The sequence below is a fragment of the Weizmannia sp. FSL W8-0676 genome (assembly GCF_038593015.1).
In the GTDB taxonomy this organism is placed as follows: Bacteria; Bacillota; Bacilli; order Bacillales; family Bacillaceae_C; genus Weizmannia; species Weizmannia coagulans.
Genome location: NZ_CP151954.1, coordinates 2,818,983 through 2,876,653 on the forward strand (window position 1 = coordinate 2,818,983; position 57,671 = coordinate 2,876,653).

At 46.3% G+C, this 57,671-nt stretch carries 46 protein-coding genes, 4 pseudogenes and 2 riboswitches (2 of these 52 cut by a window edge); of the genes and pseudogenes, 16 read left to right on the forward strand and 34 right to left on the reverse strand.

All coding sequences use genetic code 11. The annotated features are described in order from the left end of the window. Both NST20_RS13875 and NST20_RS13880 read right to left on the reverse strand, forming a co-directional pair. Positions 1 to 446, reverse strand: partial view of a transposase gene (locus NST20_RS13875; protein ID WP_342399685.1) — the 5' portion only. 1,018 nt of this gene lie to the left of the window's left edge; only the first 446 of its 1,464 coding nucleotides appear in the window; it begins with the start codon at positions 444 to 446; the stop codon falls past the left edge of the window. Positions 447 to 1,066: 620 nt separating this feature from the next. After that, positions 1,067 to 2,266 carry a beta-ketoacyl synthase N-terminal-like domain-containing protein gene (locus tag NST20_RS13880; RefSeq protein ID WP_342399686.1) on the reverse strand — a complete coding sequence of 400 codons (1,200 nt, stop codon included), beginning with the start codon at positions 2,264 to 2,266 and terminating at the stop codon, positions 1,067 to 1,069. Between the two features lie 336 nt (positions 2,267 to 2,602). Between NST20_RS13880 and NST20_RS13885 the strand changes: the two genes are divergently transcribed. Then, on the forward strand, positions 2,603 to 2,803 hold the full coding sequence (locus tag NST20_RS13885) for a cold-shock protein (protein ID WP_017552339.1): 201 nt from the start codon (positions 2,603 to 2,605) through the stop codon (positions 2,801 to 2,803). A 161-nt stretch (positions 2,804 to 2,964) separates the two neighbouring features. On the opposite strand, the pseudogene NST20_RS13890 reads toward NST20_RS13885, so the two are convergent. Further along, positions 2,965 to 3,273 (reverse strand): annotated as a pseudogene (locus NST20_RS13890) (transposase); the annotation flags it as partial. Positions 3,274 to 3,284: 11 nt separating this feature from the next. Continuing rightward, positions 3,285 to 3,682 (reverse strand): annotated as a pseudogene (gene tnpA / locus NST20_RS13895) (IS200/IS605 family transposase). Between the two features lie 681 nt (positions 3,683 to 4,363). Between tnpA and NST20_RS13900 the strand changes: the two are divergent. The 3 genes from NST20_RS13900 to NST20_RS13910 are packed head-to-tail and all read left to right on the forward strand — an operon-like array spanning position 4,364 to position 9,070. Next, on the forward strand, positions 4,364 to 6,124 hold the full coding sequence (locus tag NST20_RS13900) for a glycoside hydrolase family 3 protein (protein WP_342399687.1): 1,761 nt from the start codon (positions 4,364 to 4,366) through the stop codon (positions 6,122 to 6,124). Between the two features lie 15 nt (positions 6,125 to 6,139). Then, positions 6,140 to 7,795, forward strand: a complete 1,656-nt coding sequence (locus NST20_RS13905) for a serine hydrolase (RefSeq protein WP_342399688.1) — start codon at positions 6,140 to 6,142, stop codon at positions 7,793 to 7,795. Positions 7,796 to 7,807: 12 nt separating this feature from the next. Further along, positions 7,808 to 9,070 carry a DUF1343 domain-containing protein gene (locus NST20_RS13910; protein ID WP_342399689.1) on the forward strand — a complete coding sequence of 421 codons (1,263 nt, stop codon included), beginning with the start codon at positions 7,808 to 7,810 and terminating at the stop codon, positions 9,068 to 9,070. 155 nt (positions 9,071 to 9,225) lie between these two features. Here NST20_RS13910 and NST20_RS13915 read toward each other — a convergent pair whose 3' ends face one another. The 7 genes from NST20_RS13915 to NST20_RS13945 form a co-directional block, all read right to left on the reverse strand. Then, complete coding sequence (locus NST20_RS13915) at positions 9,226 to 11,088, reverse strand: ABC transporter ATP-binding protein (RefSeq protein WP_342399690.1); 1,863 nt, start codon at positions 11,086 to 11,088, stop codon at positions 9,226 to 9,228. After that, entirely contained in the window at positions 11,063 to 12,817 is a 1,755-nt protein-coding gene (locus NST20_RS13920; protein ID WP_342399691.1) for an ABC transporter ATP-binding protein, read from the reverse strand. The genes NST20_RS13915 and NST20_RS13920 overlap by 26 nt, the downstream gene beginning before the upstream one ends. A 42-nt stretch (positions 12,818 to 12,859) precedes the next feature. Continuing rightward, on the reverse strand, positions 12,860 to 13,318 hold the full coding sequence (locus NST20_RS13925; RefSeq protein ID WP_328193983.1) for a MarR family transcriptional regulator: 459 nt from the start codon (positions 13,316 to 13,318) through the stop codon (positions 12,860 to 12,862). 613 nt (positions 13,319 to 13,931) lie between these two features. Then, positions 13,932 to 15,341, reverse strand: coding sequence for a LysM peptidoglycan-binding domain-containing protein (locus NST20_RS13930; protein WP_342399692.1), 1,410 nt, complete (start codon positions 15,339 to 15,341; stop codon positions 13,932 to 13,934). A gap of 264 nt (positions 15,342 to 15,605) precedes the next feature. Further along, entirely contained in the window at positions 15,606 to 15,773 is a 168-nt protein-coding gene (locus NST20_RS13935; protein WP_342399693.1) for a hypothetical protein, read from the reverse strand. A gap of 394 nt (positions 15,774 to 16,167) precedes the next feature. Continuing rightward, positions 16,168 to 16,830, reverse strand: coding sequence for a tellurium resistance protein TerC (locus NST20_RS13940; RefSeq protein WP_342399694.1), 663 nt, complete (start codon positions 16,828 to 16,830; stop codon positions 16,168 to 16,170). Positions 16,831 to 17,111: 281 nt separating this feature from the next. Further along, positions 17,112 to 17,492: a DUF202 domain-containing protein gene (locus tag NST20_RS13945; RefSeq protein ID WP_017553073.1), complete on the reverse strand. Its 381-nt coding sequence runs from the start codon at positions 17,490 to 17,492 to the stop codon at positions 17,112 to 17,114. Between the two features lie 216 nt (positions 17,493 to 17,708). Here NST20_RS13945 and NST20_RS13950 point away from each other — a divergent pair. The 4 genes and pseudogenes from NST20_RS13950 to NST20_RS13965 all read left to right on the forward strand — a co-directional run. Then, a pseudogene (locus tag NST20_RS13950) lies at positions 17,709 to 17,861 on the forward strand (IS1380 family transposase); the annotation flags it as partial. A gap of 227 nt (positions 17,862 to 18,088) precedes the next feature. Beyond that, entirely contained in the window at positions 18,089 to 18,370 is a 282-nt protein-coding gene (locus tag NST20_RS13955) for a hypothetical protein (protein ID WP_041819471.1), read from the forward strand. A 386-nt stretch (positions 18,371 to 18,756) separates the two neighbouring features. Then, positions 18,757 to 19,266, forward strand: a complete 510-nt coding sequence (locus NST20_RS13960; protein WP_342399695.1) for an AEC family transporter — start codon at positions 18,757 to 18,759, stop codon at positions 19,264 to 19,266. Beyond that, a complete protein-coding gene (locus NST20_RS13965) occupies positions 19,251 to 19,670 on the forward strand; it encodes a hypothetical protein (RefSeq protein ID WP_342399696.1) in 420 nt (139 codons plus the stop codon). Before NST20_RS13960 ends, NST20_RS13965 begins: the two co-directional genes overlap by 16 nt. Positions 19,671 to 19,907: 237 nt before the next feature. Here NST20_RS13965 and NST20_RS13970 read toward each other — a convergent pair whose 3' ends face one another. The 4 genes from NST20_RS13970 to NST20_RS13985 all read right to left on the reverse strand — a co-directional run bounded on the left by NST20_RS13970 (position 19,908) and on the right by NST20_RS13985 (position 26,623). Further along, complete coding sequence (locus NST20_RS13970) at positions 19,908 to 21,692, reverse strand: DUF2357 domain-containing protein (RefSeq protein ID WP_342399697.1); 1,785 nt, start codon at positions 21,690 to 21,692, stop codon at positions 19,908 to 19,910. Further along, positions 21,676 to 23,703: an AAA family ATPase gene (locus NST20_RS13975; RefSeq protein ID WP_342399698.1), complete on the reverse strand. Its 2,028-nt coding sequence runs from the start codon at positions 23,701 to 23,703 to the stop codon at positions 21,676 to 21,678. Before NST20_RS13975 ends, NST20_RS13970 begins: the two co-directional genes overlap by 17 nt. Then, positions 23,703 to 24,779: a hypothetical protein gene (locus NST20_RS13980; RefSeq protein WP_342399699.1), complete on the reverse strand. Its 1,077-nt coding sequence runs from the start codon at positions 24,777 to 24,779 to the stop codon at positions 23,703 to 23,705. The genes NST20_RS13975 and NST20_RS13980 overlap by 1 nt, the downstream gene beginning before the upstream one ends. Before the next feature lie 299 nt (positions 24,780 to 25,078). Beyond that, positions 25,079 to 26,623, reverse strand: coding sequence for a bifunctional GNAT family N-acetyltransferase/carbon-nitrogen hydrolase family protein (locus NST20_RS13985; RefSeq protein WP_161655672.1), 1,545 nt, complete (start codon positions 26,621 to 26,623; stop codon positions 25,079 to 25,081). A 141-nt stretch (positions 26,624 to 26,764) separates the two neighbouring features. Next, positions 26,765 to 26,871: riboswitch (SAM riboswitch) on the forward strand. A 116-nt stretch (positions 26,872 to 26,987) separates the two neighbouring features. Here NST20_RS13985 and NST20_RS13990 point away from each other — a divergent pair. Continuing rightward, positions 26,988 to 27,167, forward strand: coding sequence for a YezD family protein (locus tag NST20_RS13990; RefSeq protein WP_017553067.1), 180 nt, complete (start codon positions 26,988 to 26,990; stop codon positions 27,165 to 27,167). Between the two features lie 88 nt (positions 27,168 to 27,255). Here NST20_RS13990 and NST20_RS13995 read toward each other — a convergent pair whose 3' ends face one another. Next, positions 27,256 to 27,519, reverse strand: a complete 264-nt coding sequence (locus NST20_RS13995) for a hypothetical protein (protein WP_342399700.1) — start codon at positions 27,517 to 27,519, stop codon at positions 27,256 to 27,258. A gap of 232 nt (positions 27,520 to 27,751) precedes the next feature. Between NST20_RS13995 and NST20_RS14000 the strand changes: the two genes are divergently transcribed. Beyond that, positions 27,752 to 28,975 (forward strand): IS110 family transposase, encoded by a 1,224-nt coding sequence (locus tag NST20_RS14000; protein ID WP_237349286.1) that lies wholly within the window; start codon positions 27,752 to 27,754, stop codon positions 28,973 to 28,975. 231 nt (positions 28,976 to 29,206) lie between these two features. Here the strand turns inward: NST20_RS14000 and NST20_RS14005 are convergent, their stop codons facing one another. From NST20_RS14005 to NST20_RS14025, 5 genes are read right to left on the reverse strand one after another with little or no spacing between them, the layout of a single operon-like run. Beyond that, entirely contained in the window at positions 29,207 to 29,572 is a 366-nt protein-coding gene (locus NST20_RS14005; protein WP_342399701.1) for an NAD(P)H-dependent oxidoreductase, read from the reverse strand. Positions 29,573 to 29,593: 21 nt separating this feature from the next. After that, positions 29,594 to 30,346 carry an ATP-binding cassette domain-containing protein gene (locus NST20_RS14010; RefSeq protein ID WP_328005072.1) on the reverse strand — a complete coding sequence of 251 codons (753 nt, stop codon included), beginning with the start codon at positions 30,344 to 30,346 and terminating at the stop codon, positions 29,594 to 29,596. Positions 30,347 to 30,360: 14 nt separating this feature from the next. Next, entirely contained in the window at positions 30,361 to 31,119 is a 759-nt protein-coding gene (gene ssuC / locus NST20_RS14015) for an aliphatic sulfonate ABC transporter permease SsuC (RefSeq protein ID WP_342399702.1), read from the reverse strand. Positions 31,120 to 31,132: 13 nt separating this feature from the next. Beyond that, positions 31,133 to 32,266 carry an FMNH2-dependent alkanesulfonate monooxygenase gene (ssuD, locus tag NST20_RS14020; protein ID WP_342399703.1) on the reverse strand — a complete coding sequence of 378 codons (1,134 nt, stop codon included), beginning with the start codon at positions 32,264 to 32,266 and terminating at the stop codon, positions 31,133 to 31,135. Positions 32,267 to 32,285: 19 nt separating this feature from the next. Then, the gene (locus NST20_RS14025; protein ID WP_342399704.1) at positions 32,286 to 33,272 is read right to left on the reverse strand and encodes a sulfonate ABC transporter substrate-binding protein; all 987 of its coding nucleotides are present in this window, start codon (positions 33,270 to 33,272) and stop codon (positions 32,286 to 32,288) included. 425 nt (positions 33,273 to 33,697) lie between these two features. On the opposite strand from NST20_RS14025, the gene guaC reads away from it, so the two are divergent. Continuing rightward, positions 33,698 to 34,681: a GMP reductase gene (gene guaC / locus NST20_RS14030; protein ID WP_342399705.1), complete on the forward strand. Its 984-nt coding sequence runs from the start codon at positions 33,698 to 33,700 to the stop codon at positions 34,679 to 34,681. A 245-nt stretch (positions 34,682 to 34,926) separates the two neighbouring features. Here the strand turns inward: guaC and metE are convergent, their stop codons facing one another. The 6 genes and pseudogenes from metE to NST20_RS14060 all read right to left on the reverse strand — a co-directional run bounded on the left by metE (position 34,927) and on the right by NST20_RS14060 (position 42,609). Then, complete coding sequence (gene metE, locus NST20_RS14035; protein WP_342399706.1) at positions 34,927 to 37,224, reverse strand: 5-methyltetrahydropteroyltriglutamate--homocysteine S-methyltransferase; 2,298 nt, start codon at positions 37,222 to 37,224, stop codon at positions 34,927 to 34,929. Positions 37,225 to 37,551: 327 nt separating this feature from the next. After that, on the reverse strand, positions 37,552 to 37,944 hold the full coding sequence (locus NST20_RS14040; protein WP_013860534.1) for a cytidine deaminase: 393 nt from the start codon (positions 37,942 to 37,944) through the stop codon (positions 37,552 to 37,554). Positions 37,945 to 38,014: 70 nt separating this feature from the next. Continuing rightward, entirely contained in the window at positions 38,015 to 38,662 is a 648-nt protein-coding gene (deoC, locus tag NST20_RS14045) for a deoxyribose-phosphate aldolase (RefSeq protein WP_013860535.1), read from the reverse strand. A gap of 26 nt (positions 38,663 to 38,688) precedes the next feature. Beyond that, entirely contained in the window at positions 38,689 to 39,990 is a 1,302-nt protein-coding gene (locus NST20_RS14050; protein WP_342399707.1) for a pyrimidine-nucleoside phosphorylase, read from the reverse strand. A gap of 18 nt (positions 39,991 to 40,008) precedes the next feature. Next, on the reverse strand, positions 40,009 to 41,202 hold the full coding sequence (locus NST20_RS14055; protein WP_017554393.1) for a phosphopentomutase: 1,194 nt from the start codon (positions 41,200 to 41,202) through the stop codon (positions 40,009 to 40,011). 453 nt (positions 41,203 to 41,655) lie between these two features. Beyond that, positions 41,656 to 42,609 (reverse strand): annotated as a pseudogene (locus tag NST20_RS14060) (sugar-binding transcriptional regulator). Between the two features lie 326 nt (positions 42,610 to 42,935). Here NST20_RS14060 and deoD point away from each other — a divergent pair. Continuing rightward, positions 42,936 to 43,637, forward strand: coding sequence for a purine-nucleoside phosphorylase (gene deoD, locus NST20_RS14065; protein WP_013860540.1), 702 nt, complete (start codon positions 42,936 to 42,938; stop codon positions 43,635 to 43,637). A 307-nt stretch (positions 43,638 to 43,944) separates the two neighbouring features. Continuing rightward, a complete protein-coding gene (locus NST20_RS14070) occupies positions 43,945 to 45,144 on the forward strand; it encodes a nucleoside transporter C-terminal domain-containing protein (protein WP_061574649.1) in 1,200 nt (399 codons plus the stop codon). Between the two features lie 655 nt (positions 45,145 to 45,799). Here NST20_RS14070 and NST20_RS14075 read toward each other — a convergent pair. Further along, entirely contained in the window at positions 45,800 to 47,215 is a 1,416-nt protein-coding gene (locus tag NST20_RS14075) for an ISLre2 family transposase (RefSeq protein WP_342399446.1), read from the reverse strand. Between the two features lie 135 nt (positions 47,216 to 47,350). Between NST20_RS14075 and NST20_RS14080 the strand changes: the two genes are divergently transcribed. Further along, a complete protein-coding gene (locus tag NST20_RS14080) occupies positions 47,351 to 48,640 on the forward strand; it encodes an NCS2 family permease (protein WP_342400432.1) in 1,290 nt (429 codons plus the stop codon). Positions 48,641 to 48,914: 274 nt separating this feature from the next. Here NST20_RS14080 and pcp read toward each other — a convergent pair whose 3' ends face one another. After that, complete coding sequence (gene pcp, locus NST20_RS14085; protein WP_342399708.1) at positions 48,915 to 49,562, reverse strand: pyroglutamyl-peptidase I; 648 nt, start codon at positions 49,560 to 49,562, stop codon at positions 48,915 to 48,917. Positions 49,563 to 49,915: 353 nt separating this feature from the next. On the opposite strand from pcp, the gene NST20_RS14090 reads away from it, so the two are divergent. Then, positions 49,916 to 51,121 carry an MFS transporter gene (locus tag NST20_RS14090; protein WP_013860550.1) on the forward strand — a complete coding sequence of 402 codons (1,206 nt, stop codon included), beginning with the start codon at positions 49,916 to 49,918 and terminating at the stop codon, positions 51,119 to 51,121. Between the two features lie 15 nt (positions 51,122 to 51,136). Continuing rightward, positions 51,137 to 51,586 carry an OsmC family protein gene (locus NST20_RS14095; RefSeq protein WP_013860551.1) on the forward strand — a complete coding sequence of 150 codons (450 nt, stop codon included), beginning with the start codon at positions 51,137 to 51,139 and terminating at the stop codon, positions 51,584 to 51,586. Positions 51,587 to 51,788: 202 nt separating this feature from the next. Here the strand turns inward: NST20_RS14095 and NST20_RS14100 are convergent, their stop codons facing one another. The 5 genes from NST20_RS14100 to htpG all read right to left on the reverse strand — a co-directional run bounded on the left by NST20_RS14100 (position 51,789) and on the right by htpG (position 57,472). Next, positions 51,789 to 52,511 (reverse strand): amino acid ABC transporter ATP-binding protein, encoded by a 723-nt coding sequence (locus tag NST20_RS14100; protein WP_019721589.1) that lies wholly within the window; start codon positions 52,509 to 52,511, stop codon positions 51,789 to 51,791. Then, positions 52,504 to 53,163, reverse strand: a complete 660-nt coding sequence (locus NST20_RS14105) for an amino acid ABC transporter permease (protein WP_013860554.1) — start codon at positions 53,161 to 53,163, stop codon at positions 52,504 to 52,506. The genes NST20_RS14100 and NST20_RS14105 overlap by 8 nt, the downstream gene beginning before the upstream one ends. Before the next feature lie 65 nt (positions 53,164 to 53,228). Next, positions 53,229 to 53,996 carry a transporter substrate-binding domain-containing protein gene (locus NST20_RS14110; RefSeq protein ID WP_342399709.1) on the reverse strand — a complete coding sequence of 256 codons (768 nt, stop codon included), beginning with the start codon at positions 53,994 to 53,996 and terminating at the stop codon, positions 53,229 to 53,231. Between the two features lie 116 nt (positions 53,997 to 54,112). Beyond that, positions 54,113 to 55,294, reverse strand: coding sequence for a M20 family metallopeptidase (locus NST20_RS14115; protein ID WP_342399710.1), 1,182 nt, complete (start codon positions 55,292 to 55,294; stop codon positions 54,113 to 54,115). 300 nt (positions 55,295 to 55,594) lie between these two features. Then, positions 55,595 to 57,472 carry a molecular chaperone HtpG gene (htpG, locus tag NST20_RS14120; RefSeq protein ID WP_237348604.1) on the reverse strand — a complete coding sequence of 626 codons (1,878 nt, stop codon included), beginning with the start codon at positions 57,470 to 57,472 and terminating at the stop codon, positions 55,595 to 55,597. 165 nt (positions 57,473 to 57,637) lie between these two features. Next, positions 57,638 to 57,671: riboswitch (adenosylcobalamin (AdoCbl) riboswitch) on the forward strand (it continues 114 nt past the right edge of the window).

A 57,671-nucleotide genomic window follows, 5' to 3' on the forward strand; every position in this document is an offset into this window, starting at 1 on the left:
AAGGAACGGTAGCTCGGAATTTTCTCCGTAAATCCACACATGGTGGCAAATAGCGGGTTTGATTTCACTTGCAAATAGACACTCTCCACCATCACTTCAATATACTGTAAAGAGGCCAGTTCAAAAGCACGAAAAAAGGGCATGAAAGGATGCGGTTTTCTCCCAGTGGAAGGGAGATGAAATAATGAAGACGCAGACTTGTCTTCTTCCTCCGTTATTGAAAATAGTGCCGGTTGTATTTCATTAGAAGGATCATGTGCTCTTTCATTTTTTAGGTGCAAATATAAAAGGGTGTAGTATTCTCGTTCAATCGGCTTAAAAATCTCCCATGGGAAACACATGGCTGGAATGACAAATGGTATATCGGCATAGTCTTGCCAATTGTGGGGAATCAAATTTTGTTGTATTGAAAAGTCTCTGGTTTGTGTTAGAATAGAAATAGTCATGAAATCACTCCCTGGATATTTGATCGTACTTATATCTTAGCAAAGGAGTGGCTTTCATGGCTCTTTTTTTTCAAAAAAAATCATCCTTTTCCGTTTTACAATATTTACCACAGGAATGAGTAGCCTAATCTATTGAAACCCGCCCAAAACCGACAAAAGTGGAAAAATTTAGACACTTATAACAAATAAATTTACCCCATTAAAATCAAAAACTCACAATTTCTTTTTACATTTGTCATAATGTTCCTACAAACGTCTTTTTTCTTTAGTGGAATAAATCAACGACCTTTAATTGTCTGACTGCTTACAGTTTCAGGGGATATAGCATTTTGGCAAGGGCTCAATAGAAAAAGCAATGTAATATACAACTGGTATGGAAAAAGTCGTCCCGCCTCGAAGAAATTTAAAAAGAACAAGGATCGTTTCCTTGCTTAATACTTTTCCGAGAAAAAGGACGCCGATATCGAATTGCCAGGCCGTGATTAAAAGCATATAGAATCCCAATATCAAAGACAGCTTTGACTCTTTATATAATGATTGCATGCTCACGGCCAGGACAATCGGAATGAATCCTATCGTAAAAATCAATACCCCCATAACGATAGTACCTCATCCCCTTTCTAACTCTTGATGTATTTCTTCATATAGGCACATGCGTTATTGCCGCCAAATCCATGGTTGGTGATGGCCACTTTATGAATCTCCCGATAGAGGGTCTCTGTTACAATATTCATTTCTTCATACCCGCGCCTCGTTGTCCGAATCGTTGGCGGAATAAAGCCGTATTGCAAACTTAAAAGCGATGAAATGACTTGTAATATACCAATGACGCCAAAAGGATTGCCATACATGCTTTTGATTGAAGTATAGGGAACTTCATGCTTAAACAATTGTTTGGAACAGTGCTGCTCGATTTGGTCGTTCAGTTCAATGCCAAGTGCTTGGCTGTTGATGTAATCCGGCTTTCTTCCCGATGTGACTTCTTTTAACGCGTTTATCATTTGGTCCCCGGATCCGTCCAATGAAAAAATGTTGATCCCATCATTATTGGAAACGACATCAACGATTTCGCCTTTTATATCCGCTTTTCGTTGAACGGCATCTTCTTCCCTCTCCAGCACGATTGCCCCTGCCGCTTCCGCCATTGCAAACCCTTTGCTTCCTTTTTGAAACGGCACAGCGCCTTCTTCAAGCGTTTGGTTAAGCGGTATCGTTTTTGTTTTGGCAAACGCATAGGTCGTCGCATTGCATATCGGGCTGTCCGTTCCGCCGACAATGGCCACATCCACTTTTCCACTTTTCAAGTAAAGGATTGCATCTTCTACTGCTTCCAAACTGGATGTGCAACCTGTTGTAATCGTTTTTTCGACGCTCCTAGCCCCGATATAATGGCCAATGGCAGCCGTGATACTATGGTAATTCGCATAGTGGGAGAAGATGAGCGATACTTTTCGATACAGTTCTTGATTGGCGTAGTGGATGGAATCCTGGTACAGTTTCTCTCCCGTAGCACCAAGGGATAATCCGAAAAACAAGCCTACTTTTTTATGCCGGACATCCAGCCTGGAAGACGCGATTGCTTCTTTCACTGCAGCGGTCCCCATTTTTGTTACTTTTGGGAGGCGCTTTAGTTTATCATCTGCTTCTATTTGTTTCAATTCTTCATCCTGGATAAGCCCGGCAATGGTTGATTCTCCTTTTGGCCCCATGCCCTCCGCCACTTGTAATGTGCAAACGCCGTTTTTCAAATTAAACAAATACTGATCAATGTTCCTCGTATTTGGCGCAAATATCCCGTATCCGGTACATACTATTTTCATAACGGCCCCACCTATCGAGTATTTTACTTGCCTATTATAGCAAAAACACACCCATTTTGATTTATTGTTTTGAAAAAATACAATGGTTTTGCAAATTGTGTTGCCCCTTACATGAAAATGATTTCTTTTAAAGCTGCTCATCCATGCACAGGCGAATGGATTACATCAATTTTTTTAAAAAATAGTTGCAATCTCCTCCCGCCTGAGGTATACTAAAGAAGAATTATTTTTGTTCGGTGTAAAGAATGGCATAGTGAATGACTTTTCATCTTGATGACCACCTTGGACAAGGATAGTAACACATTGTGTGCAGTTGCACACCAGGAGGCAATATAAATGGAACAAGGTACAGTAAAATGGTTTAACGCAGATAAGGGCTTTGGCTTTATTGAACGAAATGGTGCAGACGATGTATTCGTTCACTTCTCTGCTATCCAAGGTGAGGGCTTCAAAACTTTAGACGAAGGTCAAAAAGTATCTTTTGATGTCGAACAAGGCGCTCGCGGACCGCAAGCTGCAAACGTTGAAAAAGCTTAATGTAGAGAAAATGATAAAAACAGGCTCTTTATAAAGAGGGTCTGTTTTTTTATTTCTTCAAAAACCAAAACACGCTCACTTATGTAGCAGGAAATTGAAACAAACAGGCGCCATGCCAGTCGACAAATAGTGAAAATCCGTTGCTACAACCAGGATTATATCTTTGGAAAATCCGCATTTCCTTCAAAGAAATTCTTATAAGCAGTCTGTAAGTTCATTTGTGCATTTGCCAAAGCGAAAGAATCCACTTCTTTTAGGAATGGAAATTCACTTTTATATTTTGCAGGGGTCGGAAACTTTTGCTTTTTAAGCGATTCTTTATCATCCTTGAACTTTTCATACGTTTCTTTGCGTTCAGCTAACATCTTATTGTAGACAAAGCGAACACAACCAAATGTCTTAGCTAATAATGCGGATTGTTCTTTGTTTGGTAACAAACGAAACTTGAAAGCTTTGTTTTGCTTGGCCATATCAATTCACCTCACTTTTGACCTTGATTTTCAATATATTTTTTGATGGTATCTATTGGAGCGTCGCCTGTTGTAAGTAGGCAGAAACTTCTTGACCAAAACATTTCTTTCCATAGTTTTTTTCTTATATGTGGAAAGTCTCTTTTTATCAGTCGAGAACTTGCACTCTTATAGGCGTTGATGAACTTTGATAGTTCAGAGTTAGGATTTGCTTTGAATAAGATGTGGATATGGTCTTTATCATGATTCCATTCCACTAAAGAAATATTGTATTTACTTCCAATCTCAGCGAACATATCTTTTGCAAAATCAGATATTTCGCTATCGAACACTTGTCTACGGTATTTTACAACCAATACAAGGTGGTATGCAGTAAGAATACTGGATGATTATTACTATCTAATTTCATTGATATATCAACCCTTTATTCCATCTAAGACTGGTTAGATCAAAACCTTTGGCTAAAGCCAACCGAAATTCATCTCCCACCTACTCATTGGTGCGATTCGCACCTTCACATTCCTTGAGGATGGGAGACTTCTTTCAGAAAGCCGTTAAAAAAGTGTATTGTGGCCCGGAAAAACATCTAAAGCCCCCCGAAACAGAACAATCAGGAGCAATTTACCAACTTGTCTCAGATACATAAATATTTTGCTTAAAGGATGCAATTGTTCAAGCAAACCCCATTCCTCGGCAACAGAAAAACAGGAGACACTTGGTAACATTTACTCGTATTTTGGAAAAGAAAAAATCCCCCCACCTTTTTGGTTGGTTTTTCTGAACAAACCTAATTATATCAGAGGTCCGGGCATTTTTTCACTTTAGCTGCTACTCTACTCTCTCCATTTCCATCATCCCTGTGCCCGCTCCCCCATTTGCTGCACTCGCCGTTCCCGATATGACAGGCATGCACATCCAGAAAATTTCCGGCTGGTTTTCAATTTTTCCGGCGGTGCGGTTTATCCGGATACATGAACATCTATATTAAAACCGTCCCGGCCTGGAAAACATAAGCAAAAAGACGGATGGACAGGCTTCTTTGGGCTGGTAGACTAAAAATGAAAGGGATTACAAAAGGGAGGGTGGCATTTTGAAAAGATCCGGATTGTTTGTCGTCTGTTTTGCGTTGTTGTTTTCGCTTATGCCCGGCTTCCGTGGACAAGCAAAACAGGATGGGCATTGGAGAACAAGGGCAAAAGAACGCTGGGTGTCTCATGAATTGAAAAAGATGACAGTCGAGGAAAAAGTCGGGCAGCTGTTCATTGTTCATGCTTACGGAAAAACACCGGAGGATCCCGCCTACGCCGAAACGAATATCGAAAAAGGGCGTGGCGGCACAAACTTCAAAGAAATCATCGAAAAATACCATATTGGCGGCGTCATCTATTTCAACTGGTCGGATAATATCAGCACCCCTGTTGATGCCAGACAAGTGCAGCAGTTATCCAACGGGCTACAGAAAATTGCGTTAAAACAAAAGCCCCGCATTCCGCTCTTTATTTCTACGGACCAGGAAGGCGGCGCGGTTGCCCGTGTACTCGAACCGGGAGCCGTTTTCCCGGGGAATATGGCACTCGCAGCAACCAGGTCTGCAGCCAACGCGAAAAAGGCTGCAGAGATCATGGCGGTAGAACTGAAAAGTCTCGGCATCAATATGGACTTTGCCCCGGATCTCGATGTCAATGTAAATCCGGCCAACCCGGTGATCGGCGTCCGTTCATATTCAGAAAATCCGGACCTTGTCGCATCACTTGGCATTGCCCAAATTGCAGGATTTCAAAGCCAAAATGTAGCCGCCACCGGCAAACACTTTCCGGGCCACGGGGATACGAATGTCGATTCCCATTACGGCCTGCCTGTCATCCATCACGACTTGAAAACATTAAATCATGTGGATTTAAAACCGTTTAAGGCCGCGATTGCTTCCGGCGTTGACGCAATCATGACCGCGCACATTGTTGTACCGGCACTCGATGGTTCCGGTCTGCCGGCGACGCTTTCGAAAAAGATCATGACCGGCCTCCTCCGTGAAAAACTGGGTTACGACGGGCTGATTGTGACCGACAGCCTTGATATGTCCGGCGCAAACGCCCTTCCTCCCGGCCAAGTACCGGTAGCAGCATTCAATGCGGGCGCGGATATTTTACTCAATCCGCCCGATGTGGAAGTGGCCTGGAATGCTGTGCGAAATGCAGTAAAAACCGGAGAAATCAGCCGGAAACGCCTGGATGAATCTGTCGCGAGAATTTTACGGGTGAAATATGAACGCGGCATTGTCCGGAACCCGTTTACATCTGAAAAATCGCTAAGCTATTTCGGCACCCCTGAACATTTGAAAGCCGCACAAAAAATGGCGGACGAAAGCATCACAATGGTTAAAAACGAAAATCAAATATTGCCGCTGAATCAAACGAAAAAAATATTCGTAACCGGCCCATCTGTTGCAAACAGCAGCCGCCTTGCCGGCCTTCTGAAAGAAAAAGGGTTTATAACCGAAAATACGAGCACAGCGGCTGCGCCAACACAGGCAGAAACAGCTACGGCAGTTGGAAAAGCACAAAATGCCGACGTGATTGTCGCTGCCGCTTACAATGCAAATACCAATACCGCGCAACAGGCATTTTTAAGAGCGCTGAAAAAAACAGGCAAACCGGTTGTAATGGTTTCAATGGGCAATCCTTACGACATCATGGGCGCGCCTGATGTGGACGCGAATCTTCTGGCCTATGGAAACCGCAGCGTTTCTGTACAATCCGCTGCAAAAGCGCTCACAGGCGAAATCAACCCCGGCGGAAAATTGCCTGTCACCATTCCGGGGTACGCTCCGTTCGGCCACGGTCTTCATTACTAAAAGGGGGGGACTTGCTTGAAGAACAAAGGGGTAAAATTCGTTTTATGGGTTGGATGCATCATTTTGTTGGCGGCCGGGGCCATTCCGTCTCTTGCCTTTGCATCCGGATATCATGGCCACCCATTTCCTTGGGATGCACCCGGAAAAAGCTCAGCAGTACTGCATAAAGGAACGCCCGCGTCTGCCGGAATGTCCCAAGGCCCGCTCACAGACATTGACAGAGCGGTAAATGACGCGATTGCGCAAAAAGCCATGCCGGGCGCTGTTGTGCTTGTCGCAAGGAAAGGCACGATCGCAAAAGAACAGGCATACGGATATGCATACCGTTATACAGACAACCAGTTTACAGAAGCATCTGCCCCGGTCCTTGCAAAAACAAACACCATTTACGACATTGCTTCGATCAGCAAATTGTTTACATCCATTGCAGCCATGCAGCTGTTTGAAAAGCGGAAATTTGCGCTTGATGACCCTGTCGCAAAATATATTCCTGTATTCGCGGAAAACGGAAAGGAGAACGTGACCATCCGCCAGCTGTTGACGCATACTTCCGGGTTTGAGGCGGGAATCCCGGTTTATAAAATGGGAACATCCCGCAAAGACCGGCTCGAAATCGTTCTGAAGCACGGGCTGCAAAATCCCCCGGGAACGGCGTACACGTACAGCGATTTAAACATGATTACGCTGGGCGTTTTGGTTGAAGTTGTGAGCGGGCAGCGGCTGGATGCTTATGTAAAAACGCACATTACCGCCCCTCTCGGCATGCGCGATACGATGTATAATCCGCCCGCTTCGTTAAAGGCGCGCATTGCCGCAACGGAATTTCAGCCGTGGACTGGAAGAGGGATGATCCGGGGGCAGGTGCATGACGAAAACGCGTGGGCGCTGGATGGCGTTGCCGGGCATGCGGGCGTGTTTTCCACCGCACATGACCTCGCTATCCTTGCACAAACGATTTTGCAAAATGGCAAATATGCGGGCGCCCGGATTTTAAAACCGGAAACGGTCCGGCTGATGGAACAGAATATGAACAGCGCTTTTCCCGGCGATGATCACGGGCCCGGCTTTGAATTAAACCAGGGATGGTACATGGATGCGCTCTCCGATACAAATACAATGGGCCATACCGGCTACACCGGCACCTCGATGGTGATCAGCCCGAAAAACCAAACAACGGTCATTTTATTGACCAACCGCGTCCATCCGACCCGGGACACTGTCTCGACAAACGGAATCAGGCGATCTGTTGCCCAGCTTGCGGCGGACGCTATCCCGGTTGCCGTCCCTGATAAACATGGCGCATGGTTTGCCGGTTACGGCGACAATAGAAAAGCTGTGCTGGAGGCGGATGTTGACTTGAAAAGGCCGGCGTTTCTCCGTTTTTGGACCTGGTACCGCATCGAGCAAAACGCAGACTTTGGGAAAGTGGAGGTTTCAACAGACGGGAAAAACTGGACGAAAGCCGGCAATGCTTTAACCGGATCAAGCGGCAACTGGCGGCAGATGTCCATCCCGCTCCCTGCTGGCACGAAACATATCCGCTTTGTGTATGAAACCGACGGATCAGTAAACGGCCGCGGCTGGTATGTGCTCCATCCGTCCATCGTCTCACACGGAAAAATTGCGAAAGTATCTTTTACAAGCCGTGATTGGGCTTTGCGGAACCGTTAAAAGGAGGAAACAATGAAAAGGCTCGCTGCCATATTGGCGCTTATGATCGCTTTCAGCTCCTTGGCCGTGGTCCATGCGGCCCGGGGCAATCAGCCGCATGAAAAACAAAAACACCATTCTTTTCAGCTTGGTGTCGATGTTTTTTTAAAAGATAAAGCCCATTCGCTGAAAGGGAAACGGGTCGGGCTGATCACAAACCCGACCGGTGTCGACCAATCGTTAAATAGTATCGTCGACAGATTTGCCAGGAATCCGGATATTCATTTGACAGCCCTTTTTGGCCCGGAACACGGGGTGCGCGGCAGTGCGGACGCCGGTGCCTATGTTCCGTTTTATACCGATTCGAAAACGGGGCTTCCGGTTTACAGTTTGTACGGCGAAACGAAAAAGCCGACACCTGAAATGCTGAAGGATGTCGATGTGCTTGTCTTTGATATTCAGGATGTTGGCGCAAGATTTTACACTTATATTTACACAATGGCCTATGCGATGGAAGCAGCGAAGGAAAAAGGCATCCCGTTCATCGTGCTCGACCGCCCGAACCCGATTGGCGGCACGAAAGTCGAGGGGCCGGTGCTTGATCCAGCCTATTCTTCTTTTGTCGGAATGTACCCGATCGCGCTCCGCCATGGGATGACAGCGGGAGAGCTTGCCAAATATTTTAACAAAGAATGCGGAATCGGCGCAGGTCTCACAGTTGTGCCGATGAAAGGCTGGCACAGGGATATGTACGCGGATGGCACCCCGCTCCAGTGGGTGATGCCGTCCCCGAACATGCCGACATTGGACACGGCGATCGTCTATCCTGGTGCGGCGCTCATTGAAGGGACAAATATTTCGGAAGGCAGGGGTACGACCCGCCCGTTTGAGTTGATCGGGGCACCGTTCATTGACGGGGACTTGCTAGCGGAGAAATTGAATGCCCTCGGTTTGCCGGGCGTCCGCTTCCGGAGCGCGTCTTTTACACCAACAACCTCAAAATGGGCCGGCAAGCTCGCAAACGGGATCCAAATCCATGTCACGGACCGCAATGCTTACCAGTCTGTTGAAACCGGCGTTGCAATGGTCAAAACGATCCATGACCTGTATCCCGGCCAATTCGCTTTCCGGGCAGAAGACAAAAACGGCATTTCTTATTTTGACCAGCTGATTGGAAACGGCTGGGTCAGGCAGGATATCAACCGCGGCACTTCCCTTAAAACCATTGCCCAAAAATGGCAAAGGGACTTGGGTGCCTGGAAGAAAAAACGGGAAAAATATTTGATGTATGATTGAAAAAACGCCCCCAGCCTGAGCCGGATTGGGGGCGTTTTGAACCCGCTTCAGGAAATGGGGGGGAACATCTGTTTTTTTCACGATCATTTTCGCCAGCAAATGGCCACGCCTGTCTCTTCTATTGAACAAATTACGTAAAGAAACAGGCTGTGTTTCTACCCCTCTTCCACATTCTTAAATTGGTTGTAAAACATGTGATAATACCGTCCGCGGCGTGCCATTAGTTCGTCATGGCTGCCTTGTTCAATGATTTGCCCGCAGTCGATGACCATGATATGATCGGCATCGCGGATCGTATTCAGGCGGTGGGCGATGATGAAACTCGTGCGGCCCTCCATAATCGAAAGGAGCGCATCCTGGATATGCCGTTCTGTCCGTGTATCGATGCTGCTTGTTGCCTCATCCAATATAAGCAAAGCGGGCTTTGCCAGAAAAACCCTTGCGATGGCCAAAAGCTGGCGCTGCCCCTGGCTCAAGTTGCCGCCGTTTTCCGACAAAACGGTTTCATATTTATCGGGCATCCGGTTGATAAAAATATCGGCATGGGCAAGCCGGGCCGCTTCTTCGACTTCTTCATCCGCCGCTTCCGGATTTCCGTATTTGATATTTTCCTTGATGGTGCCTGAAAATAAATACGTATCCTGAAGGACAAAACCGAAACTTCTTCTTAGGCTGTCCCGCGTATATGTCCGGATATCCGTGCCGTCAATGAAAATCCGGCCTTCCGTGACATCGTAAAACCGGGTCAAAAGGTTCACAATCGTCGTTTTTCCGGCTCCGGTAGGCCCGACCAGCGCCGTACGCGTGCCCGGCTTTGCCTCAAAGCTGATATTTTTTATAATCGGAACATCCTCGCGATACCCGAAGCTCACATTTTCAAACACAACATGGCCTTTTGGCTCCCGGAGCACGGCGGCATCCTTTGCATCTTCCGGCTCTTCTTTTTCATCGAGTATGTCAAAAACCCGTTCAGCCCCGGCAACTCCTGACTGGAGGACGTTAAAAATATTCGCCAAGTTATTGAGCGGCCGCACAAACTGCCGGGAATACGTCAGAAAACTTGCGATTACGCCGACAGTAATCATGCTCTTCAAAGCCAGAACCCCGCCGACAACGGCAACCATGGCAAAGCCGAAGTTGTTAATCACGTTCATAAGCGGCATAAGAAACCCGGTCCAGATTTGCGCCCTCAGCCCGACCTTAAGCAAGGACTGGTTCACCTCTTCAAACGCCTTGATTGCTTTTTCTTCATGGTTAAAAGCTTTGACCACCTCAATCCCCGAGATTGTTTCTTCAATATGCCCATTTAGCCGGCCGAGTTCCGCCTGGTTATTTTTAAACAGCACTGAAGTCCTCTTGGCAATTGTCCGCGTCAGCAAAAACACGAGCGGAACCGTACACAGGCTTGCAACCGTTAAAACCGGGCTTAAAATGATCATCATGATGAGTGTGCCGATAAGGGCAATAACCCCCGACATGAGCTGCGTCGTCGATTGGGAAATAGTATTGCTCACGTTGTCTATGTCATTCGACAGGCGGCTCATCAGTTCACCGTGGGGCCTCGCGTCAAAAAAAGCAACCGGAAGTTTTTGCAGCTTTTGAAACAGATGGCTGCGCAAACGCTGCACAATCCGTTGCGAAACACCGGCCATCAGCCAGCCTTGCAAAAAGGTTAAGGCAGCATCTGCAATATAAGCCGCTGTAAGAACAAAAACCATGATTTCAAGCAGGTTAAAATTGACCTTTCTGCCCGGCGGCATGGCATCAACGGCCCTGCCGATAAAATAGGGAATGCACAGCGTAAGGACGGAGTCGGCCACAATCAATGCAAGAATGACAGACAGCCAGTTTCTTTCCCTGCCAAAATAGGCCCAAAGCCGTTTTAACGTCCCTTTAAAATGCTTTGGTTTCTCGGCCGGGCCCCTGAACCGTGCCGCACCTCCCCCGCCCGGACGGCCCATCCGCAAAAAAAGCCCCGGTGCCTGATTTCCCTTATATCCGTTCGTTTGTCCGGCCATCCTGCAACACTTCCTTACCCATTTGCGATTGGTAAATTTCCTGATAAACCTGAGAGGTTCTGAGAAGCTCCTCATGCGTGCCCAAGCCGGCAACTTCCCCCTTATCCAACACGATAATTTTGTCCGTGTCCATCACAGAAGTAATGCGCTGGGCAATCAAAAGGCAAGTCAGCCCTTTCGCATATTTTTTTAACGCTGCCTTGATCCGCATTTCAGTCGCAACATCCACAGCACTTGTACTATCGTCAAGAATGAGAATTTCCGGATGCCTCACCAATGCGCGGGCAATCGAAATGCGCTGCTTCTGCCCGCCGGAAAAATTGACGCCGCTCTGGCCAATTAACGTATCATAGCCTTCAGGTGCAGCCGCAATGAAGTCATGTGCCTCAGCCAGTCTTGCAGCATGTTCGACCTCATCCATTCCCGCCCGGCCATTTCCCCATTGGATATTTTCACGGATGCTGCCGGTAAAAAGGATGTTTTTCTGCGGAACGATCGCAATTTTTTCACGCAGATCATGCGGATGAAAATGCCGGACATCCATACCATCTACTTTAAGGGACCCGCCCGTAACATCGTAAAAGCGCGGAATGAGATTCACCATTGTGCTTTTTCCCGATCCGGTTGAGCCGATAATGCCAACAGTTTCACCCGGATAAATGGTAAACGTGATATTTTTCAAAACCGCATCCTGCACTTGTCCGGTATAGGAAAAAGTGACATTTTCAAAATCAATTCTCCCTTTTTCACCCGGTACTTCATGTTTCAATCTGTTCGGGGAGGTTTTTTCTTCTATGGCAAATACTTCACCGATCCGAAAAGTGGAGGCCCTTGCCCGGACAAACATGTTAAACACCATGGAGATCATCATCAGCGATGTTGAAATTTGCGTCATATAATTGATAAAAGCAATAATATGGCCGACTTTCATTGTGCCATTGTCCACCCCGAAGCCGCCCATCCATAAAATTGCGACAATGCCGATATTGACCGTAAGCAAGATCGCCGGGCTGAAGATGGACATAATCCGGATCGAAGAAACCGAGCGTTCTTGCAGGCGGCGGTTTGCCACGCTGAATTTTTCCACTTCAAATTGAAACCGGTTAAAAGCCTTCACAACACGAACACCGGATAAATATTCCCTCATGATGCCGTTCACGCGGTCGAGCGCTTTTTGCACCTTCATAAACAATGGAAAGCCCAATCTCATGTTCGTTATAATGAAAATAATGACAATCGGCACAACAACTGCCAGCACCACAGAAAGCTGCGGGTCAAGCCGGACTGCCATGATCAAGGCGCCGATTGCCAATAGCGGCGCTTTGACAAACATGCGCATTAAACCATTGATAAAGTTCTGTACCTGGGTGACGTCATTGGTAAGCCGCGTGATGAGTGAGGCCCGGTCAAATTGATTGATGCTTTGGAAAGAAAGCGCCTGGATTTTCCGGAACAAATCCGACCGCAATTCCGCCCCAAAGTTTTGCGACACGATGCTTGCGAGCGTGCTCCTTAATGAGGCGGCAACCGCGCCGCACGCTGTGATGAATAACATCACGCCGCCCATCTTTAACACATATGGCATATTTCCAGACGCCACACCGACATCAATGATTTTTGACAGGATCGCCGGCTGCATCAAATCGCAGAGCGCTTCACACATTAAAAAGAAAACAGCCGTACTAAAAAGTTTCCAGTACTTTTTGGCATACTTGCTTAAAAAATGCATCGGATCATTCCACCTTTTAACGTTGCGGAAATCAATTTTTGCTTACGCCTTTTTATCCGTCTGGTGATCGCCTTTTGACACTTTTAAATTCTCAGCAAGCCGCTGCAGAAATCCAATAAACAGTTCCTGCTCCGCTTCTGAGAATTGGCTTAATCCATTGCTCAGCTGCTGGAGATAAGCGGTTTTTGCTTTCTTGATGATTTCTTCTCCTTTTTCTGTCAGGGACACCATTTTTACGCGGCCATCGCGGGCTGACGCCACGCGCCGGGCGTATCCCCATTTTTCAAGCCGGTCGATCATTTGCGACACCGTGCTCATGCTGACATTGAAATGGTCGGCAAGGCTCCCCATCGTGCACTGCCCGGACCTGCCGACATGCCGCAACAATATCCACTGTAAACGTGTAATCTTTTTATCTTCATTTGCCAGCCGCCCTTCCCGCAGATGCCGGTTAATATACCGCCAATGCGTAAGGAACTGGTCCATTTTGCTATCTTCCATAACGGAACGCCTCCTGGAATCAATTACTTTATTTAGTTTACTAAATTAATTGGGGGCTGTAAAGCGCTGCATCAAGAAAAGATAAGCATTCCAGTTGTTTCCCGCTTTCATTTTATCAACTTTTTTGTTGCCTTTTTCAAAGACTTTGGGCATCTGTTCAAGAAAGAAAAGCGTTTCGCCACTGGCGGATTTGGTTTACATGAATTCCATGAGCAGAAGCAATTTCGTTCATCATTTTTTCTTCTTTTAAGACCTCTAGCACGACTTGAGTTGTAAATTCTGGCGTATATTGTTTTCTCATAAACCTACTTTAACATCTCCTCATTTCGTGTCTAGTTTTATGGGTCCATTATAGTTTTTTACATGTTTCCTTTGAAATCCTTACACTTTATATTCGACAAAAGTAGCCAAAATCCTTGCCAAATCTGGAATTTTTGCTTATTCAGCAAGCCCCAACTTAGCAAAGAGAAATTAGAAAAATTAAAGGAGTTGTTACAGCGATCAGGACTGTTGCAGTAATAAAATAGGAATTCTTTTTAGAGATTTTCCGCTTTGTAAACTGTAACAGAAAACATTAAAACAAAAAGCCGGCATGCTGCCGGCTTTTTTTATCTTAATAGAGTCTCCTGATGCTGTTGAAATGGGAGTTCCAGTAAGGGTTGCTTAAGCTTTTGATTGAGACGCTCTTGTCCGAATCAGAGATAAACTGGTTGTTTCCGAGATAGATACCGACGTCCGAGATTCCGGATTTGTAGGTATTTTCAAAGAAAATGAGATCCCCGGGCTGCGGGTTGCTTACTCTGTAGGAGTTGCTGTAGAATCCTGCTGCATCCAGACGGCCAATGGATTTGCCGGCCTCGTTAAGTACATAGTAAACAAAACCGCTGCAGTCAAATCCGGCTGGCGTTGTGCCACCGAAACGGTATGGTGCGCCGATGTATTTTTGTGCAATTTGTGCCACTGCGGAGCCGCTGTAAGAGCCCGAATTTGAACTTGATGATACCGTGTTTTTGGAAACGGCTCTTGAGCTGCTTGTGCTTGCAGAGCTGGATGAGCTACTTCCGGCGTTAGACGAACTGCTTTGAGCACTGGACGACTGACTGGATTGTGAGCTGCTGGTTGAGCCGCTTGCTTGTGAACTGCTTGCAGTACCGGACGATTGATTAGATTGTGAGCTGCCCGCTTGTGAACTGCTTTGCGTGCTGGTTGAACCATTTGCAGTTGTGCTGCCCGAATTGTTGGACGAACTGCTTGCCGTGCTGGACGAACCGCTTGTCTGTGAACTTGCGCTTCCTGCGTTAGAAGAGCTGCTTGCGGCGCCAGACGATTGATTGGATTGCGTGTTGCTTCCATTCGAGCTGCTTGCAGCACTGGATGGGCCGTCCACTTTTAAAGCACTTCCGGCAACAATCCAATCAGAGCTTAAATGGTTCCATTCTTTCAATTGGGAGACGGTCACGCCGAATTTTTGCGCAACGCCGGAAAGCGTGTCCCCTGATACAATTTTATATGTGCCGTTTGGCGCTGTGCTTCTTTGCGCCGCAGCACTTTTGGCGGTGTTATTTGCAGCGCTGCTGTTGGCAGTGCTGTTGTTGGCGTTACGATTCGCAGTACTGTTGGCAGTACTATTGGCAGTACTGCTGGTTGTAGCGGAAGAACTGTTAATTTTCAGGATATCTCCGGCATAAATTAAATCAGAGTTTAAATGGTTCCACTCTTTCAATTGGGATACTTTAACGCCGTATTTTTTGGCAATGCCGGAAAGCGTGTCTCCTGATACAATTTTATATTTTTTTGGTGTTTGAGACGGCACCTTAAATTTCTGATTCGGATAAATAATATCGCCTGTCAAATGGTTATCATTTTTAATTTGGGAAACCGTTGTATGGTATTGTTGGGATATCTTCCACAACGAATCTCCTTTTTTGACCGTGTATGTAGCTGCTTCCGTTGATGCAGAACCTACAATTAAAGACGCTAATGTCATGCCGGCAGTAACAGACAATACTTTTTTTCGAGTCAAGATCGAAAACCTCCTGGATGTTTAAAAAATTTTTCATTGGCTATATATAAAGGGTCATGGTTTGTTTCACTCACAAACCCTATTTTAAAAAAATTCACCCCCACTTTCAATCATTCTATGAAAACGTAATTCAACTGTAATCTCATAGAAAATTTACTATTTTTGGAATATAGTTGTGATAAAACCAATTTATATAGGAAAAAAGTTGTGTTTCTATTTAATCCGCAAAAAAATCCCTCGCTTTGGCAGCGATGAAGCATTGTTTCAGAGCCCGATGTATAGGGACTGTTCACCCCTGCCTTCCTTAAAAATAATCGGCAGCCCCTCTTTTACGTGGATCCCGGGGGATGTCGTCGGGTGAATAAAATATTTTTTGTCCCATTCCTTCAATTCATCCACCATCACTTCAGTGGAAGGCAAGTTTTCAGCCATTCTGATTGCCCCTTTAAATGAACTTTCTGATTTGTATAAATTCATATTAGCTTGTTTTGATCCGTAACGCATTAGCCAAAATGTCAAATCATTGAGCAGAATTCTTTGCATTTTTTAAAATTGTTATTATTCCGAATGAACTTCCCATCTCTGTAAGGAAGGCTGTCTCCGCAACGAAACAACCCCCCGGTTCGTGAGCGGAATCTTTCACACGAACTAGGGGGGCTTTTCATTGCTATATGACACTCTAAGACCGGCTTTCGGGACTCCAATCCAGTATATCGCTGCGAACGCACCGGGCTGTTTGCTGCCGGAAGCGGACTGTTTTTAACCTGTGCTGCCGGCCCGGACGTTCGCGCATCCTGGCAGCCGGGTCTTCTTTCGGCGAATCTGGTCAGGCCCTGTTTCTTGCCTTTATCATGAACCCGGCTAATATCAAAAAGATGGCGGCATCCAGCGCAATGAAGTTGATCCATTCGTTTAATTGAAATCCCCAAACTTTTTCCAACAGGCTCACAGGGTATTTCATGACCGGATCTTTAAAGATGCCGGTGACCGCAACATGTGCAATCAGACCGCCGGCAACAATCTGCACCAATGAAATTTTATCCAGTATTTCAGAAAAGAACTCGAAGAAAGCGAGTACAGTCGTTAAGCTTAAGGCCATGCCAGCCATCGTGTACAGCAAATTGGCGGAAATGCCGGACGTGATCAAAACACTGTCCATACAGACGAGAAAATCAGCCGCAAGCACAATGAACAGCATTTTGGCGGCCGGGATGCTTGGAACGGGCCTTGCCTCGGAATCAGGCTGGATGGAACTTACAAAACGGAAAGCAATATAGAGGAGAATCATCCCTGACAAGACGCGGAATCCCGGAATCCCTGTTAAATACTGAATCATCGCAACATAAATTGTACGGCTGGCTGTCAGACATACAACGATATAAAAAAACAGACGCTTTGGCTCATGGCCGTATTTCCGGACCACGGTTGTAATAATAAGAAGATTATCCAGATCACTAATCAGGTTGAGCAAGTAAATTTTTAAAATCACAAAAACACGTCACCCCTGCCTTTGCCAATCCATTTCGGGAACGGAAAAAACAGCATCGCACGCCGATCCCTCTATTAATATATTTGACAAAAGCCAAAACAGACGAGCAAAAATTTTTCTGATTGAAAAAGGTATCAAAGAAATCAATTAGAGCATTCCTGTAATGAAAGAAATTTGAGGTTTGCACAAAAACCCCGCTGATATGGTTCAAGGTGTGCAAAGCTTCGAAGCAATTGATATCCAAGGAGGAACCACCATGAATTATACTCAGAACAACAACATTACATAACCAGCAAAGACATGAGGTACACAAAAATCATAAAAATGAGTACAGTGAAGATAATGGTAAGAAAATGAACAGAAAAATTTGCCGGAACAAAAATACCCTTCTCGATCTCTCTTCTTTTCCTTGCGTACTGCAACGCCGCCGTAATTCCAGTGATAAATCCGATCACACATGCGAAAATGCCCAAAAGGATGGCGAGTGTATTAATATATGGACTGGAGGCGATCCTTATGGTGAAGTGCAAGGAAGTCGTTAAAAAACCAACCCCAATAATGGAAATGGCTGTGCGGATCCATGCAAGAAATGTCCTCTCATTTGCCAGGTGCTGCTGGGCAAACTTCACACTGCCCTGCACCGTCTTTTTTTGGTTCTCCATAGACTGCTGCAACTCCAATCTGTGTAAAAATGCGTATGCTTTTTAATTGTTGTGGTTTTTCCTAGAATGATTCACAGAATTTCCTTGATAACACCAAATCCCATATCTATCAAGGTATTCAGCTAAACTGGCCATGTATCAAATAAATACAAAAAGAATCCATTTCTGATAAGGTTAAAACATCCACGAAATAACCATCAGAGAGGATTCATATATTTGGCTACTTTACCACAAATAACGCTAAATTTCAATCGTCAAAATAATTTATCAAATGATGGAGGTTCTCTTTCTTCTGATACGGGTGAATTCATCTTTAGAAAATTCGATGAGAAAATTGTTTTTTCGAAAACGATCACTCAATTTCTTCATTATCGTTGGTTGAAACTCACTCCCCACAGAAACAGCCTGCCATTGAAAAATACAGAGAATATGGACATGAGAAGTTCATTTATTTTTGTATCGCATGCGTTTTCAATGCCGGAGTACTATTCATACGATGCGCCATGCAGCCTGAAACCGAATTTTCCAGGCATTTGTTTTCCATAGACCCATGGCAAAAAATATCGTATAATTTGTCGTATGAGGGAGGTGAAAAAGTGGATAAAGGAATTGACCAGAATGTGATTTTGCAGGCCATCCATGAACTATCGGACCAAATTAAATCCGTGGAAAAAAATCTGTCCGAACGGATGAGTGCGCTGGAAAGCAGAATGGGGGCACTGGAAAGCAGAATGGAGGCACTGGAAACGAGAACGGCGTCTTTAGAAGAAGGCCAAAAAGAAATTAAAGAACAGGTCAGAAAAATTGACAAAAAACTGGATATCCTCAATCGTGATTTGCTTGACACAAGGGCAGATGTTGAATTCTTAAAAAAGTAAATTTCCCGTTTTTCTCTGCTCACATGAATAGCCGCAAGTCCCTCTTCTTACAAAAAGATTCTCAAAAAATGGTCCTCTTGGTTTGGTCCGGATCCCCGTTTCGAGATCCTTCACATCGCCAAAGAGGACTTTTTATATGCGTTGCCGGGATCACAATAGCCATGCAAGATCAACACTTTATATAGTTTTCACAAATTGAATTTACAAATCCTTTTTAATCGCCCGCTCCCATGCCTGAATCCAAAAGTCTTTTTCCATCCTTATTTTAAGGAAAAAAAAAGAACCGGCACATTACCCGAAAAAAAGTTGTTGCCAAAAATTTTCCTTGCCGTTTCTTTCTCATTGTTTTTTAATGAAATTAGATCAAAAAGAAAGCTGGGAAAAATGTGGGTGTTGTGTTGACGAAAGCCGCTTCGTTTATTTTGATCATTGTGCTCGGTTACATTTTGAAGCGGATTGGATTTTTTAAGCCGGATGATTTTCAGCTGGTTTCCCGCATGGTTTTAAACATTACATTGCCATGCGCCGTGATTACAAATTTTGAAAAACTCTCCCTTGAAACTTCGCTGCTGATGCTTGTTGCAATCGGCGTCTTTTGCAATCTAGTGATGATTGCAACCTGCTATATCGTTTCCTGGCGCCGTACCCATACGGAAAAAGCCTTTAACATGATCAATTATTCCGGTTATAATATTGGCTGTTTTACACTCCCCTATGTACAAAATTTCCTGGGGCCCGTTGGCGTAGTGGCAACTTGCCTGTTCGATGCCGGCAATTCGGTTTTATGCACGGGCGGCACATATTCGATTGCTTCCGCCGTTGCCAACAACGAAAGAACAAATGCGGCATCTTACCTAAAAAAATGTTTTCATCCATCCCGATGGATACCTATCTGATCATGCTCGTGCTGTCGCTTTTGCATATTACATTGCCGACAGGCGTGACTGCATTTACCGGAATCGTCGGGCAGGCAAACGGCTTTCTGGCCATGCTGATGATCGGGATCGGTTTTGAACTCCGGCTCGAAAAAAGCCAGGTTTCAGGCATCTTAAAAGCCGTCATCATCCGTTACGGAATGGCCATCCTGTTTGCAGCATTCTTTTATTTCCTGCTGCCACTGCCGCTTGAGGTACGGCTCATGCTCGTGATTATCGCGTTTGCGCCGATTTCCGCCGTATGCACGGCATTTACCCAGAAATGCGGCGGCAATGTCGCCATGTCCAGCACATTGAACTCTTTGTCCATTTTGATCAGCATTGTGCTGATGACCAGTCTGATGGCCGTACTGAAGATCGCCTGAATCAATCGAGTAGGAGGCTAATCATTATTTGATTAGCCGACCTCTCACACCGGGCGTATGGTTCCGTACACGGCGGTGCTAAAGTTTACGACCGTACAGACAGATAATAATCTAGGAAACTGATATATCTTGCTCTTCGAATCACCATCACAGCGCACTAAACAACCAGCCCGGAAAAAGATTTTCCGGGCTGGCCATACTCTAAAAATGATTAGCTGCTGTTTCCTGAAAAACAGCTTAGTCTAACAACACAATTCCTTCATCCTCTGCCGCCAGAATCATGTCCTCAATTAATGATCTTATGGTTTCTACAAATACTTTCTGGTCTGTCGCCGGCGTCAACGGTATCAGTCTAATGCTTTTCCCGCTTAACGGCTCAGCTTCACCCGCTCCTCCTTTTTCTGGGTAAAGTACCAGCACTTGATGCACCGGGCGTATTCTTTGCCAGCGTTTTTTCCGGTAAATATACGGTGACCTCACATTATCCGCATAACTGATCAATTGTTTCATTGTATCACCAAGTGCTGTTTTCTTTCGATACTTTAAGTCCATTAAAATCGCACCGATAAAAATGCCCCCAATAAATACATCTACTCTGATATCGGGGTTATTATTGGTACTCGTCGTATAGACCGGAAAATCAGCAGGATCTGTTTTTTCCATATCACTTGGAATTTTCCCGTCGTATACAATTTGTAGCCGGAGATCCCCTCTTAATAATGAAACAGTGGTGCCTTTAGGAATTGTCGGAATTACATACAAATTGCCGGAATTCCATCCGTCAGGTTCGAAAATCCAACCGGATCTTTTTTCAAAGTCATATGTGCTTCCGCAGAAATGGGATAGAACTTGCAGGTAGCCCCATATCTCATATAATTGATCTGTTCTTTTCCATTGATACCGCCAAGCCGGATGCAGGGAAAAATTCACTTCTTCAGAGTCTAAGATCCGGCTAACCTGCCATATTTTCCTGTACCGAATATCTTCAAGCATTTTATTAGGTGTCGACAGAGGATGCTGATTTGCAATTTCATGATACCAATGGCACGTCTTCAATACATTTAGGGCGCCCTCCATTTGTGCAGCTCTATTACGGTACTGTCCCAGCTCTTTTAAAAACAATTTTCTTTTTTCATAAGGCGTATAGGATGAAAATGCACTGTTCGTGTTGTTTTCCAGCTGCCCGATGCAGGTGTCGAGGGCAGCGATAAAACGGTCCAACAGTTTGACCCATTTTTCGATGATCATTTTGAGCATCCTGTTTTCAGGCAGGTCATAATTGATTCTTTTTTTCAATGACAATAGTTCATCCGCTGATTCCGGATGCTTTAAACGATAACGGATGGAAACTTCGTCGATTTGGGACGGCCGCTCAATTGGCTGAAGCCGATATTCCTTTTTTAAAGTATACCGCACCCGCTTTGCAAGATCAGATACAATGGCGGATACATCTGAAAAGTAACTGTTCAGCGTATTAAATTGCCGGAACAAATTCGGATCAATCGGCATGTTTTCAAACTTCATGTTTACATGCTGTTTCCGGACGACATCGAGCGCCAAGCCTCTTAACTGGTCTTCTACTTCTTTCCTCATTGTACTCAACTGGTCTTCTGTCAGCCTATTTGAAATGATTTTTACGAGCGAATAGTATTTTTTTCCTCTGGCATGTATGGTTACACAGTAGATACCCGGAATGTAAGGATAATATTCTTCATTTGAGTGATACTTAAATAGTGTCACTTGCTGGCCGGCTGCGAGGTAAGGCTTTCCTTCCCCGTCTACCGGCAATCCTGCATTTAGCAGGATATCAAAGCCATCCATATAACACTTCGCATCTTCGTCCGTGCTAGTAAAAGACAACTCCAGAGGGATATATTCCCGTAAAATTAAATAGCCGTGTTTGCCTTCATCCCACTCGTAGAGGTTCTCTACAAAGGGAGTGAGCACTTTCTCTTCCCGTGTTCCATCCTGGTATATATGTGTAAATACAACCGAGAAGCCTGTATTAGATTGTGTATCCATTTAATTTCAACTCTTTCGCTTTTTGTTTCACAATTTCGCGGCTCTTTTCGAAGTCAGAGACTTGTTGATGTTGATCAAACAGATTTAATAGTATACTGCCGTTTACTTCCCCTGTTTCCTTATCATAAATTCCCGCAAGCTCACGAAGCTGATCCTCGGAACCCCTGAGTTTCGTGAGAATCCGCTGCACCATTTGAAGATCAAATGCCTGCTCTCTCGTAAGCACATCCTGGACAGGCAAATTGGCCAAATACGCATCTATTTGCTTTACAATCCGCGGACCGACTCCGATTTGTTTATTTGCGTCGTGTAACGCCTGGTGAACGTTCCAAAGGAATTTCAGTTCTTCATCCATAAGGGCTACATTTCGTCTATCCGCTTTAAATGATGTAAACGTCTCAAAATCTACTTCTCTTGTACCAAGCGCAAGGTTTTTTTTCCTTTCCGGCAGCTTTTTCATATGTTCGAAAGGCATAATTTCGAGCGACAGCACATTCGCCCGGTCCAATACCTTATCTGAAAAGTGATACGTCGATTCATCCACATTCACCGTGCCGACAAATAATACATTTTCACGTATCGCAATCGTTGGCGGATACTGAGCGGAATTATAGAGTCGGCTTTCCAAATCGTCATTATACAACCGCAGCACTCTTTTTCCATGATCCATTTCCAGAATAGAAAGAAACTGTGAGAAATAATGTTCGACACGAGCCAGGTTCATTTCATCAAAACAAATAATAAACAATTTATCCTTTTCATCTTCTGCTTTTCTTAAGGCATTGATCAAGCCTGAATCTCCCGGACGGTACACCATATGGAGGGTATCCGCATAACCAATTAGATCTGAATCTGACGTCCATGAAGGGCTCACCGGTATGAGCGTATATTGAATCCCTTTTAATCCCAGCGCATGGCTGTAAAGTTCCACCAAATTCGTTTTGCCAGTGCCACTCATTCCCGAAAGAATGACAAGGGAGGAGGACTTCATGCACGTATGAAAATTGATCAAGTCTTTTTTCTCATATACAAACCCAAAATCCCTCGTTGTGGTAAACAGTTTGTCCAAGAATTCATTTTCTTTGGCATTGTAAGGTGTTAAATCCGGATCCGGTGTTTGAAGCCCTTCTACCTGCAGAGTTGCTGCTGCTTCAGCTTGCATTTGCACATTAGGTATCTTTTTGGGATCCTCCTGCACTTTATTGGTCTGTTCAATTGCCGGATTTGCTTCCTCTTTTTCTAACTTTTCCAGGTTTAATGGGACAGCCTGCTCCACAAGGGTGGTCAGTTTTTGGTAAAGTTCAAGCGGAACAAAGACAATGTTTGGAATCTCATCACTAAAATAGCATTCTTCAATCCATTCAGGTGTCAGCCCAACTTCTTTTAATTCGCCGTGGATTTCAAAGTTAAAACCGCCATGCGCGTGCTGGTGGTGGTCAATTTCACCAAAAACCGAAAACTGGTCATCTTCTTCGCCTTCTTCTCGCCACATCACCAATGAAGGCGTGTCATCTGGCTCATGAGACAAATTTTCCACTTTTCCAACGAATTTTTTGTTGTATAATCTGAATAAAAACTCGTCTTTATCTATGTGATGCGCTTCCTTGTTGAAAACGGGAACAGGAATTAACTTCAGGTCAGTGTGGAAACTCGGCAATTTCGAAATGATCCGGACATCGATTGCATTAAATACTTCTTCGTGATTATAACGCAATCTTTTTTCTACCTTAAACACAAACAAGCGGTCTTCCAGCCACTCTCTTAACCGGTTTTTCCGCTCAAAGTCAGTTAGGCGATAATCATCCTCAAAACCCCATCTTTCCAAATCGGAATAAAATCCGGTTACCGTTTTCACATTTGGAAAACTTGCTGCAGGTTGTGAAATAATTTTAATAAAGTATTGAAGGCTATCCTGTTTATTGATGATGATGGTGTCTCGGTTCGATAAATCGAAAGGATCCGATTCTGCCAATACACCAATCATGTCATTTTCCCATACTTTTACGCCCATTATTTAATCCCTCTTTCAATGTATTTCTTGACAGATGGAAAATCTTTAAACTCTCTTACTTTTTGTGTATAAACATTTTTTATCTTCTTTTTGAGCCATGGCGGAACAAGGTAGGCCATCATCCAAATTTCGTCTGCATGCTCCAGCTCCCCGGTTTGTACTGCCTCTTTGAACTTATTTGCCTCAATCGTATGAAATAATGGATTTTCGGACTCATCAATCAACTTATTTTTCGGATCTCCTATAATGTAAATTTGCCGGGCAGCCGCTGTACTTTCAGACGGTTTAGATTCAACCCACTCATCCGTTTGGACTGCGGCAGCCACTTCTTTATTCGTGTTCAACAGCAACGCGTTTAAGTGTGAAATTTCCAATTTGAGTTTCTGAATCTCATCTTTTAATTGCTGCATTTCCGCCTCAGATGTTTTTTTCCACTCATTGAGCCTATTCTTCTGTGTTCTTTCGTTTCCCAATTCTTGCTGAAGTTGTTCTTTTTCCTTTTTCCATGATTGTTTCTCTGCCTTCCAGTCTTTTTTTAAGCGGGACAGGAGCAATTCAAACTTCTTAATGCTTTGCTGTAATTCCTGGTTTTTTTTCTGTGATTTTTGCCACTTTTTCTGCCAATCTGCTAAATCATGTTCATCTTCTTGCTTTGGTGGTTCTGTTTTTTCAGTTAAAACTCTTAGTTCGTCTAGACTGGAGAGACCATTTTTCTTGCAAACCAGCTCCTCGAATTGTTTCGCCCGTTCATGATGACGATCCTCAGGACTGGAGTAGAGCGCTCCGAGAATCAAATGCAAAGTTTTTCCGTCCTGATACAACTTGAATAATTCATGTACTGTTTTATCTCTTATATCGTCTTCGTCTTTTGCTGCTACTATCTTATAAAAGTCCTGAATCTTTTTTAAGTTACTCTGCTTCAGACACTCCTTGGTCACCAATGCCCTTATTCTCGTAATATCTTTACTAGTGATATGCCGAAAGCCTCTTATACTTATTTTCCAAATCTTGATTAAATTTGCTAGTTCATCATCTGGAATGGTACTAAATATTTTCTTCCATATTTCTTTCTCCATCTTTTCCCCTCCTGATTCTATTTACTTATCATTTTACTTTATAGTGATACCGATAGAAATGCCTTTAACAGTCTTTTTTTCTGTCCCCTGTAATCAAGTGCAATCAAACTGATCTGATTCACTCTCTTTTCTTCGGTCTATATAAAATGAACTGAAGTTTTTACATTAAGCCCGGGCACCACTGCATAATGGAAGCTTTTTACAGCAGGCAACAGAGCCGCGATATTTTGTTCACTTTATATAGCTTTTTTTAAATGAAAAAAGTGCTTACCCCTTAAGCACCTTTTTCGTTTTCCTTATTATGATTTGCTATTGATTTTAATCTGATACAAATCTCTTCTCCGGTCGGCCAGTTGCCGGACGGAGCCGCTGTTGCGGTTGCGGCGCAGTTTCTCAAGATCGACATCGCCGACAACAACGGTATCGACATTGGGATCGCATTCCCCGACAATGCCGTCCCGGGCAAAGCCGAAATCGGAGGGGGAAAAGATCCCGGACTGGGCATACTGGATATCCATGTTTTCCACGTGGGTCAGGTTGCCGACTGTTCCCGCAATACAGGTGTACACCTGGTTTTCAATGGCCCGCGCCTGCGCGCAGTAGCGGACGCGCAAATAGGCCTGGCGGTCGTCCGTGCAAAACGGGACAAAAATAATGTTCGCACCGTGGTCGACAGCGACACGGGCCAGCTCCGGAAACTCGATATCATAGCAAATCAGAATCGCAATTTTCCCGCAATCCGTATCAAATACATTGAGTTCGTTTCCTTCCGCGATCCCCCACCATTTCCGCTCATTTGGCGTAATATGGAGTTTGGTCTGCCTCTCAATCGTCCCGTCGCGCCGGAACAAAAAAGCGACATTGTAAATGCCCCCGTCTTCTTCCACAAAATGGGACCCGCCGATAATGTTGACATTGTAGCGTACGGCAAGCTCTGTAAACAGTTCAATATATTGGTCTGTGTACCCGGAAAGCCGGCGCACTGCCTGGTCAGGGCGTTTTTCTTCCAGGTAGGACATCAACTGCGTGGTGAAAATTTCCGGAAAAACGGCGAAATCAGAACCGAAATCCGCGGCCACATCGACATAATATTCTACCTGTCTGACAAAATCATCGAAGGAATCAATTTTTTTCATCATATATTGGATCGCTGTAATCCTGACCGGGAACGAAGCATGATAGACACGGCGGGACTTCGGCAAATAATCGACGTTATGCCATTCCATAAGCGTTGCAAATGAAGCGGATGCTGTATCATCCGGCAAATACTGCCTGTTGATCCGCATAATCTGGAACCCTTCAAGCAGCTGGAAGGACAGAACCGGGTCATAAATATTGTGCATCTCGACTTCTTCCACGTATTCGCGCGGGGTCATTTTGTCTTTATATTTGCTGTAATTCGGAATCCGGCCGCCAATGATGATGCTTTGAAGGTTCATTTTCCGGCAAAGCTCTTTCCGTGCCTCATACAAACGGTGCCCGAACTTCATGCGCCGGTATTCCGGGTCGATCATCACTTCAATGCCGTACAGGTTGAGCCCGTGCGGATTATGGTTGGTAATGTAGCCGTTCGCAGTGATCGTATCCCATGTATGCTGGTCTTCGTATTCATCGAAATTGACAATTAAGCTGGAGCAGGAACCGACGATTTTCCCTTCGTATTCCACGCAAAACTGCCCTTCCGGAAAAATCCGGATATGGCTTTCCAGCTGCTCGTGTTTCCACGGCTCCATCCCCGGAAAACATTTTTTCGACAATGCCATAATATCATCAATGTCTTCAAAGCGGATGTTCCGCACCTCGATTTTCTTCTCAAACTTGGATACATCTGTCTCTGGCACAATCTCACACCCTTAACACACTTTTTCTATTATCATACCCTATCCGAATCGGTTTTGCCCGAAAAGCAGCTGAAATGCCGAAAATATAAGTTGACAAATCGGAATAATATTATTTATCATAGTTTTAACAAATTATTTCTATACAGCTTATCAAGAGAGGGGGAGGGACTGGCCCGAGGAAACCTCAGCAACAGATTCTTTTTGGGAATACTGTGCTAATTCCAGCAAGCGCCAAGCTTGGAAGATAAGTTAAGGAGCCGCGCCCTCTTCTTAACTTTTCTTGAAGGGGGCCTTTCTTTTTTGGATCATCCGCATTGCCGGCCGGACCACCACGCACACACGAAATTTATTTTGGGGGGTATGAAAAATGGCTCATATTGATGAAACGAAAGTAGCCCGCATTATGGAATCATTGCAAAAACTGGAGTTTGGAACAGTGGTCATTTCGATCCATGAAGGAAACATCACACAGATCGAAACAACCGAGAAAGTCCGGTTTGCACTGGAAAAGAAAAAAGCGGCACTTCCCAAACAAAAGATGGGATGACGGGCGCCGGCATTCCGGTTATCTCTTTTCCCGTTGTTCGTGCTACACGAATGCCGGCATTTGGATATCGTCCAAATGCCGGATTTGTTTAAGAGTACAGTGGTATGGAAATTTGCGGAAATGCTGTTTTTAAAGCAGCATTCAGGCGGCCAGCCGCTTGCCGGTCAAGTTCATAAAACCCATCCTCGTATAATAAGTTTAAATCCAAAGTGGATGTCAATTTCCAGTTCATTCTGCTGCTCATTGACAAGTGAATATAAGATTTTGTATTCCGGGCGAGCCCGGAATACAAGTTCGGACTTGGACGCTTCGCGATGTTCCCGGATAATGGTCTTAGGATCGTTTGGGTCAATGCTTCCCCTCCTTGTAGCCTGACTACTCGAAAAGTCTGCATCCCCAGGTTCTTGCTTGAACGTCTAACCCGTAGGCCGTTCCTCCGGATCTCCGTGCTGGAAATGAGCAGTTCCAGGCAGCCCACGGCCCGGATGAGTTCTCATACGCGAGGCTGACAGATCGGCAAGCCATCTGGGGATATCCCGAAGCGTCCGATTCCATCGATCCCAATACAGAGAGGAGGAAATCATATGCCCTTATTTGTCGGTATTGACGTGAGCTCCAAAAACCTCGATGCCTGCCTGATGGATGGAATGGGGGAAACGTTAGCCACCCAAACGGTGACAAACAATCTTCCCGGTGCCTCTGAGTTAAGAGACACCATCCTCCAACATGCGGAGGCGGATGACACCATCCAGATCGCCATGGAGGCCACATCTGTGTATAGTTGGCACCCGGCAATGTTTTTCCATGAAGATCCCGAGCTGAAACAGCGTCGTACAAAGGTGTTTACCCTGAATCCGAAGCTGGTGAGAAATTTCAAAAAGGCTTATGCCGAGATGGACAAGACCGATCCCAAAGATGCCTGGGTAATTGCGGACCGCTTGCGTTTCGGGAGATTGCCGAAATCCGTGATTCAGTCAGAACAATACCTTGCCCTTCAACGGTTAACACGGATGCGCTATCACCTGATTCAAAGTTTAACCCGGGAACAACAGGTATTTTTGAATCATCTGTTTTTCAAATTCAGTGCCTTTAACCTTGAAGTGGATACATCGGTCTTCGGCCATGCCATAACGGAATTTTTGCTTGAGGCCTATAGCCTCGATGAAATTGCCCAAATGCCTCTGGAGGACTTAGCGATGTATCTCCAGACCAAAGGCCATGGCCGCTTTAGCGATCCCGAGGATTTGGCCGCATCCATCCAAAAAGCTGCCCGGTCCTCTTACCGGCTTTCTAAATGTGTGGAGGATTCGATTGACTTGGTCCTGGGCAGTTCTATTGAGATCATCCGGCATCTTAAACGCCAAATCAAGGATTTGGATAAGGCGATTGCCCGCGTTCTTGATGGAATCCCGAATACCCTCCAGACCATTCCGGGAATAGGCCCGGTGAGCTGTGCTGGGATTCTCGCTGAAATCGGCGACATTGAGCGCTTTGACGACCAAGCCGCGATCGCAAAATTTGCCGGATTGTTCTGGCCCCGCCACCAATCGGGTGATTTTGAGGCTGATGACAAAATGCTTGCGCGTACAGGCAATCGTTATCTCCGGTATTACCTGGTTGAGGCTGCCAATCTGGTCCGGCGACACGAACCTGAGTACCGCGCCTTTTACCAAAAGAAATATCGTGAGGTGCATAAGCACTCACACAAACGCGCCCTCGTCTTAACGGCAAGAAAACTGGTGCGCCTGATCGATGCGCTGCTCCGCAACGATCAAATTTATGCGCCGAAAAAGAAGGTGACGCGATGAGGTAACCAGGTAACCATCATCGATAGCCTGAACTTGAAAACTTCCAGATTATTCCAATTATCTGGAGGCTTAGTTCAGTATTGCCATTTTTACGACATAGAGCCAACAAAATTTCCAATTCACTTGTTTTTAACCCTTGACATCACACCGTAGGACTTTTTTTCACTTGTTGGTCGAGAATGAACACCCCTTTTTCAATGCAAGTTGTCCCGAGCGAAGCCAAGACCGGTTTCAGGGCGTAATCGAGCGCGAGCAAGTGGCCGAATGTGCCGCCCATGGCGAGCGCAGCACCTGTTTGCCGGATAAGCCATTTTGCGGCAAAAGATCCAGAAACGTCTTGAGCAGTCCGGAATAAGACGCTTTATAGACCGGTGTCAAAATGATTATCGTATCGTCTTCTTCCACTTTTCCTAATGCCCCGGTGATGGGCGGGCTTTGCCGGGCATGCATTAAATCGCCGGCCGGAAGTTCCCGGATATTGATGAGCTCCGGTTCGTACCCGTGCCCCCTTAACCCGGCCCTGATATAATCACGGATCCCATTTAATCTCGTATACGCAGAAGGGCTCCCGTTCAGCAGTACTATTTTTTCCGCCATATGAATCCCCCCATTTCTTCCTTAATTTTTCATTGCATGCAAAACCGGGTGGCCGCTCCCTAAAATGCGGTTTAAAATATGATTGGCCGTTGCTGCAAAGAGGGCGTGGTCCCTTTTCCGCGGATAAGGGAGTTTTACCGGGCAGTCCATCGCAATTTTCCCTTCTTCGATTAACACTACCCGATCGGCGAGGGCGACTGCTTCTTCCACGTCATGCGTCACCAATATGGCTGTAAAATGTTTTTCGAGCCAAAGAGACTGGATCAGCGCATGCATTTCAATCCGGGTTAAAGCATCAAGCGCCCCAAGCGGTTCATCGAGGAGAAGGATGTCCGGCTCATGGATTAATGCCCTCGCCAGCGCCACCCTTTGTTTCTGCCCGCCGGATAAGGATGAAGGCCAATCATCCGCACGCCCTTCCAGTCCGACCTTTCTAAGCATTTCACGGGCCGCATGCTTCCAGTCTCCTGCAAGGCCCAGGCCGACATTTTGAAGCACGGTTTTCCACGGGAGCAGGCGGCCGTCCTGAAACATCATTTTCGCCGATCTATTTATGCCGGATAAAGGCGCCCCGTTTATAAGAATTTTTCCGCCGCTTGCCGCTTCAAGCCCTGAAAGCAGCCTGAGGAGCGTACTTTTGCCGCATCCGCTCCTTCCGACAATCGCAACAAATTCCCCTTTCCTTATTTTCAAATGAAGATGACGCAGGACGCGATGGCTGCCGAATGATTTTTCCAGCCCCTCAATTTCCACAGCAAACACCTTATTCGTCATCGTTTCCTCCTCCTTTATTTTTGATATGACGGGTGCCACTTTAACAATCGTTGTTCCGCGATTTTTGCCAGCCAGTCGGAAATTTTTCCAAGAAGGGCATATAAGACAATGCTCAAAACGACAACGTCAAGCTGCATGAACTCGCGGGCGTTCATGGCCATATAGCCAATACCGGAGTTGGATGCAATCGTTTCGGCCACAATCAGGGTTACCCATGTGACCCCGAGCGCATAGCGCACACCGACCAAAATGGAAGGAAGCGCCCCCGGCAGGATCATATGCCAAAAAAGCGCCGGCCCTTTCAGCCCGTAAACACCCCCCATTTCAATCAGCGCTCTGTCCACCGAACGGATGCCATGAAACGTATTTAAATAGATTGGAAAAAAGGTGCCGAGCGCGACGAGAAACAGCTTCGCCTCTTCCCCGATCCCGAACCATAAAATAACAATCGGAATCAGGGCGAGATGGGGAACGTTCCGGACCATCTGCACGGTACTGTCGAGCAGGCCCTCCGCTTTTGTGGACAGCCCGGTAAACAGCCCGAGCCCAAATCCGATTCCGCCGCCAACCAAAAATCCGACCAGTGCCCGTTTTGCGCTGGCGGCGATATAATCGAAAAGCTGCCCGGATTGTGTGAGACCCCAAGCCGCTTTTACAACGGCAACAGGGCTTGGGAGCACATTGGATGGCAAAATGCCGGCCGAACTTGCAAGCTGCCAGGCAAACAGCAGGAAAACCGGCACCACCCATGGCATGACGCGTTTTTTCAACATCAGATCGGCCTCCTTACTTTAATACTTTCGGCAGTGCATCGTTCGCCACAATCTCGCCGAACGGGCTGATGACATTGGAAACGGGGGCATCAGGCTGTTCAAGCGGAAGGTATGGGAACAACAGCTCAGCCGTCCGGTACGCTTCTTCAAGATGCGGATAACCGGATAAAATGAACGTTTCAATGCCAAGTTCTGCATATTCCTTCATTCTTTCTGCGACAATTTCCGGGCTGCCTACAAGCGCCGTTCCCGCCCCGCCGCGCACGAGCCCGACGCCGGCCCAAAGGTTCGGGCTGATTTCAAGATGGTCCCGGCTGCCGTTGTGCAGGGATGTCATCCGTTGCTGGCCGACCGAGTCAAACCGTGAGAAAATCTTTTGGGACGCTTGGATGAGTTCATCATCCACATACCGGATCAAGTCATTGGCAGCATCCCACGCCGCTTTTTCTGTTTCCCTGACAATGACATGGAGCCGGATGCCGAAACGCACTGTCCTTCCTTGTGCTGACGCCAGTTTTTTGACATGGCTGATTTTTTCCTTTACTTTTTCCGGCGGCTCGCCCCAAGTCAAATAGACATCGACATGTTTTGCCGCCACTTCCTGCCCGATTTCCGACGACCCGCCGAAATAAAGCGGCGGATAAGGCTGCTGCACCGTCGGGTAGAGCAGTTTGCTCCCTTTTACGTTTAAATATTTGCCTGTAAAATCGGCTTCCCTGTTTTCGAGCAAGTTCCGCCAGATGGTCAGAAATTCATCGGTCAGTTCATAACGTTCGCGGTGGCTGAGATGGAGACCGTCCCCCGCCAGTTCAACCGGATCCCCTCCGGTGACAACATTGATGAGCAGCCGCCCTTCGGAAAGCCTGTCAAATGTTGCGGCCATTCTCGCTGCCTGCGATGGAGACATGATCCCAGGCCGGACCGCAACGAGGAACTTCATTTTTGAAGTAACCGGAATCAGGCTCGAGGCCGCCACCCATGCATCTTCGCAAGATCTTCCGGTTGGGAGCAGCGCCCCGGTGTAGCCGAGCTGGTCGACCGCTTGTGCCACTTGCTTTAAATAATGATAAGTGACGGCCCGCCCGCCGGTTGTTACCCCTAGGTAGCGCGAATCGCCATGCGTCGGTATAAACCAGAATACTTTCATGTATCATTTCCCCTTTCATTTAGTCGGATAAAAAGGCTTCTTTCACTTTGATTGGTTTCGGAATTAACTTCAGTTTGTAAAATTCATTTGCGATTTGCTGCTGGCCCTTAATCGTTTGCGCTGTGATTTTTTCAACGCCAAACTGTTTGCGGCTGAGCGCCAGTTCCAATGATTTTTTATCCATTCCAATCTGCGGCGCCAGGAATTCAGCCGCCTGCTTTGGATTTTTCTCCACCCATAGGTCTGTTTTCTCAAGTTGTTTAAAAATCACTTGGAGAACGTCCGCATGGTTTTGTGCAAACGGCTTTGCTGCCAGGAAAAACTCCCGGTTCTCGACAAGGCTGGTGCCGTCCACTATGGTGCGGGCTTTCGTTGCCAGCTGTGCATCAGCCAAAAACGGATCCCAGATCACCCATGCATCGACATCCCCTTTTTCAAATGCAGTGCGCGCATCGGCGGGCGCCAGAAAAACCGGATGGATGCTGCTGTAGGAAATGCCGGCTTTCTCCAATGCCCGTACAAGCAAATAGTGGACATTCGAACCCTTATTCAACGCAATTTTTTTGCCTTTTAAATCTTTGAGGCTGTGAATGTTGGAATTTTTCGGGACAATGATGGCTTCCCCTTTTGGATTGCTGGCCGAATTGGCAAAATATACGAGCGGCGCCCCTGCTGCCTGGGCAAAAATGGGCGGCGCTTCCCCCGTGTGGCCAAAGTCCAGGCTCCCCGCATTCAGCGCTTCCAAAAGCTGCGGGCCGCCGGGAAACTCCGTCCATTTTACGGAATAGCCGAGCGGTTTCAGTGCTTTTTCAAGTGTTCCTTTCGCTTTTAAAATGTTTAAGGTTCCGAATTTCTGATAGCCAATCCGGACCACTTTACCGCTTTTTGTGCCCGGTTTTGCCGCCACTGCATCCTCTTTTGCGGTGCTGCATCCGCTAATGAGTAAAAAAATGGCTGTGATCAGCAGCAAATAGACCGGCACCAGCCGCTTTCCTTTTTTTAACATTTCCCTCTCTCCTTTCCTGTTTTATAGCATTATGTAGGAGGTACACATGGGCACCGTCTCCTTTCCTATCATTCCGATTTATTTAGTGGGTATAAGGCCGCAAAAAAGGCCCCTCATCTTTTAAATAAAGTGAGGAGCCTTCGGTTGACCGGCCGGCTTCAAAATATTTTAATTGTCTTTCCACATCTGCATCCGCTTAAATGTAGCTTGCCCGTTTGAAAGGTTAAATTCATTTTAATTCCACTATTCCGACATGTCAAGTATTATTATATTTTTTTAAGATTCGTGCTGGCCGCCGGCATCGGGGTGGATGGTGCACTTTCATGAAAACCTTTGACAATTGTAAAAAAATCAGGTAAAGTACCAATGTACGAACATTTATTGAGTTATATTCAAATAATATTCGTTTTTAGGAGTGTAAACCCATGGATACAGTGTTTGATTATGAAGATATTCAGCTAATTCCGGAAAAATGCATTGTAAATAGCCGCTCGGAGTGTGATACGAGTGTGGAATTGGGCGGGCGTAAATTCAGACTGCCTGTTGTGCCGGCCAATATGCAAACCATCATTGATGAAAAAATCGCAGTCTACCTTGCGGAAAACGGATATTTTTACATTATGCACCGTTTTCAGCCGGAAAAGCGGCTTTCGTTTGTAAAGGAGATGAAGGAACGCGGGCTTTATGCTTCTATCAGCACAGGCGTCAAGCCGGAAGAATATGCGTTTATCGAAGAACTGGCTACAAGAAACCTGGAGCCGGAGTATATAACAATTGACATTGCACATGGCCATTCGAATGCCGTGATTGATATGATCCATCACATCAAAAAGCATTTGCCGGAAACCTTTGTCATTGCCGGAAATGTCGGCACGCCCGAAGCTGTCCGGGAACTGGAACATGCCGGGGCAGACGCCACAAAAGTCGGGATCGGGCCGGGGAAAGTATGCATTACAAAAATTAAAACCGGGTTCGGAACAGGGGGCTGGCAACTGGCGGCATTGCGCTGGTGTGCAAAGGCGGCAAGCAAACCGATTATTGCGGACGGCGGAATCCGCACGCACGGCGATATTGCCAAATCGGTCCGGTTCGGGGCGACAATGGTAATGATCGGCTCCCTTTTTGCCGGGCACGAAGAATCCCCGGGTGAAACGATTGAAATGGACGGAAAACTTTACAAAGAGTATTTCGGTTCGGCATCGGAGTTTCAAAAAGGGGAACGCAAAAACGTCGAAGGAAAAAAAATGTACGTGGAATACAGGGGCCCGCTTCAGGATACGCTGAAAGAAATGGAAGAAGACTTGCAATCTGCCATTTCCTATGCCGGCGGCAACAAACTGGCGGACATCCGGAAAGTGGACTATGTCATCGTGAAAAGCTCCATTTTTAACGGGGACCGGGTATATTAACGCCCGCCACAGTTGAACCCATCATATGAATGTCATAAGGGACTCTTTTTGTGCAAACCTCAAATTCCTTCATTATAGGATTGCTTGCTAGCTCGTTTCAGAGAGACAAAAATTGGGTGCGGCACAAATATTCGGCTTCGGCAGTTAATGGCCACAAATATCGCCATTCCCGTGGAAGGCACGGTTTCCTCACGAAGGCGTTAAAAAAGGATATGAGCCCGATTGAAGCCCATATCCTTTCGCTTTTACTTGAGCTGTAAATGTTTTTCCCTGACTTCTTTCGTCGCTTGGACAAGATTTTTAAGCGCAGGAATCGTTTCTTCCGGTTTTCTTGTTTTCAGGCCGCAGTCAGGATTGATCCAGAATAATTTAGGGTCAATCACGCGAAGCGCACGTTCAATGCTCGTCTTGATTTCCTCGACACTTGGTATTCTGGGGCTGTGAATGTCATAGACACCGAGGCCGATCCCTTTTTCATACTGATGGTCTTCAAAAGTGGAAATGATTTCCCCATGGCTTCTGGCAGCCTCGATTGAGATCACATCAGCATCCAGTTGGTCGATGGCATCAATGATTTCATCAAATTCCGAATAGCACATATGTGTATGGATTTGGGTGCTATTCTCCACATAGCTGGTTGCCAAACGGAAAGCATAAACAGCATCATGAAGATACTTTTCTTTTTTCTCCTCTTTTAATGGCAACCCTTCGCGAATAGCCGGTTCATCTACTTGGATCATCCGAATCTCATTTTCCTCAAGGGCCTGAATTTCTTTTTTCAGGGCAAGCGCAATTTGATTGATGACATCAAATTGGCGAATATCATTTCGAACGAATGACCAATTATAAATCGTAACAGGGCCGGTGAGCATGCCTTTGACCGGCCGGGTTGTCAGACTTTGGGCATAGGTGCTTTCTTTTACGGTCATTGGCGATTCCAGGTCCACATCGCCAAAAATAATCGGCGGCTTGACACATCTGGAACCATAGGATTGAACCCAGGCAAAACGGGTAAAAGCGAAGCCGCGAAGTTTTTCGCCAAAGTATTCGACCATGTCATTCCGTTCGAATTCACCATGGACGAGCACATCGATGCCGAGGTCTTCCTGAATTTTAATCCATTTTGCGATATTTTGCTGAATGAATTGCGCATACTGGCTTTCCGTCCATTCACCCTTGCGCCATTTTTGCCTGGCTGAGCGGATCTCTTTGGTTTGCGGCAGGCTGCCAATGGTTGTCGTCGGCAGAAGCGGCAGTTGCCACTTCTTTTCTTGTATGGCCTGCCGCTTGGAAAATGGCAACGGCCGTGCTGGCATGCTATTTCCAAGCGATTGAATTTCCTCTTTAACCGAATCAATGTTTCGATGTGATGAGCGGTTTAATGCCTGTATCGCTTCTTTGCTTTCTTTTATTTCTTCAAGGATGGCATCGCGCCCTTCATTCACGCCTTTTACAAGTGCCACGACTTCTTTCAGTTTTTCATCCGCAAAACTGATCGCATTTTTTAAAACTGGCTCCAGTTCGCTTTCTTGGCGGACCGTGACGGGAACATGCTGTAAACTGCAGGATGGCTGAATCCAAAGCCGTTCCTGATCCACAAAATGGAGGAGATCATTTACTTGTTGTAACGCTTCATCAAGATCGGTGCGCCAAATATTTCGGCCATCTACCATTCCGGCGGCAAGCACTTTATCTTCCGGAAAACCGTATTTTTCAAGTGATGCAAGATTAGCACCGTCATCATATACAAAATCAAGGCCAATCCCTTGGACAGGGAGGGCTGTTACGTCCTGATAATGATCAATAGATTCAAAGTATGTTTGAAGTAAAATATTCAAATTGGGAACAGCTTGATGAAAAGCTTCGTACGTTTCTTTAAAGCAGCCAAGCTCTTCCTTGTCAAGCGTTGTCGAAAGAATGGGTTCATCGACTTGAATCCATGTTGCTCCCGCTCTTTGAAGATCAGCAAAGACTTCGATATAAAGCGGGATAAGGGAGCGCAAAAGATTCGGGAAGTCCTTCTTTTCAAACCCTTTTGATAGTTTTAACAAGGTAACGGGGCCCACAATAACCGGCTTTCCATCAATATTCAGCTCTTGCTTCGCTTCAAGATAAAGATTGAGCAAACGATTTTCAGTAATATAAGGGGTAGTGCTGGCGTTTATTTCCGGGACGATGTAATGGTAATTGGTATTAAACCATTTTGTCATCTCGGAAGCAACCGCATTAGAATTGCCGCGGGCTATACTAAAATATGTATCTAAGCTGACAGCGCCGTTTGTATGGTGAAACCGTTCAGGGATCAGGCCGAAAAGAACAGCAGTATCCAGAACGTGATCATATAAGCTAAAATCACCGATTGGAATCAGATCGATCCCGCTATTTTTTTGCTTTTCCAAATAACTTAAGCGCAATTCCTTTACCCGTTTTAAAAACGCTTCTTCAGAAAGCGTTTTTGCCCAAAATTGCTCGAGTGCCTGTTTCCACTCCCTTTTTTCTCCAATTCTGGGGTAACCTAAGTTGGAACTTTTTACTTTTGACATCGTTCTCCTCCTTGTTCGTGACCCTGTATAAGGGGTTCTGCCGCGAAGTTATGAAAAAATACCGAAGTTATGAAAAATACTGAAGTTATGTTTCTTATTGTATACAGGCTGGTGCCTGAATGCAAGGAAAAATTGGATTCGGCGAATACGTTGGTGATTATTTTCGAGGGAAAATCGTTCGAAATGCCATTTTAAACGGTAAAACCGTACGAATTATCTTTACGCATTCCAAATAATTGCAGGAATCCGCTGCATATAAGCGCATGCTGGTCCCGCATATCGCCGCACAAAAACAGGCAGCAAACATGTTTGCTGCCTGTTTTTGGCTTACATATCGTCTTTGGAAAATGCGCCGGGGAGGAGTTCTCCGACAGTGGTTAGCCGCCTGTCGCCTTTTGTGTTGACAAGCAGGACCGGCATATCTTTCCCGCAAAATTCGCTCATCACTTGGCGGCATGCCCCGCATGGCACAATGGGTTCATCCGTATCGCCGGCGATGACCATGTATTGAAATTCCCTTTCCCCTTCGGATACAGCTTTAAAAATAGCCGTTCTTTCCGCACAGTTGGATAATCCGTATGATGCATTTTCAATATTGCATCCTAAATATTCCTTCCCGCTTTTTGTAACAAGGCAGGCACCGACTTCAAAGTGGGAATAAGGAACATAGGCGGCTTTCCGGATTTCAATGGCATCTTTGACCCATTTTTCAACATCCATGTCTCGCACTCCCTTTCTTAATCGCTTAAGATTTGCACCGGCCCGACAGCCAAAACGGGCGAACCCCCGCTTACGATTCGCTCACAATTTTCACGCCAGAGCTGGCCCCGATTCTTGTCGCGCCGGCTTCAATCATGGCTTCCGCTTCTGCTTTTGTATGAATTCCGCCCGAAGCTTTGACGCCGGCTTTGTCCCCGACTGTTTGCCGCATGAGTTTTACATCCTCTACCGTGGCACCCCCTGTTGAAAATCCGGTTGACGTTTTGACAAAATGGGCGCCAGCCTTGACAGACAGCCTGCAAGCCAATTCTTTTTCTTCGTTTGTCAATAAGCAGGTCTCAATAATGACCTTGACCAATTTTCCTTGTGCCGCTTCCACGACCGCACGGATATCCGCTTCAACGGCTTCTGTATTGCCGCTTTTCAATGCGCCGATATTGATGACCATATCAATTTCATCCGCGCCGTCCCCGATTGCTTTTTTCGTTTCAAAGGCTTTTGTCTCCGCCGTTGTGGCGCCAAGCGGGAAACCGATGACGGTACAGACTTTCACGCCTGTTCCAGCCAGCTCTCTGGCAGCCAATTTCACCCAGTAAGGATGAATGCAGACAGATGCAAAATGATATTGTGCGGCTTCTGCTGTTAATTTTAAAATGTCTTTTTCGGTTGCTTCCGGTTTCAATAAAGTATGGTCGATATACGCTGCAAGGTTCGCCATAAAATTTCCCCTTTCAATAGGATATATTATTCTGTAATGATCTTATGGATCAGTTTCGGTTCCTCGAAGTGATCGGAAATGGTGATATTGTCGTATATTTTTTCCTTCACGTCTTCGACTGCTTCCCGGTTTGCATAAATCGTGGCGAGCGGTTCTCCGGCTTCTACCCGGTCGCCTACTTTTTTCCGCAAAACGATCCCGACTGCAAAATCAATTTTGTCTTCTTTCGTAGCGCGTCCTGCCCCCAGCATCATCGCCGCAACCCCGATCTGGTCCGCAACCATTTTGGAAACGTACCCGGAAGTTTTTGCCGGAAGATCGATCGCATATTTCGCTTGCGGCAGTTTTTCCGGATGGTCAATTACAGAAGGATCCCCGCCCTGATTGGCGACAAATTTTTTGAACTTTGCAAGGCCGGCGCCGCTTGCGATGGCTTCTTTCAGCATGTTCCTTGCTTCTTCCAATGTCGTTGCTTTTCCGGCAAGCACCACCATCTGGCTGCCGAGCGCAAGCACCAGTTCCGTCAAATCGTCAGGGCCTTCTCCTTTTAGCGTATCGATGGCTTCTTTTACCTCGAGGGCATTCCCGATGGCATATCCGAGCGGCTGGGACATATCGGAAATCACGGCCATGGTTTTGCGGCCGACATGGTTGCCGATCCGGACCATTGTTTCAGCGAGGCGGATGGCATCTTCTTCATTTTTCATAAAAGCGCCGGCGCCTGTTGTGACATCTAAAACAATGGCATCTGCACCCGCAGCAATTTTTTTGCTCATGATTGAACTTGCAATCAGCGGAATGGAGTCCACCGTCGCAGTGACATCCCTGAGTGCGTACAGCTTTTTATCAGCGGGGGCCAGGTCAGCGGTTTGTCCGATAATCGCGACTTTTTCCCGGTTCACCAAATCAATAAACTGGTCTGTCGTAATTTCAACATGAAACCCTTGAATGGATTCCAGTTTGTCAATGGTACCGCCTGTGTGCCCCAAGCCCCGGCCCGACATTTTCGCTACCGGGACGCCGAGTGCTGCGACAAGAGGGGCCAGGACAAGCGTTGTTGTGTCACCGACACCGCCGGTTGAATGTTTGTCCACTTTGATGCCGTGGATGGCGGACAGATCAAGAGTCTCCCCGGAATGGACCATCGCCATGGTCAGATCCGCGATTTCACGGTCTGACATATCCTGGAAATAGATGGCCATAGCTAGGGCGCTTGCCTGATAATCGGGAATGGTGCCTTCTGTATACCCCTTCACAAAAAAGTTGATTTCTTCTGTTGCCAGTTCTTTGCCGTTCCGTTTTTTTTCAATAATATCGATCATCCGCATGGCTCGTCACCTTTCTTTTCAGCGTAGTTCGTTCAAAAAGCTGGTCCCGATTTTGGGCGCACGAACACCGAAGTTCTCTGCGACCGTTGCGCCGAGATCGGCAAACGTCTGCCTTACAGGAAGGGCGCGGCCTTCTTTAAAACGCGGGGAGTAGACAAGCAGCGGCACGAATTCCCGTGTATGGTCCGTTCCTTTAAACGCCGGGTCGTTTCCGTGGTCAGCTGTAATAATCAGTAAATCTTCTTCCGACAGTTCCGGCAGCACTTCATCCAGCCGTTTGTCAAACGCTTCAATCGCTTGTCCGTAACGGATCGGATCACGGCGGTGGCCGTATTTCGCGTCAAAGTCGACAAGGTTTGTAAAACAGAGGCCGTGGAACGGTTTTTTCAGTTCGTCTACTAATTTATCCATGCCGTCCATATTGCTTTCCGTGTGGAATCCTTTTGTAATCCCGTGACCGCTGAATATGTCGTTGATTTTGCCGATGGCGATGGAATCCAGCCCGCTGTCTTTGATAAAATCCATCACAGTTTCTTCCGTTGGTTCCAGTGTAAAATCTTTCCGGTTGGATGTTCTTGTAAAATTATCGGCGGACGTTCCGACATACGGCCTTGCAATGACGCGCCCGATCCGGTAAGGCTCATCAATCGTCAGCCCCCGCGCATATTCGCAGATTTTGTACAATTCTTCAAGCGGGATGATTTCTTCATGGGCCGCAATCTGGAGAACAGAATCACCGGAAGTATACACAATCAGCTCCCCTGTCTCCATTTGCCTTTCACCGAACTGCTTAATGATTTCCGTGCCGCTTGCCGGTTTGTTCCAAAGCACTTTGCGGCCGCTAAAATCCTCGATTTTTTTTATCAATTCATCCGGGAAACCTTCCGGAAACGTGTGCAGCGGGCTTGTGACAGGAAGGCCCATCATTTCCCAGTGGCCGTCCATGCTGTCTTTCCCTGCAGAAATTTCCTGCATTTTGGTGAAGAAAGCTTTCGGATGCTCCTGAACCGGCACCCCAACGAGCGGATTTTCTGGACGGATATTGGACAATCCCATCGCTGCCATATTCGGGACGTTGAGCCCGTTCATTTTTTCGGCAATATGGCCGAGTGTGTCGCACCCTTCATCGCCGTACTTTTCTGCATCGGGCGCTTCTCCAATTCCGACCGAATCCAGTACAATAATCGATACTCTTTTAAATTTTTCTGCCATCATTGTTCTCTCCTTTATGCCAAAACATGGTTTGAAAACTCACTTGCCTCATTTGCTGGTACTGCTCAGGCACCCCGTTGTGAAAACAGAATGACAGCCACATTGAAAGGTTTACCTGAAAAAACGGTTGGCCGGCAGGCAGCAAGGAAGACCCGGAAAACGCGGTAAATATTTTTACCTGCTGTAATCGCTTCCTTTCGCCCCCATCATAGCCCTCTGTTTTTTCTTTGTCAATATCTGGGACACAGCGATATTGGGGGCGCCTGTTTTTTCGCGCGTTGCGTCCATTCAGGATTGGCTTTATTGCAAGCCGGCAATCTGGAAAATCCAGCCAATCAGCACACCCGTTTTCCGCGGACCTTTTATCCCGGCATTTGTATTGCGCTATGTTGCTTGGCTATCACAATGCAGGAAACCGCATGCCTGTTTTCTTCTTTTACCGGAACCCCTACTTTATCCCTGTTCCATGCCCAGCAATTGTTTGGCGGTATGTTGATCGGTAATCAATACATTTGCATAGCCGGCTGTAAGTGCCGTATGGGCAGGAAGGACTTTCCGCCTGCCGCCCGCAACGAGGATGGACCATTCTTTTTTGCGCAGTTCCGCAAGTTCAATGCTCACCGTCCGCCTGTCAATCGACGTGTCGCATATCTTTCCGTTTCGGTCTATAAACCGTGAGCACACATCCCCGACCGCTTTTTCCATCAGTTTTTCTTTTTCTGCTTCGGTAAAATAACCGAGCTTAAACAGCAAGGCCTCTTCATCTGCAGCCCCGACCGTAAAAATGGCTGCCTGGGCTTCCCTGCCTTTCTCTATAATTTTTTGGATGGATTGATCTTGCATGACGATTTCCATGGCTTCCGCCTTTTCAAACAACAGCGGCAACGGAAAATAGACAGGGAGCGTCTGCAGGGCATTGCCGAAAAGCATTAACGTTTCCCATGCGTACGTGTTTACATGCGAGAAACTCGTCCCGCCTTTTAACTGTACCACTTCTGCCCCTTTTACATGCATTTTCGGAAGTTTTGCCGCGACCTCATAGATGGTCGATCCCCAGCTGATGCCGATACTCATACCGTTTCGGATCAACCCGCTTAAATATTCGGCCGCCCGGATGCTCACATAATGCAGAATGGTTGCCGGATCTGATGCAGGTGAAAACGCGACACACGCCTCTTTCAGGCGGTATTTTTCGGCCAGCTGCTGCTCGAGTTGCTGCAAATCCACGAAAGGGTCCGCAATTTTAATTTGCACATATCCTTTTTCTCTCGCGTATTGCAGCAATCTGGAAACCGTCGGGCGTGATATTTTCAAATGTTCAGATATCTATTGCTGGCTGTAGTTCAATTGATAATAGAGCTCTGCCACTTCAATGCTTAACTTGCTTTTCTCCATTTCTTTCTTCATCAGGTTCCCCTCCCCGGCCTGACACGAAAATGGCGCTTTGTGTAAAATTTTTTTGGAAAATCGTGCAGCGCGGCAGCATGGCTTGGCATGCAAACATGCAGCAGCCCTTTCTGCCTTTATTTTAACCATTCTTCTTTTCATTTGGCAATCGGGTTTGTGAAATTATTTTCATGTCCGCGTTTACAAAATTTTTCGGGCGTGTTATATTGGCACTAGAATTCAAGATGCATCTTGGTTTGACTATCTTTTCACCTTTTTCAACAATTCAGGCATGCTGCATCCGGCCATTTTTACGGATGACAATTTCAGTAAAGGAGCATCATAAAATGAGCACACATATTGGCGCAAAACAAGGCGAGATTGCTGACACGATCCTGTTGCCGGGAGACCCGCTCAGGGCGAAGTATATTGCGGAAAATTTCCTTGAGAACGCGGTATGCTATAACGAAGTGAGAAATATGTTCGGATTTACGGGAACGTATAAAGGCAAAAAAGTATCGGTCCAAGGCACAGGCATGGGCATTCCTTCCATTTCGATTTATATCACGGAACTGATGAAGGATTACGGTGTGCAAAATTTAATTCGTGTCGGGACATGCGGCGGCATTCAAAAAGATGTCAAAATCCGCGATGTCATTCTAGCCATGGGGGCATCGACCGACTCCCAAATCAACCGGAAAATTTTCGGTGCAATGGATTACGCACCGCTGGCAAATTTTGACTTGCTGAAAAGCGCATACGAAAGCGGCGTGGAAAAAGGATTGAATTTGAAAGCCGGCAATGTGTTCAGTGCAGATTTATTCTATGATGACTACGCTGACCACGAAAAATGGGCACAATACGGCATTTTGGCCGTAGAAATGGAAACTGCAGCCCTTTACACGCTGGCAGCCAAATATGGCAGAAAAGCACTGGCAATTTTAACGGTCAGCGACCACCTGTTAACTGGGGAAGCGACAACGGCCGAAGAACGCCAGACTACATTCAATGACATGATCCGCGTTGCTTTAGATGCTGCTGTAAAGTAAGCAAAAAATGTTGCCGGCCGGTTTATCGGCCGGCTCTTCTTTTTCCCGGAATCTATTGCCCTTCCTGGTTTTTCTTCCCTTTCCTGTAAACTGAAAATTTAATCTTTGAAAGTAATTTTATGTTTGCGTTTACAATTGTTCAATTCAGTGTTATATTCACTTTGTGAAACAGAACACAGCCACCATGTTTTTGTATGATTTTTTTCCGAAAACATTTGAAGTTTCAGATGTAACCGGAAGCGTACAAGGGACATGCTGAAAGCTTCATAAATGTTTTGTTTATCTTAATGGAAAGAAGGTCTGTGCCATGTTCGGATATTTGCTTCTCAACATCGTTGGCATTTTGGTATTTATTGGCGTCGCTTATTTATTGTCAAAGGATAGAAAGAATATTCATTGGAAATCCATTTCCGTGATGGTTATCCTCAATATTTTCCTGGCCTGGTTTTTAATCCGTTTTCCGGTAGGGCGCGCCATGGTGCATGGGGCAGCATACGGTTTTAACTGGCTCGTGCAGACGGCTTACGACGGCATCGGGTTTGCATTTTCCAGCTGGGTGCATGTCAAACAAATGGACTTTTTCGTCAGTGCGTTGCTTCCGATCCTGCTCGTCGTTCCTTTATTTGACATTTTAACTTATTTCAATGTATTGCCTTGGATTATCGGCAAACTCGGATGGATTTTGTCCAAAATTACCGGCCAGCCGAAATTCGAGTCGTTTTTCTCTGTTGAAATGATGTTTCTGGGCAATACGGAAGCGTTGGCGGTTTCCAGCCTGCAAATTAAAAAGAACAGCCCGGAGCGGAATTTAACGCTGGCGATGATGTCGATGAGCTGCATTACCGCGGCTATCGTCGGGGCCTATACACAAATGGTGCCGGGACAGTTTGTGCTCTCTGCAATTCCGCTCAATATTATCAACGCCATTATTGTGGTCAACATCCTGAACCCTGTAAAGATAGATCCGGATGAAGATAAAGTGGTGGAAGTCAAAAGAGAAGAAAAAGAACCTTTCTTTTCTTTCCTTGGCGACTCCATTCTGGCAGCGGGCAAATTGATTTTGATCATTGCCGCTTCTGTTATCGCTTTTGTCGCACTTGCCGCATTGATTGACAAACTTCTGATGCTCATAGCCCCTTGGCTGACACTGGAATCGATTTTGGGCATCATCTTGTTCCCGTTCAGCTTTTTGCTCGGGCTGCCGGCAGACCAGGCTTTCCATATGGCACAATATATGGGGACAAAGCTGGTTACCAATGAATTTGTCGTAATGGGTGAAATTGCGCCAAAAGTCAATACGTTCGCACCACATTTCCGCGCCGTCCTTTGCACGTTCCTGATTTCTTTTGCGAACTTCTCGACGCTGGGGATGGTGATCGGTGCGTTTAAAGATTTGTCGGACAAGGCCACCGTCAACCATATTTCGAAAAATGCAGGCTATTTAATCCTTTCCGGTATCCTTGTCTCACTCATGAGCGCCGGCTTTGTCGGTTTGTTTGTATGGTGATAGGATGATCATGTGTAAAATTTCCCCTGAAAACAGGAGCTTTGTTCCGGAAGAATAAATATAAAAAAATCCGTGCACCCTTCCTGTTCGCGGCGGGTGCACGGAGAATGGCGGAAAGGCCGTTAAAAACGCGGACTACTCTCTATCTGATGCCCGGACGGAATAGGAAGGAAGGCAAAGAAGCGCCGTTTTTTTCCGCCCCGTTGCTGATTTTTTTCATCTTTCCGCTGTTTGATAAAATCAGTTTCTGTCTGTTCATGCCGGCGGGAGGTGTAACAAACATCCCGTTCTAAACAGGGCGGTTACCAATAGAACATACAAATAAAAAGGGAATGAATCAAAATGTCTCATCACCAGCGTATGTGTCAAGTTTTTCTCGACAAGGTTTAAATATCGGGTATTCCAAGACACTCTTTTTGTACACTTTCGGCTACCGTGCTTTACTTGCTCGGTGTAATTTTCGGAAAAGATGTAATATTTCCGTATAAAGATGGATAACGGGGATGTTGAGGCGCGCGAAATTCACTCGCTTTCCGCGGGCGGCCGGCGAGCCTCCTCGCTCGTACCTCGCTGCGGGGTCTCTCCTGGCTCGCTTTTCCCGCAGGAGTCTCGTAAATTTCGCGCGCCTCAACGATCAGTCCCCACTGAGCCAAGCTTAAAACGAAAGCTCTAATATTTTGCTTAAATGTCCCATTGCCGATGAACTGCTTGAATGCAGGGCAACTGATCCGTGCTTTACGCCCACTGACGGGCGTACAGGCTGCTTGAGTAGTTGAGACATCCTGATTAATTGTTTCAAGTTCCGTTGCTTTCTCTCGCTTCTTGAACGGTGTTTCAGATAGACTTCTCTCAATGTCCCATTGAGTATGCCTTGTTTGATTTTCACCATGGCTTCTGCGCCAAGTTCACTCCAATGCATGCCCCTTTTTTTCATCCTGAAGGAGATATGCCTTTGATTCGATTCCATCGCTCCTAGGCCTCTCGCACCTTCCGGCACGTTTTTCACCCTGTCTCTCCAGTCAAAAATGCGGTCCCAGTTTTTCAAGATATACGAACGGAATTCCTTGATTTTCTTGAGAGCCTTTTTATCCGTCAAGGTGCTTTCGTGCGTATCCAAATATAACGTGAATTGGTCCAGGTCATGCGTTCTAATCGCTTTTCTAATTTGCTCCTTGATCTCGCTCTTTCCGCCCCCAAATGTCCTTATGATGGCTTGTGCAACGTGGTAGGTATCCAGCTGGTTGAGCACCGGAAATTCCGACTGTGAGAAAGCTGTTTGAAACCGTTCAGCTGTGTATCCCGCACCTCCATCACTGTTTGTAATGACATGCGTTTTTTCGAGGGAGTAGGTGTTGGCAGCTGTGGCTTGGACTTCATCCCAAAATGTCTGGATGGCTTCCGTTGTCATGATGACTGTGGGCTGACGCAGGGAGACCCTTTTACCATTGGTTTGCCATCCCTCATAGAGAATGGCGTGGTGGACTTCCATACTCTGTTTCTTTTTTAGTCCCCGAACGAATACACCATCTGCTTCAGAAAACAGGTAGTCTACCTTCTTCCCCTCAGGCAGGGAAACAGCTATTTCTAGCTCTTCTACAAGTGCCTTATCGGCTTCCGCCTGAGTTTTCCCTACGTGTTTTACCATGTTCCCTACAGTTGTGTGACTAAGACTCACTGCTGTCCACTCTTTTAAAATATCAGCTACTTCCCGATAGGTGTTCTCACTTGCCAACTCTGCCACCTTTAATTCCACTAACGGGCTGTATCGTTGGTATGGTAAAAGCCCTAACCATTCATCCAGAGGATAATGTGAATTCCCTTTCTGGTCATGCATTAGTGAACGTTTAAAGGTCACATTTCCAAATAAAAACTGAATGCTTCTGTTATCACTCCGGCAGTACTTCCAGCCATCCTCCAGCTTTTTCTGCTTAATTGTTTTATCTAACGTCTCAAATATTTCCCCAACCCATTGCGTAAAGGCATTCTGGATCAGAATTTTAACTTGTTCTTCAAATTCAATAAGACTTTTTGTATCCTTTAATAATCTAGCAATTATTGATATAATATCCATAGGAAGACCTCTTTCTAAATGTATTCGCCCACAAGCGTACATTTAAATGATAGAGCGTCTTCCCATTTTTTTCCACTCATCTGCCCTTCGAGTAAAATTTTACACATACATCACCAGCTCTATCATGATCGCACGCTGTCTTCCGGCCGGCCATCCTTATGGCAGGCCTTTTCTGATAAATCCATTGTAAAAAGGGAAATCACAGCCGGAATAACCGGTTTTTTTGCCATTTCGTATATCATCATTGTGAATCCGATGATTTTGGCGGATGCCGGGATTCCCGTCAACTTGAGTGTATTTGCCACCATTTTATCTTCCGTGGCTGGCTGCCTGATTATGGGGTTTTGGGCAAATGCACCCATCATCCTGACGCCCGGAATGGGAGTCAATGCCTTTTTTACGTATACGATTGTGGTCAATATGGGATTGCCATGGCAACAAGCGCTTGCGATTTCCATGCTGGCCAGTGTGCTGTATATGCTTGTGGCTTTTACAAAACTGGGCACAGTGTTATCGGCGGCCATCCCGGCTTCCTTGAAAACCGGCATTACAGTCGGAATCGGGTTGTTTCTTGTTGAAATCGGGCTGGAAAAGGCATCTTTGATCCAGCCGGGGAAAGCTTCATTAATCGAACTCGGCTCTCTCACCAATCCGAATGTCCTTCTTTTCTTGTTCGGCCTTTTTGTCAACTTGATGCTTTTTATCAAAAAAGTTAACGGCGGATTTTTGATCGGCATTGCAGTGACAGCTATTGCCGGCATCCTGTTTGGCATCCGCGGCAGCGAATCCGCGCATGTGTCCTTATCCAATTTTACGGGCTATGGCGCGATTGTTGGGAAAGGGGATTTCTCACACCTGCTTTCTCTCCCGTTTTTGCTTGCAGTCTTTTCCATGTCGATGATCCTTATTTTTGAATCGATGGGCATGCTGGAAGGAATCCTCCCTGATAAAAGGAATTTCAAACGGACTTTCGAAGGGAGTGCTGCGACAAGCTTGATTTCGGGTATATTGGGCACAAGCCCGACCGTTGCCGCTGCAGAAAGCGCGGCCGGAATCGAAAGCGGCGGCAGAACGGGGATCATGGCGGTAACAGCCGGCATTCTGTTTGCCTTATCGCTTTTCTTTACGCCGCTGTTGGGTTATATTCCGCAGGCTGCCATTGCGCCGATTATCTTCATTACCGGCGCAATCATGATGCAGCAGTTAAAAGACCTTCATTTCGATGATTTCAGCAGCTGGTTTCCGGCATTTTTGATCATCGTGCTGATTCCTTTTACGTCTAGTATTTCCACCGGCCTTTCTTTTGGTTTTGTAGCTTGGCCCGTTCTGAAAATCCTGGAAGGGAAGGCAAAAACATTGCACCCTGTAATGATTTTATTAGGGGCTTTATTTCTGATCAACTTGATCTGCAGTGCTTTATTATAATAGGAAGAAAAGCGAAAAACCCGTCAGGAAATGAACTTTCCAGGCGGTTTTTTTTGAGGCGCCGCGATGCCGCGGGAGAACATTTCGGATAGGAAAATTCCTGGAAAATCAAACAGTGTCCCGCAAGCCGGCTGGCAGCGGGACACTGTTTGATTTGCTACAATTTTTCTCCGTTTGTTGCACGCTGACGATCATTGCCCTGCCCAGATACCCCTGTTGAAAACATTTCTGACTGCAGCCCATGCCGTTTTGACCTTCATCCGTTCGCCCCGTCTTAATGCAGGGCTCCGCCTGTTTCCACCAGATCTTTTTCGGTCGTGGCGGAGACGGAAACAGCAATTTCAAGCGCTTTGACGATCGTTTCAAGGGACATGCTTGGAGCGCCTGTTTCGGTTGTTTGTTCCGGAATATAAGGCACATGGATAAAACCTGCGCGGGCCGATATGTTGTTTTTTGCCAGATGGTGCATGACGCCGTAAAACAGGTGGTTACAGACAAATGTGCCTGCTGTGTTGGAGACAGCAGACGGGATTCCCGCCTCCCGCAGCTGCCTCGTGATCGTTTTAATCGGCAGCGTCGACCAATAAGCCGCGGGGCCGTCCGCTGCAATCGGGTCGTCAATGGGCTGATTGTGCTGATTGTCCGGGATGCGGGCATCATCGATATTTATCGCCACACGTTCCGGCGTGATTTGCGTGCGCCCCCCTGCCTGCCCGACGCAAATGACAACATCGGGCTTTTCGCGTTCAATGGCCTCAGCAGCGATCCGGATCGATTCGTGAAATACGGTCGGCACTTGCTGCGTGACAATGTGAATGCCTTCCATATTTTTTCCGTCCAATTGCTTGATGGCTTCCAGGGCAGGGTTTACTTTATCCCCGCCAAAAGGATCAAAACCGGTTAAGAGTACTTTTTTCTCCATTTTCCTCTCCTCCTTCAATAAAGTGCAATGATCTCTCGTTTAATCTCGTATTCTCCAAATTTCAAATGGATATAAGCAGGGTAAGGCCCAGCCTCCTATTTGACTAACAGATACATCAATACAATGTTAAAAAATTGCGCCGGCTGATTTTCATCCCTTTGCCGGTGCTGCACTCTTTGCAGCACGGTTCTGCGCCGGGCACCCCCACCATGCCAGGTGGAAAATGCGGCATGGACATATTCGAAGAAGAGCTTCTGTTATTTCTGGTATAGAAACAAATTGAATATTCTTGCTGAAACGTTCTATAATGAAGTTACCTGTTTTTGTATGTTAGAAATGGGGAGGGACTTCCTTTGGATAAACCGAAATTGTGGACGAAAGACTTCATTATGATTTCTTCCACAAATTTTTTTACGCACGTTGTATTTTACTTGTTAATGACCAGTATTGCCATGTATGTCACAACCGCCTACCATGCAAGCCAGGGGATGGCAGGGCTTGCGGCGGGAATATTTGTGCTCGCTTCGCTCATTGCACGGTTATTTGCCGGGAAATATTTCGACAAAATCGGCCGCAAGCAGATGCTGGTCAGCGGATTGGTTGTTTTTCTGGCGGTGATGTTGCTTCATTTTAAAGCTGACAGTCTCCTGTTTTTGATGGTTTTGCGCTTTATCCAGGGAGCAATGCACGGCGTGATTACGACAGCGGCCGGCGCCATTGTCGCGGATATCATCCCGAATGAACGGCGCGGGGAAGGCACCGGCTATTATGCGACAAGCATGAATCTAGCGATGGCGATCGGGCCGTTTTTAGGGATTCTGATTACCCGGTTTGCCGATTTTCAGATGATCGTGCTGGTGTCAAGCATCATTGCATTCATCGATCTGATTTCTGCCATTTTGTTATCCGTTCCAAAACCGGCGCCTGCGAATGCACAAGTGAAGGAAATGGCCCGTTTTAAAGTAAAAGATTACTTTGAACCGGCTGCCGTGCCGATTTCAGGTGCAGTTTTTGCGGTTACGCTTGCCTATTCCAGCGTGCTGTCTTTCTTATCTTTGTATGCAAGGGACATTGGACTAACCGGCGCCGCCACTTATTTTTTCCTTGTATATGCGGCAGCGCTCGTCATTACAAGGCCTTTCACAGGCAGATGGTTTGATGAACGCGGGGAAAATGTTGTCGTTTACCCGCTGTTTATTTTGTTAATTGCCGGTTTCGTCCTGCTCAGCCAGGCGCACAGCGGATGGATGCTGCTTTTGTCAGGAGCTTTGATCGGGATCGGTTACGGCACCGTGCAGTCCAGTTTCCAGGCAATTGCCATTCAGCTTTCGCCGCCGAACCGGAAAGCCCTGGCAACTTCGACGTTTTTCATTTTTCTTGACCTGGCAAGCGGATCTGGGCCTTATCTGCTCGGGACAGTTGCCGGTTTGATGGATTTCCGGATGTTGTATCTTGCGGTTTCGGGCTGGGTTGTCCTGTGTATTGCCGTTTATTATGCCGTCCATGGGAGAAAAGCAGCAGCCAGCAAAAACACAACAGCAGCAGAAAGTAAATTTTAACAGGAGGGGTTGCACATGGCAGAACATCACTTTCATTTAAAAGCAGACTGGCCGGGGCTTCGCAATGATACAGGGAACATCGCATGCGGAAATCTGGTGGCAAAAATTTCCATTCCTCCGGAGATGGGCGGTCCGGGTGCCGGCACAAATCCGGACGAAATGTTGCTCGGGGCTGCCGCAACATGTTATATCATTACGCTGGCGGCGATGATGGAACGCAGCAGCCTGGAGAAAGAAAGTTTGACAATGGCATCAGAAGGGATCGTCGATGTGACCGGCGGCGTATTTACGTATAAAAAGATCATCCACCGGCCGGAAATTGTGCTGAAACCGGGCGCATCCGAGAGCGACGTCCGGCTCGCGCGGAAACTCGCGGAAAAAGCCGAAAAATCATGCATGATCAGCCGGGCCATTCAGGGAAATGTGGAAATGGAGCTTGAAGTTACGGTGAAAACAGCCGGCTGACTGGAACGGCAGGCAACTGTGAAAAAAGAAAAAGGCTGCCCTGCTGTTTGGGAAGCCATTGGAAAAGTGATTTTGCATGTCAGTATACAACATATAGAACGGAAAAAGACGTTGAGGCGGTGTCCCAACGTCTTTTCTTAGCTTCGCTTTTTGGGAGCTGCCTTCGTTTCCAGCAGCTCCTTTCGGTGAACAACTGTGTTTTTTACAATACTTTGTCCAAAAAGTCCTGTGCCCGGGTTGTTTTCGGGCGCGAAAAGAATTCATCCGGTGTGCTGTCTTCCAAAATTTTTCCGCCGTCAAGAAACAGGACGCGGTCGGCCACTTCGCGGGCAAAGCCCATTTCGTGTGTGACGATGACCATCGTCATGCCGGTTTGGGCAAGGTCTTTCATGACGTTCAGCACTTCTTTGACCATCTCGGGATCAAGTGCGGATGTCGGTTCGTCAAACAGCATCAGTTTCGGTTCCATCGCCAGCGCGCGCGCAATCGCGACACGCTGCTTCTGCCCGCCGGAAAGGCTGTCCGGATATGCGCCTTCTTTTTCCGTCAGGCCGACTTTTGCCAGCAATTCGCGCGCTTTTGCTTCGGCGGTATGGCGGTTCATCTTCTTTACTTTCATCGGCGCGTAAGTCAGATTGTCCAGCACCTTTTTATGCGGAAAAAGATGAAAGTGCTGGAACACCATTCCAATTTCCGAGCGGACTTTCATTACATTCGTTTTTTTGTCGGTGATTTCTTCCCCGTCAATCCAAATCCGCCCTTTTGTCGGCTCCTCCAGGAAATTCAGGCAGCGCAGAAAGGTCGATTTGCCGGATCCGGACGGTCCGATGACAACGACGACTTCCCCTTTTCCGACTTCTGTTGTAATATCTTTTAAAACTTCATTATGCCCGAACTGCTTATGGAGATGTTCGACTTTAATCACTGTATTTCATCTTCCTTTCCACTTGTCTGCCAAGCATGGTGAGGATAAAGACAAGCACCCAGTAAATCGCGGCAACAAACAGCAGCGGTTCAAAATTGTGATACGTTTGTGCACCGACAACCTGGGCACGGCGCATCAAATCGAGATAACCGATAGTCGATACAAGGGCAGACTCTTTGGTCAGAGAAACAAATTCATTCATCAACGCCGGCAAAATATTTTTCATCGCCTGCGGTAAAATCAAGTCTTTCATCATTAAATAATACGGTACACCGAGCGCCTGAGCAGCTTCTGTCTGGCCTTTGTCAACCGCCTGAATCCCGGCCCGGATGATTTCCGATACATAAGCCGCAGAGTTTAAGCCGAATGCGAGAATAGCGGACGGAAACGGCTGGATATCGTAACCGGTCAGCTGTGGAATGGCAAAATAAATGAGCATCAGCTGCACAATGAGCGGCGTGCCCCGGAAAATTGATGTATAAATATCGCCTATCCATTTCAATGTTTTAATATGAGAAATTTTAAAAAGGGCAAAAATCGTGCCAAGCACAAACCCGAAAAGGATCGCAAAAAATACAAATTTTAAAGTTACCCATATTCCTTTTAAAATAAAAGGAATATAAGGCACAATTTGGCTGAAATCCAAATTCATGCCTTACACCTCACTTTGTTTGTTTTGAAAAAACAGCGCCCTGCTCAGCAAGGCGCCTGCATGCATTACTGTTTGTCAAGTTTCCATTTCTTTCTCAGCTCATCCAGTTTCCCGTTCTTTTCTGCTTTTGCCAGCACTTTGTTGACTTTCGCCGTCAATTTGCTGCCTTTTGGAAAAGCAACAGCCATGCCCGGGGAGCTCGAGGTCGGGTCGTCAAAGCCAACCAGGTTTTGCTTCTTGATATAGCCTTCTGCGACTGATTTATCAAGATAGGCTACTTGAATCCGTTTTGAAAGCAATTCTTCAATTAAGTTTGTGGAGTTGTCCAGCTTTTTGACTGTAAAATTGTACTTTCCTTTCAGCTTGTCCGCGCCCTCTTCCTGAATGGTGCCGAGCTGGACGCCGACGGTTTTGCCTTTCAAGTCATCCAGTGTCTTGACAGGGGAACCTTTTAACGTAACAAACATTTCCCCTGAATGATGGTACGGGGTGGAGAAGTCGACGTTTTTGGCACGTTCTTTCGTTGCGGACATCCCGGAAAGGACCATGTCAACACGGTGCGATTGCAACGCCCCGATCAAGCCGTCAAATTTCATATCTTTAATTTCGAGTTTGTATCCCAGTTCTTTTGCAATATAGTTGGCGAGATCCGCGTCAAATCCAATTACTTTTCCTGCTGTGTCCCTTGTTTCAAACGGGGCAAAGTCGGCTGAAGTGCCCATGACGAGCGTTTTTTCTTTTTTCGCGGTGCTTTTGCTGCTGTTCGTTTGGCCGCAAGCTGCCGCAATCACCATTGAAAATACAATTGCGATGCCTAACACGATCTTTTTCACAATGTTTCCCCCTATGAATATATCATTCTTGGTAAGTATCTTTATTCAACAAAATGTATTTTAACACGATGCGCAATGTTTGAAAAGATCCCTATTTTAAAAAGGATTGCCATTTTTCAGCTGCTTACCGGTATTTTTTTAACGGTTTCTGCAAACTCGCCTTTTACTTTTTCCAAAAGTTCCCCATTTGTGAGAAGGTCAAATCCGGTCATGGCCAAAGCCAGCGCGCCGCTCGATAAGATCTGATGCGCATTGTCCGTAATCGTCATATCGGCAAATGCTTTTGTATGCGCGACAAGCCCCGGGGCATCCAGGCCGATATACGGGTGGATCGCCGGCACGACATGGCTGACGTTACCCATATCAATGGATCCGTATGAGGTTTTTGGCGGATTGACTTTTTTCACTTTTGTTTGTAAAAGGTTTTCCGTGAACATGTTCGACAATGTCTTGTTTGTGATCATATTGTCATAGCTTAGTTCGTAATTGGATATTTGCACGGCGGCACCGGTCATGATCGCCGCACCCTGTGCGATCTTTTTCACCTTGTCAACCACTTCGTTTAAAACAGCGCGTGCTTTGGCGCGCACATAAAACTGGGCTACCGCCTTATCAGGGACAATGTTTGCGGCAATGCCGCCTTCTTTGATAATGCCGTGGATACGGACATCGGAAGTGACATGCTGGCGGAGCGCATTTACGCCGTTAAACAGCTGAATCGCCGCATCAAGTGCGTTAATGCCGTCTTCCGGATTGGATGCCGCATGGGCTGATTTCCCGCGGAAGTCAAACTGGATCGCGTCCATCGCAAGCGACTCGCCGCTTTCATACGACTCATCGGCCGGGTGGACAATCATCGCGGCATCGATCCCATTGAAAATGCCCTGTTCTGCCATCGCAACTTTCGCGCCGTTCGTTTCTTCCGCCGGTGTTCCGAGCACCACCGCACGGCCGCCGGTTTCATCAATGACTTTGCTTAAAAGCACACCCGCACCCGCACTCATGGTTCCGATCATATTGTGGCCGCAGCCGTGGCCGACACCCGGAAGCGCATCATATTCGCATAAAAAGGCAACTACCAGTCCCGGTTTTCCGCTGTCATAAACGGCTTTAAAAGCAGTCGGCCTGCCGACAATTCCTTTTTCCACTGCAAAGCCGTGTGACGCAAGGAAGTCCGTGAGCAATTTCATGGACTGGTATTCCTGGTCGCCAAGTTCGGGATGATGATATAAGTAGTCGCTCATTTCCCAAAGCTTGGACTCGATTTGACTCAAATGGTGTCTAAGCTGTTCCTTCATTGGATGGCCCCCTTGTATTGTTCGTGTGCGCCAAAGTTAATATTTATAAATAATATGTTATAAATATACATCACCTTTCCTTATTCGACAAGCCTTTTTTAAAAAAAATACAAAAAGGCCCCATCTTGCTTCAGATGGAGCCTTCTTCGTCATAAAACTACTGCTATTCATGAAATGTTCCAGCCATATGGTTTGCAAATGCCCCGGTGCTCACTGGCACGGGCACAGCAACTATGCCGGCTATCGTGGGCCGTAGATTTACCACATGTCCCGTGTTTTTTCGCAAACATGCGGGCTTCCTTATGCCATCATTTTGCAAATATCATTTGAAAATGCAACCGGGTCTTCAATCTCGAGCCCTTCAATCAGCCGCGCCTGGTTATACAACAGGTTTGTATAAAGCTTGCATTTGTCCTTGTCATGGGCGAACGCCTCTTTTAATGCGTTAAATACATCATGATGGATGTTAATTTCGAGCACTTTATCGGCTTTCACACTTTGCCCGTTCGGCATGGCGCTCAGCACCTTTTCCATTTCAATTGACACTTCGCCGTCCGTGGTGAAGCAGACCGGATGCGATTTTAAGCGGTGCGAGGCGCGGACATCTTTCACTTTTCCGTCCAGTGCCTCTTTCATAAATGCAAAGAGATCTTTGTTTTCTTTTTCCTCGGCATCGGTTTCTTTTGTGTCTTCCGTTTCAAAGCCGAGGTCGCCGCTTGACACGGACCTGAATTCTTTTTCCTTATAATTCATGAGCATCTTAATCGCAAATTCATCAATATCTTCCGTAAAATAAAGGATTTCGTATCCTTTATCAAGCACAAGTTCCGTCTGCGGCAATTTTTCAATCCGGTCGATCGACTCGCCGGTTGCGTAATAAATGTATTTTTGGTCTTCCGGCATGCGACTTACGTATTCATCAAGCGTAACAAGCTTTTTCTCTTTTGAAGAATAAAACATCAGGAGATCCTGCAAATCTTCTTTGTGCGCGCCAAATTCATTGTACACACCGAATTTCAGCTGGCGGCCGAATGATTTGAAAAACGCTTCGTACTGCTCGCGATTCTCTTTCAAAAGGTTTGCCAGTTCGCGTTTGATTTTGCTTTTGATATTTTTCGCAATCAGCTTCAGCTGACGGTCGTGCTGGAGCATTTCCCGCGAAATGTTCAGAGACAAATCTTCGGAATCGACCATCCCTTTGACAAAGCTGAAGTAATCCGGTAAAAGATCCGGGCATTTTTCCATAATCAGGACGCCATTCGCATACAGTTCCAACCCTTTTTCATATTCCGGCGTATAATAATCGAACGGAATTTTTTCCGGAATGTAAAGAATCGCATTGTAACGCACAGTGCCGTCGACTTTGATGTGGATATGCTTAACCGGTTTGTCAAAGCCGTAATGCTTTTCCATATAAAATTGCTCATAATCTTCGTCTGTCAGTTCGTTTTTGTTTTTGCGCCAGATCGGGACCATGCTGTTGAGCGTTTGTTCTTCTTTGACCTCTTCGTACTCATCTTCGCTGCCTTCTTTCAGGCGCCTTTCCGTTACTTCCATTTTAATCGGGTAGCGGATAAAATCAGAATATTTTTTCACGATGGCCCGCAGCCGGTACTCTTCCAGGTACTGATCGTAGTCTTCATCCTCTGTGTTTTCTTTCAGCTTCAATATAATATCCGTGCCGTTGCCGTCTTTTTCGCACGGTTCAATTGAATAGCCTTCCGCGCCTTTCGACTGCCATTTATAAGCCTGATCGCTCCCTGCAGCCTTGGAAATGACGGTAATTTCATCTGCCACCATGAATGCCGAGTAGAAACCGACGCCGAACTGGCCGATGAGGTCATATCCGTCTTTCATTTCATTGTCATTTTTAAACGCAAGTGAACCGCTTTGCGCAATGGTGCCGAGATTTTCTTCCAGTTCCTTCTCTGTCATGCCGATCCCGGTATCGGAAACCGTCAGTGTCCTGTTTTCTTTGTCCGGGGTAATTTTAATGTAGTAGCTGTCTTTATCAAATGTTAAATTTTCATCTGTCAAAGCTTTGTAATAAATTTTATCGATTGCGTCGCTGGCGTTGGATATCAGCTCGCGCAAGAAAATTTCTTTTTGCGTGTAAATCGAGTGGATCATCATGTCGAGAAGCCGTTTGGATTCTGCTTTAAATTCCTTTACCGCCACTTCGATCTCTCCTTTATATGTATAAATGATGGCAATGCCCCTTTAGCACTCCGAACGCAAGAGTGCTAACATCTTATTTTTTAGCACAGCACCGCTTGTTTGTCAATGAAACAGTGGCAGAAATTGTCCTTTCCAACAGGCAGGGGTTGTTCTATAATTAGTAACTGACATCTAAATACGGGCTTGGGCGATGGAAACA

Bases quoted from the DNA above. Each gene is read 5' to 3' on its own strand.
- NST20_RS14075 (WP_342399446.1), bottom strand. From the start codon at position 47,215: ATGGATATTATATCAATAATTGCTAGATTATTAAAGGATACAAAAAGT.
- NST20_RS13935 (WP_342399693.1), bottom strand. From the start codon at position 15,773: ATGGCTGAAAACTTGCCTTCCACTGAAGTGATGGTGGATGAATTGAAG.
- NST20_RS13920 (WP_342399691.1), bottom strand. From the start codon at position 12,817: ATGCATTTTTTAAGCAAGTATGCCAAAAAGTACTGGAAACTTTTTAGT.
- NST20_RS14115 (WP_342399710.1), bottom strand. From the start codon at position 55,294: ATGAAGGAACAGCTTAGACACCATTTGAGTCAAATCGAGTCCAAGCTT.
- NST20_RS13970 (WP_342399697.1), bottom strand. From the start codon at position 21,692: ATGGATACACAATCTAATACAGGCTTCTCGGTTGTATTTACACATATA.
- guaC (WP_342399705.1), top strand. From the start codon at position 33,698: ATGGATACAGTGTTTGATTATGAAGATATTCAGCTAATTCCGGAAAAA.
- NST20_RS14055 (WP_017554393.1), bottom strand. From the start codon at position 41,202: ATGGCAGAAAAATTTAAAAGAGTATCGATTATTGTACTGGATTCGGTC.
- NST20_RS13945 (WP_017553073.1), bottom strand. From the start codon at position 17,492: ATGGAGAACCAAAAAAAGACGGTGCAGGGCAGTGTGAAGTTTGCCCAG.
- metE (WP_342399706.1), bottom strand. From the start codon at position 37,224: ATGTCAAAAGTAAAAAGTTCCAACTTAGGTTACCCCAGAATTGGAGAA.
- NST20_RS13885 (WP_017552339.1), top strand. From the start codon at position 2,603: ATGGAACAAGGTACAGTAAAATGGTTTAACGCAGATAAGGGCTTTGGC.
- NST20_RS14040 (WP_013860534.1), bottom strand. From the start codon at position 37,944: ATGGATGTTGAAAAATGGGTCAAAGATGCCATTGAAATCCGGAAAGCC.
- NST20_RS13965 (WP_342399696.1), top strand. From the start codon at position 19,251: ATGGATACCTATCTGATCATGCTCGTGCTGTCGCTTTTGCATATTACA.
- NST20_RS14000 (WP_237349286.1), top strand. From the start codon at position 27,752: ATGCCCTTATTTGTCGGTATTGACGTGAGCTCCAAAAACCTCGATGCC.
- NST20_RS14095 (WP_013860551.1), top strand. From the start codon at position 51,137: ATGGCAGAACATCACTTTCATTTAAAAGCAGACTGGCCGGGGCTTCGC.
- ssuC (WP_342399702.1), bottom strand. From the start codon at position 31,119: ATGTTGAAAAAACGCGTCATGCCATGGGTGGTGCCGGTTTTCCTGCTG.
- deoC (WP_013860535.1), bottom strand. From the start codon at position 38,662: ATGGCGAACCTTGCAGCGTATATCGACCATACTTTATTGAAACCGGAA.
- NST20_RS13925 (WP_328193983.1), bottom strand. From the start codon at position 13,318: ATGGAAGATAGCAAAATGGACCAGTTCCTTACGCATTGGCGGTATATT.
- NST20_RS13910 (WP_342399689.1), top strand. From the start codon at position 7,808: ATGAAAAGGCTCGCTGCCATATTGGCGCTTATGATCGCTTTCAGCTCC.
- NST20_RS14050 (WP_342399707.1), bottom strand. From the start codon at position 39,990: ATGCGGATGATCGATATTATTGAAAAAAAACGGAACGGCAAAGAACTG.
- deoD (WP_013860540.1), top strand. From the start codon at position 42,936: ATGAGCACACATATTGGCGCAAAACAAGGCGAGATTGCTGACACGATC.
- NST20_RS14105 (WP_013860554.1), bottom strand. From the start codon at position 53,163: ATGAATTTGGATTTCAGCCAAATTGTGCCTTATATTCCTTTTATTTTA.
- NST20_RS13915 (WP_342399690.1), bottom strand. From the start codon at position 11,088: ATGGCCGGACAAACGAACGGATATAAGGGAAATCAGGCACCGGGGCTT.
- NST20_RS13980 (WP_342399699.1), bottom strand. From the start codon at position 24,779: ATGGAGAAAGAAATATGGAAGAAAATATTTAGTACCATTCCAGATGAT.
- pcp (WP_342399708.1), bottom strand. From the start codon at position 49,562: ATGGAGAAAAAAGTACTCTTAACCGGTTTTGATCCTTTTGGCGGGGAT.
- ssuD (WP_342399703.1), bottom strand. From the start codon at position 32,266: ATGAAAGTATTCTGGTTTATACCGACGCATGGCGATTCGCGCTACCTA.
- NST20_RS14025 (WP_342399704.1), bottom strand. From the start codon at position 33,272: ATGTTAAAAAAAGGAAAGCGGCTGGTGCCGGTCTATTTGCTGCTGATC.
- NST20_RS14005 (WP_342399701.1), bottom strand. From the start codon at position 29,572: ATGGCGGAAAAAATAGTACTGCTGAACGGGAGCCCTTCTGCGTATACG.
- NST20_RS14070 (WP_061574649.1), top strand. From the start codon at position 43,945: ATGTTCGGATATTTGCTTCTCAACATCGTTGGCATTTTGGTATTTATT.
- NST20_RS13880 (WP_342399686.1), bottom strand. From the start codon at position 2,266: ATGAAAATAGTATGTACCGGATACGGGATATTTGCGCCAAATACGAGG.
- NST20_RS13975 (WP_342399698.1), bottom strand. From the start codon at position 23,703: ATGGGCGTAAAAGTATGGGAAAATGACATGATTGGTGTATTGGCAGAA.
- NST20_RS13990 (WP_017553067.1), top strand. From the start codon at position 26,988: ATGGCTCATATTGATGAAACGAAAGTAGCCCGCATTATGGAATCATTG.
- NST20_RS14010 (WP_328005072.1), bottom strand. From the start codon at position 30,346: ATGACGAATAAGGTGTTTGCTGTGGAAATTGAGGGGCTGGAAAAATCA.